Raw genomic sequence first — 56819 nt, 5'->3', positions numbered from 1 at the left:
GGAGCCTCTTCGCGCATGCGCCGGTACGTTTCCCACGGCCCGTTGAAGAACTCCTCGGAGAACGGGTCGAAGACAAGCTGGGACGTGGTCAAAAGATCTCCTTCTCGGCCCGATTCCGTGGTGGCGTCACTCTTCACGGATCGAGATCGCCTGGCGGGGACACTGGCGGACGGCTTCCCGGATCTGTTGTTCGTTCTCCGGGGTCACTTCGTCCTGCAGCACGTGCAGATAATCCTCGTCGTCGAGGTCGAACACCTCCGGGATGATGCCCATGCACACCCCGTTGCTCTCGCACAGCCCGAAGTCGACTTCGACCTTGCTCATCGCAAGACCTTCACCGGCACATGGTGGTAGCCGGCGACATTCTGCATGTGCACGCGCTGCAAGCCGTCGAAGTCGACCTCGTAACGCGGCATGAAGTCGAGCAGATGCTCGAGGGCGATGACCGTCTCCAATCGGGCCAGCGCAGCGCCGAGACAGCTGTGGATGCCGTAGCCCAGACCCAGGTTCTGGGCCTGCGTGCGGTCGCGGGTGATGTCGAATGTCTCGCCGTCGTCGAAGGCGCGCGGGTCGCGGTTGGCGGCGGCTTTCATCAGGAACACCGGCTTGTTCGCGGGAATCGTGCCGTTGGGCACTTGGGCTTCCTTCAGGGTGTAGCGCACGTTGTACTGCACCGGGCCCACGTAGCGCAGCAATTCCTCGACGGCGGCGGGCACCAGGCTGCGGTCGTCGAGCAGCATCTGCCACTGCTCGGGATGCCGCGCGAACTCGACCACCGCACTGCCGACCAACTTCGTGACCGTCTCGGCGCCGGCGCCGCCCAATAGCGCGACGAAGCCGGTGATCTCGACGTCGTCGAGCTTGCGCATTCCGCCGTTCTCGCCCGGGATCTCGGCGGCGATCAGACGACTGATCATGTCGTCCTGCGGGTTCTCCCGACGCTCCTGCACGAGGCCGTAGTAGTAGACCCCCGCGTCGATATTGGCCTGCATGTTCTCGTCGGACAGTTCGATCTGACCCGGCTTGACTTCCAGGCCCTTGTCGATCCAGTGCCGGACCTGCTGGCGGAACTCCTCGGGCACACCGGCCATCCGGGTGATCACCTCGACCGGGAACGGGCCGGAGAAGTCCTGCACGACGTCGAAGTGGTCGGGGTCCGCGGTGGATAGGTAGTGCTCGACGAGTTCAACGACGGTGTCGCGCTGGGACTGAATGGCCCGTGGAGTGAACGCCTTGTTGAGAAGACTGCGCATGAAGCGGTGTTCGGGAGGATCCATGAAGATGATGGACTTCTGGAAGCCCTGGCCGGAGCGAACCATGGACAGGTGGCACCCGCGGGTGGACGAGAACGACTCGTGGTCCTTGAGTGCCGCCGCGACGTCCGCATGGCGGGTCAGCGCGTAGAAGTCGTCTTCCTCGTCGTAGTAAATCGGAGCCTCGTCGCGCATCCGCCGATAGATCTCGTAGGGATCGTCGAAGTACTCCTGCGAGTACGGGTTGAACTTCAGTTTCGGCTTGGTCATGATCTCCTCTTTCGCGACGGGCCAGCGTCCGCATCCGTTACGCGAGGCTGCAATTGTGTAACGGCACTAGTATGCCTCAGGGGCTGGTCTCGAAGAGGCGAAATCGCCGGTTTCATGGTCGAATTCCGGCATCGATGACCGCGTCGAGCAGCCCCAGGTCGCTACCCAAGTCCGCGGCCGTCTTACGGACGACGTCCACATCCTTGCTTACGAATTCCTGCGTCGCCTCGGCGAAGGTCGCGACCGATCCCGCCGCGGCGACGAAGCCGCCCACCCGGCTGGCCCCGCTGCCGTTGCTGATCGCCGACAGCAGCTTCGGCTCGTCCACACCCAGCCGTCGGCCCAGGGCGACGGCTTCACCGAGCAACCCGATCTGGGCGGCGAACACCGCGTTGTTGACGAGCTTGACGGCCTGTCCGGCACCAAGAGGGCCGACGTGCAGAATCGGGTCGCCGTAGGCGCCGAGGATCGGCCGCGCGTGCGCAACGGCGTCGTCGGAGCCGCCGACGAACAGCGTCACCTCACCGGCGGCGATGTTGTGCGGACCGCCGCTGACCGGTGCGTCGACCACGGCGATCGCGGGGTTTTGCGCGGCAACCGTCTGCGCGGTGCGTGGGCTGCCGGTCGTGTGGAGGACCAGTGTCGAACCGGCTCGCATCGCGGCCACCAGGCCGTCGTCCAGGCAGACCGTCCGCACCTGTTCGTCGGTGAAGACGCAGACGATCACCACGTCGGCGCCGTCGGGCACCTCGGTCACGTCGGCGACGGGTCGCGCGCCGAGTTCCTCGACGACGCGGGACTTCTGATCGGACCGACCGAGTGCCTGCACCTCGTGGCCGGACTCGACGAGGCGACCGATCATGGGCCCACCCATCCGCCCAGCCCCGACGAACCCGACGCGCGTCACCGCGGGTGGTCCATCTCGCGCAGCGCGGTGTCGGCCGCCGTGAACACCGAACCTTCCGGCGCCGACGCGTCGGCAGCGATGCTGGCCGCGTGACGAACATCCTTCTGCAACAGTGCGCCCGCGATCGGCGCGAGCGCCTCGACGGTGCCGCCGAACATCGCGATGCTGCCCAGCGCCTTGCTGGTCGCCGACCCGCCGTTGAGGACCTCGGCGAGCCGCACCCTGGGGATGCCGAGGGAGTCGCCGAGCTCGAGGGTGCTCAGTGCACTGCCGAGATTGGCGGTGAACAGCAGATTGTTCAGGATCTTGGTGACCTGGCCGCTGCCGAGCGGGCCCAGGTGCACGATCGGGTCGGCGTACGTCGCGAACACCGGCCTGCACCGTTCGGCGACGTCCTCGTCGCCGCCGACCATGACCAGCAGTTTGCCTTCCTCCACCGCGGGGCCACCGCCGCTCACCGGTGCGTCGATCACCGAAACACCCTGCGCACCAGCCTTTTCGGCGATCTCGCGGCAGGTGTCGGGATGCACGGTGCTGTGAATCGCGATGACGCCGCCCGACGCCAGTCCGGCCAGCACGCCGGTGTCGCCGTAGAGCACTTCCCTCACGTCGTCGTCGCCGACGACGCAGACGCACACGAGGTCGCTGGCGGCACCCAACTCGGCGGGCGAACCCGCGGTCTTCGCCGCGGTGTCTGCGTACGGCTCAAGGCTTGCCGCCCGGCGCGCCCACAGCGTGGTCTCGTATCCACCCTCGACGATCCGTCGTGCCATGGGGCCGCCTTGGCTGCCCAGTCCGATGAATCCGACGCGCATCAGCCCGCCTCCAATTTCGTTGATGTGGTTGCGACTACGCACTCCTCGACGAACGAGAGCACTTTCAGGTGGTAGGCCGCCGCGTTGATCGACAGAGACATGTTGTGCCCGGTTCCGCCTTGCTCGTTGATCACGAACCGCGGCGATGCCGTGAACATGGCGCCGATCTGGGCGAGGGTCTCGGAATCGGACTGCCACACCCGCTCGTGCTCGGCGCAGCTGAACTGCACCGGCACGCGCACCCGCGCCGCGAGCGCCGGAAAGTCCTGCCGCGGCCAGCTTCTGGTCGTATCGACCTCGTAGCGCGCCCCGCCCGACGAATTGGTCATACCCGACAGCACGTCCGGCGGATACAGGTGCGCGGGCTGCCACAGTACTTCCCGCAGGCCCGTCGGCCGCTGAGTCGCCGTCGCGGACCGCATGATGTCGGCGGTCACCTGGCTGTAGCGCGTGCCGGTGCCCGCCAGTTCGAGACCGATGACGTTCGCGTCGTCCGCGCGTTCGTCGGCGGCCAGCCGCACGGCGAGTTCGCAGCCCGCGGAGTGGCCCACCACGAACACGCCTTCCCCTCGCGCTGAGTCGCCGAGGACCTTGTCGATCGCTCCGTACGCCAGTGCGACGCGCTGTTCGGGATGGTCCATCGCATCGGGATACGGCGCCGAACTGCCGTAGCCCGGCCGATCCAAGGCGATCGCGGTGTAGCCGAGCGCGGCCGCGGTGCGCAACAACGACAGCCGAGGATGGCCGGGGCAATCGAAATACGCTGCGGTGCTGGCCCCTCCGTGGAACGCGACGATCACGGCCCGCGGCGCGTCTACGGCAGCCGTCAGGCCCGACATCGGCACGCCGTCGACGAGAACGACGCGCGGACGCACTTCTGCTGGGCTCATGTTTGCGTCCGCAGCAGCAGTACGCCGCTGGGTGTCAGGCCGCCGCTACTGACAACGGCGACGCGGGCGTCGGCGACTTGGCGTTCCCCGGCGTCGCCACGCAGTTGGCTCACCGCTTCGTGGATCAGCCCCATGCCGTGGGTGCGGCCGTGCGACAGCTGACCACCGTGGGTGTTCAGCGGTATCGTGCCGTCGCGCGCGATGGCCTTGCCGCCGTCGAGGAAGTCCTTCGACTCGCCGATGCCGCAGAAGCCGAGTGCCTCAAGCCAGGACAAGCAGTTGAACGTGAACCCGTCGTACAACTCGGCGACGTCGACGTCGTCGGGGCGCAGAGAGGTTCGCGTCCACAGGTGGGCAGACTGGCCCAGCACCTGTGGCTCGTGCGTCATCGTGGTCTGGTCCCAGTCGGTGCGTTCGATGATCTGGGTGCCGACCGCTTCGAACAACACCGGCGTGCGCGGCATGTCCTTGGCGGCGTCGACGGCCGAGACGATCACCGCCACAGCGCCGTCGCACGGCACATCGCAGTCGTACAGCCCGAACGGCGTGGTGATCGGCCGGGCGTTCAGGTAGTCGTCCATGGTCATCGGGTCGCGGTAAATGGCCGTCGGATTCAGTGCCGCGTTCGCGCGCTGGTTCAGCGCGATCCAGCCCAGAGTCTCGCGCGTCGTTCCGTAGCGGTGGAAGTGGCGCTGCGCGTTGAGGGCGAGGGTATGCGCCGCCGACATCGCGCCGAACGGCATCTGCCAGCTCGACGTGCGCGGGCCGCCGGGCGGGGCCATCCGGCCCTCTTTCATCAATTGTTGGAACGTCGCCTCCCACAACGTGCGGAAGCACAGCACGTGACGGGCCATGCCGGTGGCGACCGCCGTCATCGCAGCGATCAGCGATCCGCCGGGCCCGAAGGTGTCCATGCCGCCGTTTATCCAGGTGGGCCGGAGCCCGAGCGCGCCTTCCAACGCCGTGACGCCGCCTTCGCCCATGCCGGCGATGTCGAGCCCCGGATAGGTGGAGAGCCCATCGATGTCGTCGAAGGTCAGCCCTGCGTCCTCGACCGCGGCCGTGCACGCCTCGATGGTGAGTGACAGCGGCGACACCATCAGCCTGCGCCCGAGTCGGGACGCGCCGATACCGGTGATCGCCGAGGCGTCCTCGAACTTCTCGGTGGTCAACGGTGGACGCACGTGCCGGCCGAAATCCTCCGGCGCGATCTCGTCGTCGGGCAGCGGACCCGGCTCGTCGGCGGTCGGCCGGAAGACCGGCAGCCACACATCCTCGAGCTCCAAGAACGTCACCTCAACGGTCTGTCCGAGCTCGAGTTCGTCGGGGTCACAGTCGATGATGTTGGTGGTCAGGCGGACTCGTGGATCCTCCGCGACCGCCACCTGCGCGATGACGTAGGGCGGCGGCAGGTCCGGGAAGCCGAACCGGTGGTTGACGGTGAACGCCGACAGCGTTGCCTTACCCGAGACGTCGCGCACGCCAACGTCGGTGCTGCGGCAGTAGCGGCACACCGGCTGCGGCGGGTGAATCAGCGCATTGCAGCTCTGACACTCTTGGATGCGTAGCACGCCGTCAGCGCCCGCGGTCCAGAAGAACTCGTTCGCAAACGTCAGCTCCGGAAGGGGCCGCGTCACCGAACAAATCCCGAAATCGCCTCGTTGTCCTCACCTTTGGGTTCAGGCTCCGGCGGCATTTGCTCGGTTCCATGCTGCGGCGCTGTGGCGCCGGCCGGGCGATGTTCGCCCATGTAGATGATCGCGTGCACCGGGCAGTCGAGCAGCGCCCGCATCACCGCGTCGCGGTCTTCTTCGGGCACCGTGCCGTCGCCGATCAACGACGCGTATCCCCAGTCGTCGAGCGAGAAGTACTGCGGCGCGTGTTTGGCGCAGATACCGAACCCGTCGCAGAGCGTTCGATCGAGGCGAATCTTCAGACCGTCACTCATGTTTGAGCCACCGCCTCCACTTCGTAGGGCCGTTCGGCGTGATACGCGCCGCTGCGGCATGTCTGGCAGTTGTCCGCAAGGTGACGGGCCACCACCTGAGGGAACTGCCGCAGCAGACTCGCGGCGACGTTGGTTGCGCCGTCGAGGGTCCCGCACGCGCCACGGCCGCGTAACACCACCGCCCACCGTTCCAGGCGCGCGAGATCTTCCTCGGTCGCCACGCCGTCGCGCAACGCCGACGTGACCGCCGCCATGGCCGCCGTGCCGTTGAAACACGATCCGCACTGGCCCGCATTCTCGCGGTCGAAATACGACATCACCGAGGCGGTCACGGCGACAGGACAGTCGTCGGTCAGAATCGACAGTGCACCGCATCCCAGTCCGCTACCGAGGCGGCGCAGCGCTTCGTGGTCGAGCGTGGCGTCGAGGATGTCGGTGTTGACGAGCCCTGCGAAGTAGCCGCCTACCAACACGCCTCGCACCTCCTCGGCCGCCACCCCGTGTAGTTGCAACAGGTCCGAAACCGCTGCGCCATGCGGAATCTCGTAGAGGACAGGCGGCTTGCCGCCACCGGTGACGGTTGCCAGAAATGTGCCCGGCGACATCGGCGTACCGACGGACCGGTAGTGCTGCGCGCCATGTTCGTGGATGTAGGGCAGGTTGGCCAGTGTCTCGACGTTGCTCACCATTGTCGGCAGGCCCGCCACGCCTTCCTCGAACGGCCTTGGCGGCTTATCGGACGGTTTGGCGGGCCCGCCGTTGATGCGGCGCACGGCCGCGGTCTCTTCGCCCGCCACGTAGCCGGGTTCGACCGTCACGAGGTCTACGGTCACGTCACCGAAGATGTCGGGAGTGAGTTCGGCCAACGCGCCTGACACGGCGGCCGCCGCCCGGTCGTCGGAGACGTAGAGGTACGCGCGTTTCGCCCCGGTGACGTGGGTAGCCAGCCGCAGCCCGTCGAGGACGAGGTGTGGTCGGTGGCGCAGCAGCCAGCGGTCCTTGACCGAGGCGGGTTCACCCTCTTCGCCGTTGGCGACCACGATGGTTTCGGAGCCGCCCAGGTGAGCGTCGCGAACGGTGCGGAGTTTGGTGCCGAGCGGGAAAGCCGCGCCGCCGCGTCCGAGCAGCCCGGACAGGTTGACCTGGCCGAGCAGTTCCTCCGCGTCGCCGACGGACCGGTAGCCGCCGGCGTGCGTGTAGTCAGCGCAATCTTCTGGTCGGGACGTGGCGCGCAGCAGTCGCGGCGCGCAGTCGGGCCACGCGGCGACAATGAGATCGGTTGCGGTGGAGTTCATCACTGCTACTTCCTGCCCGTGGATAGGCTGGCGGGCATGAGGACTGCGGTGGTGCGGGTCGGGGTCGACCTGTCAGGTGAGCTGTCGCCCGCGCAGTTGACCGACGGGATGGCGCGGCTGCGCGACATGGCGGGCCCGGCGGGTGTCGAGGTGGTGCAGAACAACCTGGCCGCCATGCCGCCGCAGCGTCGCGAGGTGGAGTTGTTGATCGACGGCGACGATTCGGCCGAACTCCAGCAGATCGCAGTCGGCCTGTGCGCCGAGGCATTCGGGACCGCACCGGTACCCGGTGTGCTCACGTTCATCAGTCGTGGCACCGACGACGACGCCCACGGCGTGCTGGCCGGGTTCGGGCTGACCGGAGAGGTGGACCGCGTGCCCGGAGACGACGGCTGGGACGTGGTGCATGTGACGTTGCGCAAGGCCGACCTCGAGCGTGTCCCGGAGAGCCGCGTCCACACCGCACTGGAAGCGTCGCTCAACAGCGAAGTGCACATCCGGCTCATCTAGCCGTCCAGAAACTCGAGAATCGCGGGAGCCGCCTGCACCCACGTATCGAACATGTTGAAGCGCTTGACCTTTCCTGAAGCGCGAGCCTCGCTGGCGCGCTCCCAGGCGTCCTCCGGCCACGGTGGGTCGATCAGCTTCGAGCCTTTGATCAGGCAGCTGACCTCGAGGGAGGTTCGCTTCGGGTGGTCGAGATCGTTCTCGCCGCCGCGGATGATCAGCGTCGGCACCTTGATGTTGTCGAACATCTCGTCCTCGACCCCCGGAATCGTCTGTCCGGGCTTGGGCACGAAAGCATTCAGCCAGCGCAGCATCAGCTTGAGGAACTGGTCCGGATCCTGGCCGAGGATGCGGTCGCGGTTGGCCGGATTCTCGGCGATGCGCTGCTTCCACTCATCGACGTGGGCTACGCCCTTCATGCCGGTGCCGCGGACGGCGAGAATGCTGGGCACGATGTAGTACGACCCCAGCACAAACGAGCCGTAGACCCCGCCAACGATGTTCCACACCACGAGTTTTCGCACGATTTCGGGATGGAGCATCGTGGTGAGCATCGAGTCGCGCGCCCCACCGGAGCCACCGGCGATGATGCACGGCCCGATGTCGAGCCCGGTGATCAGGGCGTGCAGCGTCTCGGCGCGCATGTGGGATTCGCTTTGGCCGTAGAACTGGACGTCGGACTTGCCGCAGTTCGGTCTGTCCCACAGCAGAACCCGGTACCCGCCCTTGACCAGCGCCTGCGCGAGCGGTCGCAGCCCCTCGATATCCTTGCTGAACCGCCCGCCGGGAGTGAGGGCGATGAATTCGCCTTCCTTGCCCAGGATTTCGTAGACGACGTTGCCGCCATTGACCTCGAAGGTCTTTTCGCCCCGTTTGAGCGTCGGCACCGCCGACCCGGTATCGCTCATGCCTGGACCAGCACGTCGTTGCCGACCACCCGGACGGGGTAGGTGCGGATGCTCCACTCCGGCTTGACCGCGGTGGTGCCCGTAGCCAGTTCGAAGCCCCACTGGTGCCACGGGCAGTAGATGTACTCCAGGTCGCGGACCATCACCGCGTCACCGGGCACGTCCTCGTCGACGATCGTGCGGCCACGCGCCCTGCCCGAACACAGCGGCCCACCCTCGTGCGGACAGTAGTTGGCGATCGCGTAGAAGGTGCCGTTGACGTTGTACACACCGACGCCGTGCCGGCCGATCGGCACCAGTTTGTGCTTACCGGGCGGAATCTCGTCGACCGTGGCCACGACGTGTTCGCGCCCCTGTGCCAATCTTTTTGGGCCAGCCGGGGGCGTCTTCTGCTCCTCGGACAACTCAGAACACCCGAACCTGACCCTCGAGGGCCGGCACCGTCTCTGGCAGATGGTAGGTCGCGATGCCGTTGCGGAACATCACGGCCTCGCGGGCATGCTCGGGCAGGTGCTTGACCAGCCAGCGCGGGTCGTCGAACGTCCAGTGCGGATAATCGCTGCTGAACAGCAGGATCTTCTCGCACTCCATCCACTCGAACGCGCGAGTCAGTTCCGTCTTGTCCTCGGGGTAGTCCAGCGGTTGGGTGGTGAACTTGATGTGGTCCTTGACGTACTCCGACGGCTTGCGCTTGATGTCCAGCCATGACTTGCGGGCCTCGTAGATCGCGTCCATCCGCCACATCAGCGGCAGGATCCAGCTGAAAGCGTGCTCCACCAACACGATCCGCAGCGTGGGGTAGCGGTCGAAGAGACCGTCGAACACCATGCTCATCACCTGGTTTGCGGCCAGCAGCGAGTAGGTGACCATGAAATCGTGGTTGTAGCTGGGGAACCCGACCGGCGGGATGGGCAGTTCTTCGTGGTGGCTGCGCGACAAGTGGCAGCTCACCGTGATGTCGTGCTTGGTCGCCGCTTCCCAGATCGGGTTGTACTTCGGATCACCCCACGCCGGCCGGGGCTCTGCCTTGATCAGGATCTGTCCCATGTAGGGATGTCCGGCCCACCGTTCGACCTCCTTGGCGGAGTCCTCCGGAGTCTCTATCGCCAGGCAGATGGAGCCGCGCCACCGCTCGTGCCAGTTGTTGTGGCTGTCGAGCCAGTGGTTGGCCTGCCAGTCGTTCAGCGCGCAGCTCATCGCGTGGTTGACCTCGGGGAAGCGCGCCGGGTAGGCGGCGGGTTCGAGGATCGCGATGTCGGCGCCGGCCTCCATGATCAGCTGCTTAAAGGCCAGATCGGGATCGCTGCCCGCGAACTCGCCGTCGGACGGGAACGTATCGACCCGCATCGCATAGGCATGCGCGTAGTCCGGCGCGTCGTAGTAGATCTGGTCGCCGATTCTGCGCGTCGTGAAGTACTTGCTGCGCCACGGCTCCGGGATGTATTGCGTCAGCACTCCGCTCTTGGGCGTCGGATGCACATCGGAGTCGACGCAGCGGACGGCGACGCGCTCTGCCGCTGGCTTGCGCTCGGTCACTGTGATCGTCATCGTGGCTCCTTCATATTTGTGCTCCTCGCGTGCGCGGCCATATTTGTGCTCCTCGCGTGCGCGGCCATCACCAGGCTCTCTCTCACTGTGCGCCGACACCCGCCCCGACGTCTATGCCGTAGAGCTGCGCGGCGTTGCGCCAGCACAGCTTGTCGCGCTGTTCGACCGAATACGCCGCGGGCACGGTGAGCTCGTTGAGCTGCCAGTGCGGGTAGCTCGAGCCGTACATCACCATGTCTTCCTTACCGGTGAACCCCAGCCATTCGCCTGCGAACTCGGTGTCACCCGGACCGTCCATCGCACCCTGGATGAAAAAGGTGTGGCCCGGCAGGTAATCGCTGGGCATCTTCGGCGCCCACGGGGTCTGCTCGAGGTGCGGCCTGCCGAAGCAGTCCATGCGCCACATGAACGGCGTCAGCATGTCGGCGGCCCCGTCCGCCCACACGAACTTCAAGGTGGGCATCCGTTCGAACACCCCCTCGGCGATCATGTTCATCAGGTGGTACAAGAAGTTCAGCGCCATGAAGCTGACGTACTGCTCGTACGTGCGGGGCACGCCGGACGGAGTTGGCGCGAACGAGATGCCGGCGCCGACCTCGATGTGCACCGCGACCGGCAGGTTCGCCTCGACCGCCGCTTCCCATAATGGCCAGTACTGCGGTTTGCCGTACACCTCGCGGGACTGCAGCGGGACGCCGATCTGCACCACCCTGGGGTGGTCCTTGTACTTGGCGATCTCGCGTAGCGCCCCGGTGATGTCGTCGGGGTTGACCCGGATGGTGCCGCGGTACCGGGTGGCGTACGGGTTGTCGTCGAGCCAGCGAGACACCATCAACTCGTTGTGGGCGGCGGCGATCGCGGTGCCCAGATGACGGTCGGGCATGATGCCCCGCGTCATCGGATGCAGGATCGCCACGTCGACGCCGCGCTCGTCGAAGATCTGGCCGCCGACGTACTCGGGGTCCGACCCGGGATAGCGGCGATCGGTGCCGCCGCCGTCGGTTTTCGGCGCATATTCGCCACCGGGAGCGCCGTACCAGTCCATCTCGTAGTCCGGGAACCCGCGGCTCTTGAACGGCTCGCGAAGGAAGCTGCGCAGGTCCTTGTTCGACCGGCTGAAGATGTGCACGCTGGCGTCGATGACCGGCGTCGTGGTCCCGTCCGGGTGTCGCATCACCAAGGCTGTCCTCCGAACTTCCCGGCGCATTCCCGCCGTCGCGCGAGCGCCGTACGAGAGCGCCCAACATTCCCAGTGTAAAGCGTTGTTCTTCGATAGCAAGAATCGAGTTCTCAACAAAACGCTTATCTCTTCGCAGGTCAGGGTGTGCGCTGGTCAACTGCACGGCGTCGACGCGGCGAAACGGGGTAGGCGTTTCCTGAGAACGGTTACAGCATCTAAGGAGAATGTTATTCTCGTGCGAAACGTGACCGCATCCGCCACGACGCCCACGGGAGGCATGGTGCTACTGGAGTTCGACGCCGATCAGCGGCTGTGGCAGGAGACGGCGCGCGACGCCATCGCCAAACAGTGCCCTCCGACTCTGGTGCGCAGCGTCGCTGAGGACGGCGCCGACCCGACGCCGTTATGGAAGACCTATGTCGACGCCGGTTGGACGGAGCTGACTGATCCGGAGAACGCGGTCGAACTGGCCATTGTGCTCGAGGAACTGGGCCGTGCAACCGACCCCACGCCGTTCCTGGCGACGATGACGCAGTTCGCCCCGCTGGCGGGTGAGCGGTTCGACCCGCAGCAGGCCGGCACCGCCGTCTACGGCGGAGTCGCAGCACACCGCGACGCCGACGGGTGGGTACTCAACGGCACTGCGCACCATGTGCTCGACGGCGACCGGGCCGAGAAGCTCGCTGTCGTCACCGAGGCGGGGGTGTTCCTGGTCGACGCGAGCCGGGTGACCGCGCGCCGCAGCCCGGTGTTCGACCCGGTGCTGCACATCGCCGAGGTGTCCTTCGCCGATGTGCATGTTCCCGATTCCGACCGGCTGTCCGCCACGGACTCCGAGCGTGCCCGCCACGTCGCGTTGACGGGCCTGGCGATCACCACAGTCGGTGCCTGCCAACGCATCCTCGACCTCGCGCTCGAGCATGTGAAGCAGCGTCAGCAATTCGGCGTCGCGATCGGCACCTTCCAAGCCGTGCAGCACAAGGCCGTCGACATGCACATCGCGACCGAGCGCGCCAGGGCGCTGGCGTATTTCGCGGCGCTGACCATCTCCGCCGACGACCCGCGCAGGCGTCTGGCGTCCGCGATGGCCAAGGCGTCAGCGGGGGAGGCGCAGGGCGTGGTGTTCCGCCACGGCCTTCAGCTGTTCGGTGCGATGGGATTCACGTGGGAGAACGATCTGCAGTTCGCGCTCAAACGCGCCAAGGCCGGCGAGTTGCTGCTCGGCGGGGCCGCCGAGCACCGAGCGCTGATCGCGGAGGAATTCGATGCAGCTGACTTTTGATCCCGACGTCGAGGAGTTCCGCGCCGAGTTCGCCGCGTTCCTCGACGAGCATCTCCCGTCGGCGGCGCAGACGCTGGAGCGGCCGCGCTCGGTGTCGCACATGCCACAGTGGGCCCGCGACTGGCAGCGCCTGCTGTTCGACAACGGATGGTTGCTGCCCGCCCAGCCGCCGGAGTTCGGCGGGCGTAATGCCACCGTCCTGCAGCAGTTCGTACACCTCGACGAGCTGTGCCGACGACGGATCTACCACAGCTTCAACCCGCAGGGTGTGAACATCGTTGCGGCGTCGTTGATCTCGTTCGGGTCGGACGAGCAGAAGCACCGCTGGGCGGTGCCGGTGCTCAAGGCGGAGCTCACCGCGTCGCTCGGGATGAGTGAGCCGAGCGCGGGGTCCGACCTGGCCTCGCTGCGCACTCGTGCCGTGCTCGACGGGGACCACTTCGTCGTCAACGGCCAGAAAGTGTGGACGTCGGGTGCCCACGACGCCGACTTCCTGCTGGCGTTCGTGCGCACCGACCCGGACGCGCCCAAGCACAGGGGCATCAGCGCGCTGATCATCCCGACCGACACCCCCGGCGTGGTGTGCCGGCCGTTCGCTGACCTGTGCGGCGAGGAGAACAAGGACTTCAACGAGGTCTTCTTCACCGACGCCCGGGTGCCCGCGGAGAACCTCGTCGGACCGCTGAACGGCGGGTGGGGTGTGGCCAACGGGTCGCTCGGTCACGAGCGCACGATGATGTGGCTCGGCTTCGCCGATCGCATCGACAACATGATCGGCGACTTCCGGCCGCGCACGCCGCTGGAGCGCGACCAGTACGCCTCGACGGTGATGGACTACCAGGCGCTGCGGGCGATGGGTTCGGCGGCATTGGCACGGGCCTCGCGTGGAGAGGCCGACACCGCCTCGGTGTCAGTGCTCAAACTGTTCGGTTCCGAAGCCGAGATGCGGGCGATGGACACGGCGTTCACCGCGTCGGGTGCCGACGGGCTGATCCATCCGACGACGACGGGGCGCTACGAGCACATGAACCTCGACCACTACTTCGCCAGCTGGTTCGAGCGATATGCGCGAAGCTTCTCCGGCACGATCGCCGGAGGAACCTCCGAAATCCAGCGCAACATCATCGCCACCCAAGTGCTCGGCCTGCCGCGGCGCTGAGTCCGGTGCCCGAAACGCTGATCGTCGACCGGGGCACGACCGGAGTCGTTGTACTGCAGCTCAATCGGCCCAGGCAGCTCAACGCGATCAACGAGGTCATGCGCGACGAGCTGACCGGGGTGTTGGCGGCGACAGGTGCCGACGCCGGCGTGCACGCCGTCGTGATCACCGGTGCTGGTCGTGGGTTCTGCTCGGGCATCGACGTGCGCAACTTCGGCTCACAAGCCGTCGAGGCCGACGATCCCGCGATCGACCGGTTGCGGTTCCAGGAGGCCATGGCGGCGCTTCCGGAGGCGGTGCGGAATCTGCCGCAGCCCGTCATCGCGGCGGTGAACGGCCCCTGCGTCGGAGCGGGCTTCGCCCTGTGTCTGGCTGCCGATATCCGGATCTGCTCGACGGCCGCCACATTCGGCAACGGCGCGATCCTGCTGGGGCTGTCGGGCGCCGAGATGGGAATGAGCTATCACCTGCCCCGCATCGTCGGCACCAGCGTCGCTGCCGACTGGATGATGACAGGGCGAACGGTGTCGGGCGAGGAGGCTGACCGCCGCGGACTGGTCAGCCAACTCGTCGAACCGGAGCGCTTGGGTAAGCGTGCCCTCGAACTGGCCTCGACGATCTCCGATCTGTCCCCGTTCGGCACACAGTTGACCAAGCGGGCGCTGCAGGTGAACACCGACGCGCCGGGGCTGTCGTCGGCTCTGGAACTGGAGAACCGTAATCAGGTGCTCAGCCATGCCACCGACGAGGCCGCGGCGCGACGGCGGCCGCGATGACGACGGAAAGGCGGTAATCCGCAGTGGGCTGGGACTTCTCGACGGACCCCGAGTGGGCGCGACAGCTGGAGTGGGTCGAGGAGTTCGTGCGCAACGAGTGCGAACCGATCGATTACATCGTCAAGGAGTCGCACGACCTGAACGACCCCGTGCGCCAGGCGTTGATCCCGCCGCTGCAGGAGATCGTCAAACAGCGCGGCCTGTGGGCCACCCACCTCGGCCCGCATCTGGGCGGACCGGGGTTCGGGCAGGTGAAGCTGGCGTTGCTCAACGAGATTCTGGGCCGCTCCGAATGTGCACCGATCGTGTTCGGCAGCCACGCGCCCGACTCGGGAAACAGCGAGATCCTGGCACACTACGGCACTCCCGACCTCAAGCAGCGCTACCTCGAACCGCTGCTGGACAACCGCATCGTCTCGTGCTTCTCGATGACCGAACCGCAGGGCGGCGCTGACCCGAAGGTATTCACCACCACCGCGACTGCGGACGGCGATCACTGGGTGATCAACGGCGAGAAGTGGTACTCCTCGTTCGCCTCGATGGCCTCGTTCATCATCGTTATGGCAATGACCGACCCCGAAGCTCCGCCGTATCAACGGTATTCGATGTTCGTCGTACCGGGTGACACACCGGGAATCAACGTGTTGCGCGACGTCGGCCTCGGTTATCAGCCGCTCGGCGGGGGAGGGCGCGAGGGCTACGTCCGGTATGAGAACGTGCGCGTGCCTGCCGATCACATGCTTGGCCCGCGTGGCGGCGCGTTCGTGGTTGCGCAGACCCGGCTCGGGGGCGGTCGGATTCACCACGCCATGCGCACGGTCGGCCTGGTACGGCGGATCTTCGACATGCTGACCGAGCGCGCGGTCTCGCGCTACACCCAGGGCGAGGTGCTCGCGAACAAGCAGATGGTGCAGGAGATGATCGCCGACTCGTGGATGGAGATCGAGGCATTCCGTCTGCTGACTCTGCAGACGGCGTGGAAGATCGACAAATACAACGACTACAAGGCCGTGCGTGGCGACATCTCCGCGGTGAAGGCGATGATGCAGAAGGTGTTGCACGACGTGTCGGCGCGGGCACTGCAGTTGCACGGATCGCTGGGCACGTCGCATGAGATGCCCTTCGTGCAGTATCTGACGGAATCGTTCGTCCTCGGGCTGGCCGACGGACCCACCGAGGTGCACAAGGTGACGCTCGCGCGGCTGCTGCTCAAGGACGTCGAGCCCGCGCCAGATGGGTTTCCGTCCGAACATCTGCTGCGGCTGCGGGAAGCCGCCGAGGCGAAGTTCGCCGACAAGCTCGCGGGCATACCGCGTACCTGACAGGGAGGGCTTCGATGTCCTGTGAAGGCAAGGTCGCACTGGTGACCGGCACCAGCCGCGGGCTGGGCAAGGCCATCGCGCAGCGATTGGCCCGCGAGGGGGCGACGGTGGCGCTCACCGCCCGCACGGCCGAGCCCGATCCGAAATACCAAGGTTCACTGCAAGAGACGCTGCAGGAGATCACCGACGCAGGCGGATCGGCGATCGCGGTCACGGCAGACCTGTCCAACCCCGAAGAACGAGAACGACTCTTCAGCGAAGTCGTCGACCGAGTCGGAGCGCCGGACATCCTGGTCAACAACGCAGCAGTGACCTTCCTGCGTCCCCTCGACGAGTTTCCGGACCGCAGAGTCCGGCTGATGATGGAGATGCACGTGCTCGCCCCGCTGCACCTGACCCAGCTGGCGATCCCGGGCATGCGCCAGCGGGGCTGCGGCTGGGTGCTGAACGTGACGTCGGTGGGTGGTGACCTTCCCGGGGGCCCGCCATTCGACGACTTCGACCGCACGGCGGGGTTCGGCATCTACGGCACGGCGAAGGCGGCGCTGAACCGGCTGACGAAAAGCCTTGCCGCCGAGTTGTACGAGGACGGTATCGCGGTCAATGCGGCGGCACCGTCCCAGCCGGTCGCGACGCCCGGCGCGGGCACGTTGGATCTTGCCAAGACCGACACCGAAGACATCTCTCTGATCACGCAGACGGCCTTCGTGCTGTGCACCGGTGACCCGAAGTCGCTGACGGGACGCATCGCGCACACGCAGCCGTTCCTGCGGGAGATCGGCTGGCAACAACCATGAGAGTGCAGCCGGCCGCGTATCTGCGGACGACGCTGCCGCTGGACCTGTCGGTGCTCGAATCGCTCGACAGCGGCCGTTACCACTCCATCTGGCTGCCCGACCACATGGTCAGCTTCTGGCCCGACTCGATCTGGACTCCGGAATTCACGGACCTGGCAACGGTTTCCCCGTCACCGCACCGCCATCTCGACGGAATGGCCGTCGCCGCGGCGGCGGCGGTGCTGACCGAGAACGTACCGTTGGCCACCAGCGTCGTCGACACGGTGCGGCGCCACCCGTCACTGCTCGCGCAGAGCGCGCTGACCATTGACCACCTCGCGGAAGGTCGGTTCATTCTTGGTCTTGGCAGCGGCGAAACCGAGAACACCGTGCCGTACGGATTCGACTTCGCCACGCCCGTCAGCCGGTTCGAGGAAGCCCTGCAGGTCATTCGGTTGTTGTGGGAGAGCGAGGGCCCGATCGACTTCGAAGGCCGGTTCTACCGTCTGGCGCACGCACGGTTGGACACCGAGCCCTACAACGGCCGCTTTCCGAGCATCTGGATCGGTGGCAGCGGGCCGCGCACACTCGACATCGTCGGGCGGTACGCCGACGGCTGGTGGCCGACCGGTGCGTGGACACCGGAGGACTACGCCGAAAAGCTCGCCGTTGTGCGGAATTCCGCCGAACGGGCCGGCCGCGACCCGTCCGGGATCACCCCTTGCTACATCCAGGTATGCCTGCTGGGACGCGACGACGCCGCGATCGCCGAGATCCTCGACGCGCCGCTGGTGAAGTCCTTCCTGCTGCAGGTCTCCGCGCAGATGTTGCGCGACTTTGGTTTTGCGCACCCGATGGGCGAGAACTGGCGCGGCTACCAGGACATAGACCCCGCGGTGCTCACCCGTGAGCGGATCGTCGACTTCCTCGACCGTGTCGAACCGGAGATGATTCTCGCGGTGGTTCCGCACGGCACGCCCAAACATGTCGCCGGCGTCGTGAAGACATTCGTCGACGCGGGCCTGCGAGTCCCGAAGATCCTGGACTACGGCGCCATGGCGGGACTGCGATACGCCGCAGCTTCCGCTGACAACGTGCGTGAAGCCGAGGACGAACTGGAGACCCTATGCGGGACCATGCGATGACCGCACAGCTCGACGCGGCGGACATGTTGGCCCTGGCGCGGGCGGACACCGGACTGGACGACTTCGGCGATCCGACCCTGCCGCACCGGTTCGGCGCCGCTGTCGAACTCTTGAACGGCTGCGCATTGGACGCCGACGGCGCACGGGCGGCGGCCGAGGTCTGCCACTGGCTGCTGACGTCGCGGCTGGAGTTCTTCGAGGACCGCAACCGTTATCCGATCGCCGAGGAGGCGATCGAGCGGCCGATGTTCGTCACCGGCGAACCGCGCTCGGGCACCACGCTGGCGCACGCGATGATGTCGGTCGACCCGCACGCGAGGGCGCTGCGCTTCTGGGAGGTGATGTACCCCTCCCCACCACCGGGCGCCGCCACGTCTTTCCACGACCCCCGGCGCGCTCGGGCCGATGCCGATTGGCGCGAGATCAACGCCAAGATGCCCAAATGGCTGCACAGCCATCCCTATAACGACATGCTCGGCGACGGCCTCCCCGAGGACGAACGCACGTGGGCGTTCGACTTCCGCGTGATGACGCCGACGGCGTGGTGGCGGGTGCCCATGCAGACGGTGGTGGGCGGCCTGCCGACCGACGCCGCTGCGCAGTACCGCATCCACAAGGCGATGCTGCAGCATCTCCAGTATCGACGGCCGACGAAGTATTGGGTGCTCAAGGGATTTCACGGCTTTCGGCTGACCGAGTTCTTCGCGGCCTATCCGGATGCGAATCTACTGTGGCTGCACCGTGATCCTGTTCAGGTCGCAGCGTCGCGCACGATGATGATGGCCGACATCGCCGACGGCATAGTCGGTCCGATCGACCTACAGGCGGCGGCGAAGACGCACCTTGATCTGACCCGCGCCAGCATCGACAACACGATGACCCACCCGATGGTGGACGATCCGCGGATCCAGCACGTGCGCTACCTGGACTTCGTCGCCGACCCCGTCGGCACCGTCGGCCGCTACTACGCGTTCTGCGGACGCGCGCTCACCGATGACGCGGCCGCCGCGATGCGCGCATATCTGGCGAACAACCCCGGCGACCGGCACGGGAAGTTCGTCTACTCCACGAAGGTCCTCACCGACATCGGCGAAGACCTGGATGCGCTGCACGAGGAGTTCCGGCCGTTCCGCGAGCGGTTCGGGGTTGAGATTGAAAAGCGCGGTTGACGTGTACGAGCGACTATCGGTCCACAGTGTGACGTTCATCGGCGCCCCGCTGCCCGAACTACGGTCGCACTGCGACGCGCTAGGCCTTGCGCGCCTGAGCCTCATCGACGCGCAGCTGACCGAACCCGAACTGCCGCAACTCGTTCAAGGATTCTCGGTGGACACCGTCTACCACCTGTTCGCGACACCCGAGGGCCTCTCACGCGTCATCGAGGCCGCATCGTCGGTCGGCGCGCGCACGGTCTACATGCTCACCGGTGGGCGTGGTGAGCTGACGTGGGAGCAGGCCGCCGAACGGTTCTGCACCGCCATCGCACCCTGCGTGCGCGAGGCCGAGCAGGCCGGCCTCACGCTCGCCATCGAGAACGCGTCAGGCCTCTACGCCGACATCCACATCGCCCATACGCTGCGCGACACCATCGCGCTGGCCGAGATGGCCGGCCTCGGCATCTGCATCGACCTGTTCCACTGCTGGACCGAGGCGGGCTTCGCCGATCTCGTCGACCGTGCGCTACCCCGAACTCAGCAGATCCAGCTGAGCGACTATGTGCTCGGCGACCGCGCGCTTCCCGCCCGTGCGGTGCCGGGCGACGGCGCGATACCGATCGAACCGTTCCTCGCCCAGGTGCTCGCCGGTGGCTACTCACAAGGATTCGACCTCGAATTGATCGGGCCGCGCATCGAGCAGGAGGGCCGGCTGGCGGCCGCCCGGCGGGCCTGCGACACGGTCTCGGTCATGCTCGAACGGCTCGGCGCGTAGAAAGGTAGCCGATGGCATTCGGAGACGGCGGCGACGACATCGCACTCGCCGCGGCGTGGGCCGACTTCTGCGACCGGCTCAAGGCTGCGGGGGACCGCGTCTTCAAGGACCACAACTCCGCCTTGGGCATCCAACGCGTCGACGGTTTCCGATTTCTCACCCAGAACCTCGGTCAGGCGTTCGATTTGGCCCTCGAGACTCGTGATACCCGATATCCGCTTGTGCATCCGTTCTGCACTCCCACGCGAAAGCTCGGGGGGGACTGTGCCGACTTCACCTACCACCAGGCGTGGATAGACGGTGAGTCCGTCTACCGCATCAGTGGAACACGTGGCACCGCACGGTTCTTCAACATCACCGTGCAGGGTCGGCGCCCCGACGGGGATGGTGTGTTGCACGAGCCGTTCGGCGACGTGCCCGAAGCGAACCTGCCGGGTGCCGACCTGGCGGTAGCGCCCGACGGCGACTTCGAGATCTTCGTCGGCGGACCGCGGCGCGGGCCGAATTGGCTGCCGACCACCGCGGATTCACGGAAGGTGTTCATTCGGCAGGGATTCGACGCATGGGACGAGACGCCGGCTCGACTACGCATCGAACGGGTGGACATGGGCTCGCCCAAACCGGCGCCAACACCCGCGGTGATGATCGAGGCGATCGAGTGGGCCGGCCACTTCGTCACCGGGTTGATGGACGACTGGCCCGAGTTCCCGTTCACCTATGGCGGGGTCGATGCCGAGCATCCGAATCGCTTTCCCGCCGTCGCGTCGACCGGCGCCGACGCAAAACGTGGCCGGGCAGCGGTGAACATGCACTGGGCGCTCGCGCCCGACGAGGCACTGATCGTCGAGTTCGACGCGCACGACGGGCTGTGGAGTCTGACGAACATGGGCGTCTTCTTCACCAGCATGGATTTCCTGTACCGGCCGGTGAGCTACACCCCGAGTCGCACAGCAGTCGACAGTGACGGCAGGGTCCGGATCATCCTGTCGCATGACGACCCGGGTTATCACAACTGGATGGACACCCAGGGCTTCGAACGCGGCAACGTCACCTACCGTCACATGCTCGAAGGTCAACCGGCAGCGCTGAATACCCGACTGATCGAGCGGACAGGCTTGGCAGACGTGCTGCCGCCGGACACCGCGACGGTGACTCCCGAACAGCGGACCGCACAGATGTGGGAGCGGTTCAACGGAATTCGTCAGCGCTACCGACTGTGATGTCGCTACGGTGCGATGGTGACCGACGACTCGGCCCTGTGGCCCGCCCATCGCCTGGCCGAAGGCATCCGTCGGCGCGAGTTCTCCAGTCGCGAGCTTCTCGATGGCTACCTGGACCGCGTCGCCCTGCTCAACCCAGCGCTGAATGCCGTTGTGACGCTGGACGTCGACGGCGCGCGTCGGGCGGCGGACACCGCTGACGCGGTTCTGGCCCAAGGTGAGCCCATCGGACCCCTTCACGGTGTGCCGATGACGGTCAAGGACACCTACGAGACGGCGGGTATGCGCACCACGTGTGGGGTCCCGGCATGGGATCACGTACCTGAGCGCGACGCCGACGCCGTGCAGAGGTTGCGTTCCGCGGGCGCAGTGATCTTCGGCAAGACGAACACGCCCGCTTACGCGGCCGACTGGCAGACCTACAACCCGGTCTTCGGAACCACCAACAACCCATGGGATAGCGCGCGTAGCCCGGGAGGATCGTCGGGTGGGGCCGCCGCAGCGCTCGCGGCCGGCATGACAGCTCTTGAGCTCGGCAGCGACATCGCGGGATCGATACGCATGCCGTCGAATTGGTGCGGAGTGTGCGGGCACAAACCTAGCTGGGGCATCGTGTCGCAGCGGGGCCATCTACCCCCGCCGCCGGGTGCCCTGTCAGCCGCCGACCTCGCCGTGATGGGACCGCTGGGCCGCTCCGTAACGGATCTCGAACTAGCTCTGACAGTTCTGGCCGGGCCGGCAACGTCCAATGCCATCGCGTGGCGCCTCGACCTGCCGCAGGCACGGGCAACGGCTCTGACTCAGTTGCGAGTGGCCACCTGGCTGGACGACCCGGCGTATCCGGTCGAGCAGGATGTCGCGGTCGTGTTGCAATCCGCGGTGGATGCGTTGGTGGACGCCGGCGCGAACGTCGTCGACGCTCCTTCGCCGGTGAGCCTGCCTGCGGTGGTCGGGCTGCATATGGAGTTGCTGTACCCGTTGATGGATCCGTCCTCGACCCTGCGCCACCGGGACTGGTTGACGGCCAATGAGCGGCGCGAGCGCATCCGCGCCAAGATGGCGGAGTTCTTCCGGCACGTCGACGCGCTTCTCATGCCCGTAGCCATAGTGCCCGCCATCACCCATGACCACCTTGAGCCCATGGCCGACCGGATCCTCACGTTGGTCGACGGAAACCGCTCGTATCTGGACCTTCTCGGCTGGGTCGGCCTACCAACGGTGGCGTATCTTCCCGCGACGGCGGTACCGATCGGCCAGACCGCCACCGGGCTCCCCGTCGGCATTCAGGTCGTCGGGCCGTATCTCGAGGATCGGACGACCTTGGCGGTGGCACGGTGTATCGAGGAGGTCCTCGGCGGTTTCGCCCCCCCGCCAGGGGTGTGACTCGTCTACAGCCGCACCAGCGCGAACGTCCAGAACTGCATTCCCGGCGGACCGTTGAAACAACCGACGCTGTAATGCGATTCGATGGTTCCGGCCAGCGACACCTCGTCCCACGAGTATGTCTCGCGAGTGGGCAGACGTCGATTATCAGGGCAGATCAAGCCGTCGACGACGTCAACGGTCATGGTGTAGCGGCCGTTGACCAGTTGCGCGCTGCCCTCGTAGTAACGGTAGAACGCACGCCGCGGTCGCGCTGCGACGTGCACACAGTCCGGTTGCTTGTCCGGCCAACAGTTGCGGACGTACCAGAACCACGAGGCCGACGCGGGTCGGTCATACCTGTTGGTGAGCAGGTCGTAATTACCGAGCTTCATCATCGCTTGCGCGGGCGGCGGCGCGACGATTGCCGCGGCCACCATCAGCACGGCAGCGGTCATGATCTTGAAGGACTTCATCGCCGTCCCCTCCTACCTCTCACCGATGCTCATCAAATCACCTCGCCGCGAAGTCCGGTTCGGATCAATCAATGACGACGGCGTCCTTGTGCTCGGTGATGGGCCGCGCCGGTTGCTGCTCGTCGCAGATGCGCTGAAGATTCTTCAGTGTCTCGTCGAGCCCGGGTCCGAGTGGCTTGCCCGGGGTGAACGTCGCGGGCAGATGCTTCATGCCCTGGATGACGCCGATGGTCTCGTAATGTTCGGTGCCCTCGGGGTCGCAGACGTAATCGGGCATCCGGTCGAGCACTGCGGTCAACATCGACTTGAACACGGTGCGCGCGACGTTCGACCCGACGCAGCGGTGCACTCCGATACCGAAGCTGAAATGCCGGTTGCCTTTTCGGTCGAGGATGATTTCGTTGGGTTTCTCGAACACCGCCGGATCGCGGTTGGCCATCGCCCAGGAGATCCAGAGGCGCTCGCCCTCTTTGAAGCGCTGGCCCTCGACCTCGACGTCCGCCGAGAAGGTGCGCCCGTCGCCGGGAGCCGGAGTGTAGAAGCGCAGAAACTCCTCGGTGGCCGGGTTCAGCAGCGTATCGCGTTCGCGACTGAGCAGCTCCCGCTTGTCCGGGTTCTCCGAAAGCCACTCGAGTGCGTGCGCGGTGAGCGCCGTTGTGGTGTCGAAGCCGCCGCCGATGATCAACCCCAGGTTGCCGAGGATCTCGAGGTCAGGGGCGGGCTCCCCGTCGATGCGCAGTTGCAGCAGTGCGTTGATGAGCCCGGGCCGCGGATTCTCGCGGACCTCCATCATCGTGTTGATCATGTCGATGCCCATTTGCCGGTTCATCTCCGCGACGCGCGGCGCGTCGGGTGAGTGTTCCGGGGTGGACACCGACAGGTGTGCGGGCTCGCTGTAGACCGGCCATTTGTGCAGTTCGATGCCCATCATCGCCAGCGTGAGGACCGCGGGAACGATGTTGGCCAGGTCGTCGACGAAGTCGATGCGGCCCGACTCGATCTTCTCGTCGAGGGCCGCGCGGACGATCTCGTCGACGAAGGGTTGCCACCGCTTGATCGCCGCGGGGGACAGGTAGGGGTTCAGCGCACCTCGGTAGATGCTGTGCTCAGGTTCGTCCATCTCGAGGATTCCCCCGCGGACGACGGTGGCGCGCTGCGCCTTCGGGATGGTGATGCCCTGATAGCCCCTGCGCTCATTGTTGATGTCGTGGTCGTTGGACACCGCCGGACAACGGGCCAGTTCGAACACGTGCTTGCTGTCCGCGGCGACCCAGTGCCCGTTGTAGGTGTCGGTCCACGCCATCGGGCACCGGGACTGCATCTCCGCGGTGATCTTCTCGAACTGTTCGCGATACTCCGGCGTGTGGCGATCGAAGTGGTACCGATTCTTCTTGCGATCGCTGTCAGCGGCTGCATCGCCGGCGATGTCGTCGACGTTGCTCACGATAGATCTCCCTGTGCTCTGGTCGGTCACTCTTCGATCGAGATGGCCTGCTCCGGGCAGGACTGCACGGCCTCGCGAACCGCGTCCTCCTGATCCGGCGGGACCACCTCGTTCACCGGCGACGCCGTGCCGTCGATGTCGCTGAGCTCAAAGGAATCCGGGGCGATCATCGAGCACAGCGTGTGGCCTTGGCACCGCCCTGAGTCGACAGAAACCTTCACTTGCGTTGTCTCCGATCAGATGTGGTAGTCGTACCACTTGAGGTAGCCGCCGGCGTCGACCCGAACCTGCATCCCGGTCACATAGCGGGCTTCGTCGGATGCCAGCCACAACACCGCATTGCTGATGTCGATCGGCTCGATCCACGGCACCTTCATCGCCTGTTGCACGTAGAACACCGGCTCTGCGTCGGCAAGCGTCGGCTTCTCCAGGTCCGGCCGGAACGACCGGTACATCGGCTCGCTCTGCAGCATGTCGGTGTTGCAATTCGTCGGATGAACGACGTTGGCCCGAATGCCGCGCGGCGCAAGCTCGGTCGCGAGGTCGTGAACGTAGTTCGACAGCGCCCGCTTGGAGTGCACGTAGGCCATGCCGCCCGGATCGTTGCCCGGATCGTTCTTCTGGTGGGTGTCCATCAACGCCGCGGTGGACCCCGTGGCCACGATGGCTGCGCCCTCTGACAGATGCGGCAGCGCCACGTTGATCGCGTTGAGGGTGCCGATCAGGTTCGTGTTGATGACGTCGACCCAGGCCTGCAGCGGGGGATTGCCCTTCATACCGGCGATCCCGGCCTGGGCGACGACGATGTCGAGGCGACCGAATTGCGAGATGCCCTCCTCGAGCGCCGCCCGCAGTTGGGCGGCCTCGCGAACGTCGGCCTGCGCGGTGAACACCCCGCGTCCGGTCTTCTCGACCAGCTTCGCGGTCTCCTCGAGATCCTCCGGCTTCGCCATGGGATATCCGATTGTCTCGATGTCCTGACACAGATCAACCGCGATGATGTCGGCGCCTTCTTCGGCCAATCGAACCGCGTGACTGCGGCCCTGCCCGCGAGCGGCGCCGGTGACGAAAGCGACTTTGCCTTGAACCCGTCCCACTGAGGTGTCCTTTCTGAACTGCTTGCCTACGTGTTCCGGCCGCCGTTGACGCCCAGGATCTGTCCGGTGATGTACCCGGCCTCTTCGGAGACCAGGAAAGCGCACGCCGCGGCGATGTCCTCGGGCCGACCGATCCGGCGCACCGGAGTCGACTCGATGCTCTGCTGCACAGCGAGATACCCGCGTTCTTCGGACTTCCGAAGCATCGGGGTGTCGATGAATCCAGGCGGCACCGCGTTGACGGTGATGCCGTGGGGCCCGTATTCGAGCGCGAGCGACTTGGTCAACCCGTTGACCGCCGACTTCGCGGCCACGTAGGCCGACATGAACGGCTGCCCGGAATGCGTGCTCGACGACGAGATGTTGACGATTCGGCCCCATCCGGCCTCGATCATGTCCGGCAGCACGGCTTGTACACAGTGGAAGACACCGTTGAGGTTGACGTCGATGACGCGCTGCCAACGGTCGAACTCGATCTCGGAGAAGCGCTTGAACGATTCGAGACCCGCGGCATTGACCAGAACAGCGACCGGCCCGAGTTTCGCGCGGATCGCGCCCAGCGCCTCGTCCACCTGACCCCGGTCGGTGACGTCGGCGGTGAACGCGAACTCGTCGTCGGTGGGATTGAGATCGAGCGTGGCCACATGCATGCCGTCGGCGCGCAGCCTCTGGGCGACGGCCAGGCCGATGCCCGAGGCGCCGCCGGTCACAACAGCGCTCTTCACTGCGCCGCCAGGTCTTCAGCGTTCAAGAATCATCCTTCCGATTATGAGAACCGTACTCTCGCTCGTTGCAATTGTGCAAGACAAGAACAGAGCGCGATTCGCACTGGTGAGACGTTCGACGGTCGATTGTCGCACCGTTAATTGCAGGCAGCGGCAGTTCTGTCCATTTGCTTGTGTTCTCTTGTCGCGAATGTATGATTCGCCGAAGATGAGAATGAAGTTTCCATCATATTGGGGGACGTAGCGCAGGCCGACGACCTTGCCGACGGACGTTGCCCGCGCGCTGAGGAGGATGATGCAGGAAGCGACCACCATCTCGAGCGAGAGCGCACAAGCCGACACCGCGCAAGCGCGTGTCGAGCGTCGCCTGCTGATCGACGGCCGGCTGCTCGAGACCCCACGGACGTTTCCCTCGGTGAACCCCGCCACCGGTCTCGTGCTCGGCCATGCGCCGGACGCCACGGTCGGCGACGCCGAGGCCGCGATCGCCGCCGCGCGGCGCGCCTTCGACACGACCGACTGGTCTACCAACACCGAGCTACGGATCCGGTGCCTCGAGCAGTTTCACACGGCGCTCGTCGAGCATCGCGAGGAACTTGCCGCGCTCACCATCGCCGAGGTCGGCGCCACCCCTGCACTGATCGCGGGCGCGCAGTTGGACGGGCCGATCGACATCGTGCGCTACTACGCGGATTTGTTGAAGAGCTATCCGATGACCGAGGATCTCGGCAACATCGAGAGTCGCGGCATGCAGCACCACCGCTGGGTCGAGAAGGAGGCGGCCGGTGTCGTGGCCGCCATCATCGCCTACAACTATCCGAACCAGCTTGCTCTGGCCAAGCTCGCTCCGGCACTCGCCGCGGGTTGCACAGTGATATTGAAGGGCGCTCCGGACACACCATTGGTCACGCTCGCGCTCGGCGAACTGATCGCCAACCACACCGACATCCCGGCCGGCGTGGTCAACGTGCTCAGCGGTGCGGACCCGGAGGTCGGCGCGGCGCTGACCGCGAGCCCCGACGTCGACATGGTCACGTTCACTGGTTCGACGCCGACGGGCCGCAGGATCATGGCGGCTGCGAGCGACACGTTGAAGAAGGTCTTCCTCGAACTCGGCGGCAAGTCGGCGGCGATCGTGCTCGACGACGCCGATTTCAGCATGGCTGCGCTCTTCTCCGCGTTCAGCATGGTCACCCACGCCGGCCAGGGCTGTGCGCTGACGTCGCGATTGCTGGTGCCGCGCGAGCATCACGACGAAATCGTGGAGCTGGTCAAGAACAACTTCGGCCTGGTGCGCTACGGCGACCCGACCGCGGAAGGCACGTACATGGGCCCGCTGATCAGCGAGAAACAGCGGGACAAGGTCGACGGCATGGTGAAGCGCGCTGTCGACGCCGGCGCCACGCTGGTCACCGGCGGCGAAAAGGTCGATCCGGGATACTTCTACACCCCCACGCTGCTGACCGGCGTCGACCCCGACAGCGAGATCGCCCAGGAGGAGGTGTTCGGTCCGGTCCTGGTGGTCATCGCCTACTCCGACGACGACGACGCCGTCCGCATCGCGAACAACTCCATCTACGGACTGTCCGGCGCCGTGTTCGGCAGTCAGGATCGGGCGCTCGCGGTGGCCCGCCGCATCCGCACCGGAACCTTCTCGATCAACGGCGGCAACTACTTCAGCCCCGACACGCCCTTCGGCGGCTTCAAACAGTCGGGGATCGGCCGGGAGATGGGCACGGCAGGACTCGAAGAGTTCCTGGAGAGCAAGACATTTGCGACGGTGGTGGGCGGCTGATGAGCGCTCGCGCGAAGAGGAGAGTGCCATGAGTAGGCCATTGGAGGGCATTCGCGTTCTCGAGGTCGCGATGTACGGGTTCGTCCCGTCGGCCGGTGCGGTGCTGCGCGAGTGGGGTGCCGACGTCATCAAGGTCGAGCACGCGGTGACCGGTGACCCGCAGCGCGGTCTGCGGCAGACGGGGCTGCTGCGCGTCGAGGGAGACCCGAACCCGAACATCGAGCACGCCAACCGCGGCAAGCGCAGCATCGGTCTGGACATGTCCGTGCCCGAGGGCAAGCAGGTGCTGCTGGAGCTGGCGAAAAAGGCAGACGTGTTCCTTACCAGCTTCCTGCCCGGCCATCGAGAGAGGTTCGGCATCGACGTCGACGATGTTCGGGCGGTCAACCCGAAGATCATCTACGCCAGGGGCAGTGCGCTCGGGCCGCGCGGTGAAGAGTCGGTCAAGGGCGGCTACGACATGACCGCGTTCTGGTGCCGCGCAGGCACGGCCGCGACGATCACGCCGCCCGGCACGCCGGGCATGGTCGGTCCGCCCGGACCCGCCTACGGCGACACCATTTCAGGAACCAATTTGGCCGGCGGGATTGCCGCCGCGCTGCTCAAGCGCGAACGCACCGGCGAGCCGTCGGTGGTCGATGTGTCGCTGCTGGGCAGCGGACTGTGGTCGCTCGGACACACCGTGGCGCTGACCAAACACCTCGGCCAGCGGATGGAGGCCTTCCCGCCCGGGGTGCACGGGTCGCCGATCAATCCGCTCGTCGGTCTGTATCCGACGGCCGACGACCGCTACATCTCCTTCGTGATGATGCAGCCCACGAAGTTCTGGGCCGACGTGTGCAAGCACATGGGTCTCGACGAGCTCGCCGACGACCCGCGGTTCGCCACCGTCGAGTCGATCGCCGAGAACACCGAGGCGGCTGCCGAAATCCTCAAGGAGACGATGGCCAAGCGCCCGCTCGCCGAGTGGAGTGAGCGCTTCTCGAGCCTGCTCGGACCGTGGGCGCCGGTGCAGGACACCTTGCAGGCGGTCGAGGACACCCAGATCCGCGCCAACGAATACCTGGTACAGGCCGGCGAGCTCGAATTGGTCGCGAACCCGGTTCAATTCGATGTCAGCGCTCCCGAAACCGGACCCGCTCCGGGATTCGCGGAGCAAACTGACGAAATCTTGCTGGAACTGGGCTTGGATTGGGACCGCATCATCGAGCTCAAGACGGCCGGCGCCGTCACCTAAGTCGAAAGAGACCGCGCAATGCCTTATGTCGCTTCGATCGGCACCTACCTGCCGTGCTGGGGAACCCCCCAGCACCGGGTGCCCGGCGACGACGAGGACGCGATCACGCTTGCGGTCGAGGCGGGCCGCGCCGCGCTGGCCGGCGGTGGGGCAGTGGAGCGGGTGGTGCTGGTCAGCCGGGACTTGCCACTGCTGGAGAGCAGCAACGCCGCAGTGCTGCTCGCCGGGCTGGGGCTCGACCCCGAACTGGAGGTCGACGAGCGTCTCGGCGGTGCGCCGGCGACGTTGGACGCGCTGAGCTCCGCACGGCCCCGGACGTTGATCATCGGTAGCGATGTCGAGCCCGCGGGTGCCGCCGCCGTCGTTACTTCCGACCGCGGGTTGCAGGTGCGCACGGCGGCCCGCATCTCGCGGAGCCTTCCGGTGCGCACCCGCAACTCGACCGGAGACGTGCACGACTACGGCGATCCGCGGCTGCTGCATCAGCGCGGCCTGATCGCCTCCCTGGAGGCGGCGTGGCTGGACACCCCCGCCGCGGTTGCGGGTGTCGATCATCGTCGCGCGCTTGACCTGTGCATCGGCAATCCGCCCGCCCTGCCGACCTCGGGGGCCAGTTCCAGTCTGTTCGCACTCGCCGGAATGGCCGATGCCGGTTCCCTCGGGCCCCTCGTCGCCGTCGAGCAGGCCATCCTGTCCGGCATCACGGTCGCGGGCGGCGCGGCGGCGACGCACCGCCGGGAGCCGTCGGCACGGCCGCTGCCCGAGGGCGACTATGTCACCGATGTCGATCTACCCATCTCCCTGGCGGCATACGAGCGGGCGTTCGAGGCCAAGGTCCGTTGGGAGGCAGGGCAGTTCGCCGGTTCGGAGGAATTGGACTTCCCTCCGCGCTATCGCGTCGGTGACGGCGGTGCGTTGACCACCGACTACGAGTTGGTGCCGCTGCCGCGCACCGGCACCGTGTACACGGAAACGACGGTGCATCTACCGGTACCCGGGCTGCGTTCGCCGTACTCGCTTGTGATCGTCGAACTCGACAACGTGGGCGTGCGGGCGCTGGTGAAGGTGACCGGTACCGAACCGGGGTCGGTCGACATCGGTGACCGCGGCAGGCTCGCACTGCGCAGGGTCGCAATCCGGTCCGGGGTGCCCGACTACGGCTACGCGTTCGAACCGGCGGCGGCAGCATGAGGGTCTGCGAGATGCCGGCGGACCGCGCATGAGGAAAGTCGCCGTCGTCGGCGCCGGGATGACGCCGTTCGCCGAGCATTTCGCGCTCGGCATCAAGGATCTGCTGCCGATCGCGTTCGCAGATTGCGCGGCCAGCGTCGACAAGGGCCTGGCGAAGAGTGACCTGCAGGCCGCGTGGTTCGGCGCGATGGGCACCGCGGACGGACTGCCGTCCGGCATCCTCGCCGACGTCCTCGGCCTGCCCGAGGTACCGGTCACCCGGGTCGAGAACTCCTGTGCCACCGGCCATGACGCGATCCGAAACGCCGTGTTCGGGCTTGCGTCAGGCGCGTGCGACGTCGCACTGGTGATGGGTGCCGACAAGCTCCGCGACACTACGTCACGAGATGTGCTGTGGGAGTGGGAAGCCATGGCCCGCGACTCCGCGTGGGACTATCCGCTCGGTGTCGCCACCGCGGGATGCGCGCTGCACGTGCGGCGGTACCTGCACGAATCCCCGGCAACCCGGGAACATCTCGCGATGGTGGCGGTCAAGAACCACCGCCACGGGGTGAAGAACCCCAAGGCGCGACTGCGCTTCGAGATCACCATGGAGCAGGCGCTCAATGCGCCGACCGTGGTCACCCCGTTCCACGTCTATGACTGCGCGCCGCAGAGCGATGGGGCCGCGGCGCTGGTGCTGGCGGCCGAGGATGTCGTCGACCGGTTCACCGATCGTCCGGTCTGGATCCGCGGCGTCGGCCTTGGCCTGGATTCCGTGATGCATCAGCACAAGGCGGACATGACGACTTTCACCGCGACCGTGCGCGCCGCGAAGCAGGCGTTCGGCATGGCGGGTCTCACCCCGGCCGACATCGATGTCGCCGAGGTGCACGACTACTTCACGGGCATCGAACTCATCAGCTACGAAGACCTCGGCTTCGCCGATCGCTTCGGCGCTCACAAGCTGCTCGAGACCGACGCCACCACCATCGGTGGGTCGCTGCCGGTCAATCCGAGCGGTGGCCTGAAATGCAAAGGCCACCCGCCGGGCGCGACTGGTGTGGCACAGTGCGTCGAGCTATTCGCACAACTCCGCGGGGAGGCGGTGAACCAAGTGGACGGCGCACGAGTCGCTCTGGCGCACAACATCGGTGGCCCGACCGCGGTGTCGGCTGTCACGATCTTGGAAGGATCAGGCCATGGCGCGCGGTAGTGGGCCGGAGCGGTGGTCGGCCGGTCTTGCGCCGCTGAGGAATTTCTCGGGGCCGATGCAGGCCGTGGGTGGACTGTTCTCGATGTCGGCCGATGCGGTCCGGTTCGTGTTCCGGCGGCCGTTCCAGGGCCGGGAGTTCTTGGAGCAGTGCTGGTTCATCGTGCGGGTCTCGTTGGCGCCGACGCTGTTGGTGGCGATTCCGTTCACCGTGTTGGTGAGCTTCACGCTGAACATCCTGTTGCGCGAGCTGGGTGCGGCCGATCTGAGTGGGGCCGGAGCGGCCTTCGGCGCGGTGACGCAGGTCGGTCCGATCGTGACGGTGTTGATCGTGGCGGGTGCGGGTTCTACGGCGATGTGCGCCGACCTGGGATCGCGCACGATCCGTGAAGAGATCGACGCGATGGAGGTGCTGGGAATCAACCCGGTGCAGCGGCTGGTGACCCCGCGGATGTTGGCAGCCGGTCTGGTGGCTCTGCTGCTCAACAGTCTGGTGGTGATCATCGGAATTCTGGGTGGCTACCTGTTTTCGGTGTTCATCCAGGATGTGAACCCGGGTGCGTTCGCCGCGGGCATCACGTTGTTGACCGGTGTGCCCGAGGTGATCATCTCGTGTGTGAAGGCCGCGCTGTTCGGGTTGATCGCCGGGTTGGTGGCCTGTTATCGCGGGCTGATGATCAGCGGCGGTGGCGCCAAGGCGGTGGGCAATGCGGTCAACGAGACCGTGGTGTATGCGTTCATGGCGTTGTTCGTGATCAACGTGTTGGTGACCGCCATCGGTATTCGAATGACGACGGGATAACGCGATGGGTACCTTGCAAGTTCTTCGCAGCACCTATCCGCGTCTGACGAGTGTGTCGCGGCGTCCGGTGGACCTGCTGTCGCGCATCGGCGATCACATGCTGTTCTACCTGCGGGCGTTGGCCGGGGTGCCGCATGCCGGGGTGCATTTCCGCAAGGAGATCATCCGCTTGATCGCCGAGATCTCCATGGGTGCGGGCACGTTGGCGATGATCGGTGGCACCGTGGCGATCGTCGGCTTTTTGACGTTGGCCGCCGGCGGCACGCTGGCGGTGCAGGGTTACAGCTCGCTGGGCAACATCGGCATCGAGGCGTTGACCGGCTTTTTGGCGGCGTTCATCAACGTGCGCATCGCCGCGCCGGTGGTGGCCGGCATCGGGTTGGCCGCCACGTTCGGCGCCGGGGTGACCGCTCAGTTGGGTGCGATGCGCATCAACGAGGAGATCGACGCGTTGGAGTCGATGGCGATCAGGCCCATCGAATACCTGGTGTCGACGCGCATCATCGCCGGGATGATCGCGATCACCCCGCTGTATTCGATCGCGGTGATCCTGTCGTTTGTCGCCAGCCAGTTCACCACGGTGGTGTTGTTCGGCCAGTCCGGCGGGCTGTATGACCACTACTTCAACACGTTCCTCAACCCGATCGACTTGTTGTGGTCGTTCTTGCAGGCGGTGTTGATGGCGATCACGATCCTGTTGATTCACACCTACTTCGGCTACTTCGCCTCCGGCGGTCCCTCGGGTGTGGGTGTGGCAGTGGGCAACGCGGTGCGCACCTCACTGGTGGTGGTCGTCTCGGTCACCTTGCTGGTGTCACTGTCCATTTACGGTTCCAACGGCAACTTCAACTTGTCGGGCTAGGGGCAGCCGATGAAATCCAACGCAGTACGTCCGCTGACCGGTCTTGCGATGGTCGTCGCAATCGGTCTGATCATCGTCACGGCGATCGCGCTGTTCCGTGGTGACTTCACCAAAACCGTTCCAGTCACCGTCATCTCGGACCGCGCGGGCCTGGTCATGAACCCCGACGCCAAAGTGAAGATGCGCGGCGTGCAGGTCGGCACCGTGGCCTCCATCGAATCGCGGCCCGACGGCACGGCCGAACTGAAGCTCGACATGGATCCCTCTCAGATCCCCCTGATTCCTTCCAATGTCAACGTCGACATCGCGTCCTCGACCGTGTTCGGAGCCAAATTCGTGCAACTCGAGGCGCCGGAGAAGCCGTCGCCCGACCCGCTGCGGGAAGGGCAGGTGCTGCAGGGCGACCACGTCACCACCGAGGTCAACACCGTCTTTCAGAACCTGGTGAATGTGCTGGACAAGATCGACCCGGCCAAGCTCAACGAGACGCTGGGGGCCATCGCGACGGCATTCAACGGCCGCGGGGAGAAGCTCGGCCAAACCCTCGTCGACTTCAACGCGCTGCTGGCCAAGATCGAACCCAGCCTGCCCAATCTGGCCCACGACATCGAGGCGTCCGTGCCGACGTTCACCGCCTACGCCGACGCGTCGCCGGACCTGATGTCGACGATCCGGAGCTTAACGAGCGTCAGCAATTCCATCGTCGACCAGGAGCAGAATCTCGACGAATTCCTGGTCAGCGCAATCGGTCTGGCGGACATCGGCAATGAGGTCATCGGCGGAAACCGCCAAGGGCTGACCGACACGCTGAAAACGCTGGTGCCGACCGCCGAGCTGCTGAACACCTACCGCGCATCGCTGTGGTGCGGTATCGGCGGGCTCATTCCGTTCGCGAAATCGCCGCCGCAGTTCTCCGGTGTCATGGTCAACGCCGGACTGACCCTCGGCGTCGAGCGCTACCGCTACCCCGGTGACCTACCCAAGGTCGCCGCCAAGAGCGGTGGAAAGGACTACTGCAGGGAGTTGGGCCTGCCGGAACTGCCGCCCGAATACGTACCACCGATGATCGTCGGCGACGTCGGCTCCAATCCTTCGCAGTACGGGAACGCCGGCATCCTGTTGAACTCCGAGGGACTCAAGAACTGGTTGTTCGGACCGCTCGACGGGCCGCCACGCAACACCGCTCAGATCGGGATGCCCGGATGACACGATCAATCGCCACGCTCGTCAAGTTCTCCATCTTCGGGGTCATCATGGCGATGCTGACCGCGTTCCTGTTTCTGGTCTTCAGCGAATCCAGAACCGGTGCGACGGAAGATTATTCGGCCGTCTTCAACGACGCCTCACGGCTGAAGTCGGGCGACTCCGTGCGCATCGCCGGCATCCGGGTCGGCACCGTCGAAGACGTCTCGCTGCTGGCCGACAGGAAGGTGCTGATCAAGTTCGACACCGAGCGCAACACCGTTCTGACCACCGGAACCAAGGCCGCGGTTCGCTACCTCAACCTGGTGGGGGATCGCTACCTCGAGCTGATCGACACCCCAGGGTCGGCGAAGATCCTTCCGGCGGGCGCCCAGATACCGGTGGACCGCACCGCACCCGCACTGGACCTCGACCTTCTGCTCGGCGGCCTGAAACCCGTTATCCAGGGCCTCAACCCGCAGGACGTGAACGCGCTGACCTCGTCGCTGGTCCAGATCCTGCAGGGCCAGGGCGGAACACTCGAGTCGCTGTTCTCGAAGTCGGCGTCGTTCACCAACTCACTGGCGGACAACAACCAGGTGATCGAGGAGCTGATCGGCGATCTGCGGACGGTGCTCGACACCTTGGCCAAGGACGGCGATGAGTTCTCCGGTGCGATCGACCGGCTCGAGCAACTCATGACCGGGCTGGCCTCCGATCGCGATCCGATCGGTGAGGCCATCGAATCGCTGGACAACGGGACGACGTCGCTGGCCGATCTGCTCGGTCGCGCACGCCCCCCGCTGAACCACACCATCGACGAGCTCGCCCGACTCGCCCCGAACGTCAACAACGACCTGGAGCGTCTCGATGCCACTATCCAGCGGTTGCCGGAGATCTACCGCAAACTCGCGCGAGTCGGCTCCTACGGCGCGTGGTTCCCGTACTACATCTGCGGCATCACCTTCCGAGCCAGCGACCTCGAGGGTCGCACGGTGGTGTTCCCGTGGATCAAGCAGGAAACGGGAAGGTGCGTGGACGAGTAGATGAACAGGTACCGCGGATCCCAACTCGTCAGGGCCGGCGTCATCGGCGTCGTTCTGATCATCCTCGTCATCGCCGTCGGCCTGCAGCCGGAACGGCTGATGTCGTGGGCGACCGCCCTGAGGTACCAGGCGGTGTTCACCGAAGCGGGTGGCGTCACGGTCGGCAATGACGTGACCGTTTCCGGCATCAAGGTCGGGTCGGTCTCGTCGGTCGAACTCGTCAACGGCGATGCCCTCATCGGCTTCACCATCAGCGGCAAGTACGCGCTCGGCTCCGACACCACCGCACACATTCGCACCGGGACCCTGCTCGGCGAGCGGGTCCTGGCGCTGGAGTCCGAAGGCAGCGGCACGCTCGACCGTCGTCAGCCCATTCCGACGACGCGCACGACGTCGCCGTACTCGTTGACCGACGCAGTCAGTGACCTGACCGCCAACACCGCAGGAACCAACACCGATTCGCTCAACCAGTCGCTGGACACCCTTGCCGAGACGCTCGACCAGGTCCAGCCGCAGTTGGGGCCGACCTTCGACGGTCTGTCCCGGCTGTCGCGATCGCTGAACAACCGCAACGAGAGCCTGGCCGAGCTGCTGCGCACCGCAGGCGAAGTCACCGAGATCTTCTCCGAACGCAGTCGGCAGGTCAACCAGCTGATCCTCAACTCCAACGACCTGCTCGCGGTGCTCAACGAACGTCGCTACGCGATCACCAGTCTGCTCGACGCCACGTCGGCGGTCTCGCAGGAACTCATCGGCGTGGTCGCAGAGAACGAGGCGGAACTTGCTCCGACGCTGGAACACCTCAACACCGTGACGGCGATGTTGGAGAAGAACCGCGACAACCTGGCCAAGATGCTGCCGGGCGGCGCGAAGTACTACCTGACGCAGGGCGAAATCGTCTCCAACGGCGCCTACTACAACGCGCTGGTGCCCAACCTCCAGCCCGCGCAGCTCATTCAGCCCTTCTTCGACTACGCGTTCGGCTTCCGGCGCGGCATGGACGCTGGCCAGCCGCCCGACAACGCCGGGCCGCGAGCCGAACTGCCCTTCCCCGTCAACGCCATTCCGCAGCCAGGAGACCTTCCCGATGATGGCAACCCGTAAGCGACTGGCGGCCGCGACGGCCGCCATCCTTGCCGTCGTCCTGCTTGCGGGCGCGGTGTTCCTGGTGCGCCAGGTGTTCTTCGGACCGAACACCATCACGGCCTACTTCCCGACGGCCACCGCGATCTATCCCGGCGACGAGGTGCGGGTGTCGGGCGTGCAGGTCGGCAGTATCGAGGCCATCGAGCCCGAGGGCACCGAGACGAAGATGACCCTGAAGGTCGACCGCGGCGTGCCGATCCCTGCGGATGCGAAGGCGGTCATCGTCGCGCAGAACCTGGTCGCCGCCCGCTACGTCCAGCTGACGCCGGCCTACCGCAACGGTAACGGGCCGACCATGCGGGACGGTGCGGTGATCGCCAGCGACCGCACCGCCGTCCCCATCGAGTGGGACGAGGTCAAGAGCCAGTTGATGCGTCTGTCAACCGAATTGGGCCCGCAGACCGGCGTGGACGGCACGTCGGTTTCGCGGTTCGTCGACAGCGCCGCGAACGCCATGGGCGGCAACGGTGAGAAGTTGCGCCAGACCCTGTCCCAGCTGTCCGGTGTGGCAAGGATTTTCGCCGAGGGCAGCGGCAACATCGTCGACATCATCAAGAACCTGCAGGTCTTCGTCTCCGCGCTGCGCGACAGCAAGGAACAGATCGTCCTGTTCCAGAACCGGCTAGCCACCCTGACCAGTGTGATCAACGACAGCAGATCCGATCTCGACGCCGCGCTGTCCAACCTGTCGGTGGCGGTCGGCGAGGTGCAGCGCTTCGTAGCCGGCAGCCGGAATCAGACCTCCGAGCAGGTACGGCGGCTGGGCAATGTCCTTCAGGTGCTTGTCGACAACAAGATGGCCCTCGAGAACATCCTGCACATCATGCCGAACGCGATTGCCAACTTCAACAACATCTTCTATCCCAACGGCGGCTCCGTCACCGGGGCCTTCGCGCTGGTGAACTTCGCGAACCCGCTCATGTTCGTCTGCGGTTTGATCGGCGGCGTCGCCAACACCACGGCGCCCGAAACCGCGAAACTGTGCGCGCAGTACCTCGGTCCGGCGGTGCGACTCCTCAGCGTCAACAACATTCCGCTACCGATCAACGCCTATCTCAGGCCCGCGGTCAACCCGGACCGGCTGATCTACACCGACCCCAAACTGGCTCCCGGCGGTGCGGGACCGGGCGATCCGCCCGAACCACCCCCGACGGTGTCGGCTTATACCGGTCAGGGTGACATCCCGCCTCCGCCGGGCTGGGGACCGAAGCCGCCGGGTCCGCAGGGGCTGTACACGCCGGACGACGACGCACCTGCCATTCCGTCGCCGCCGCTGTACCCCGGCGCGCCGATTCCGGGTCCGCCTCGGGTGTTGAGCAACGTACCCGCCGGGCCACCGACGGTCGAGGGGATGCTGCTCCCACCGACACCGGCACCCGCCGGGCCTGCGCCGGCGCCGTTACCTCCCGATGCACCGCTGCTTCCCGCGGAAGGGCCGTCATGATTCACATGTTCAGGCGAGTGGCCGTCGCGGGGTCGTGTCTCGCGATGACGCTCAGTGGCTGCGCGTTCCAGGGTGTGAACTCGTTGCCGTTGCCCGGCGCGGAGGGCCGCGGGCCGGACGCCGTCGTCTACCACGTCGAAGTGGCCAATGTCGCGACACTCGAAGCAAATTCGCCGGTGCTGATCGACGACGTGGTCGTGGGCAGCGTCCGCAAGATGACGGTCAAAGATTGGCACGCCGACGTCGAGATCTCGGTCAAGCCCGAGGTCACAGTGCCGGGTAACGCTGTCGCGACGGTCGGACAGACGAGTCTGCTCGGGTCGATGCATCTGGCACTGAACCCACCGCTCGGCGAAAAGCCCTCGGGCCGAATGCAACCAGGCGCAACCGTTGGGCTGAACGAGTCAACGACCTATCCGTCGACCGAACGGACGCTGTCCTCGCTGGCGACCGTGGTCAACGGCGGCGGACTGGGCCAGATCGGCGACGTCGTCCACAACTTCAACGAGGCGCTGGCCGGACGCGAACCCGAGATTCGCCAATTGCTTACGCGGCTGGACAATTTCATCGGGGTACTGGATGCGCAACACGACAACATCATCGCCTCGATCCAACAGTTGAGGCGCGTGGCGGGCACGTTCGCCGAACAGCAGGATGTGATCGACCGCGCGCTCACCGACATCCCGCCCGCGCTGGACGTGCTGATCAAGGAACGGCCACGTTTGACGACCGCGCTGGATAAGCTCGGCCAGTTCGGCGATACCGCCACCGCGTTGGTCAACGACGCCGGCGACGATCTGGTCAAGGATCTGGAGAACCTGGGTCCCGCACTCGGCGCGCTCGCCGACATCGGGCCCGACTTGAACCTTGCGTTGTTGTGGGCCACCGCCTTCCCGTACGGGCCGACGTTCGCCGACCGAATCACCCGTGGTGACTACATCAACTTGTTCGCGACGTTCGACATCACCTACCCGCGGTTGAAGAAGACGTTGCTGCTCGGCACCCGTTGGGGCGACGAGAACGCCAAACTCATTCCCGCGCCCGGCGATCCGTATTACATGAACTACAGCTACAGCCCGATGTCGCTCGGAGTCGCGCCGCCGCCCGACGCGGTGCCGCCTCCCGCGCTCGGTGCGCCGGCGCCGTCGGCGACCGGTCCGATGCTGCCGGTAGCGCCGCCGCCGCCCGCCGCGCCGTGGCTGCCTCAGGCCGGGGTGACGACGACGGGGCAGATCTTCGCCGGACCGTACGGCGCCGAGGCGCCGCCCCCGGCCGCTCCGGCCCCACCGGCACTGCCGGCCGAGGTTCCAGCAACAGGGAGTGGTGGCTGATGCTGACCCGCTTTGTCCGAAACCAGTTGATCATCTTCACGATCGCATCGGTCGTCGGTGTGGCCGTGATGTTGTTCGCCTACATGCAGGTGCCCACCCTGCTCGGCCTCGGCCGCTTGACCGTGACCCTGGAGTTGCCCGCCGCCGGCGGTCTCTACCGCTTCGGCAACGTGACCTATCGCGGTGTCCAGATCGGCAAAGTCACCGGCGTGAAGCTGACCGAAAACGGTGCTGAAGCGGAGCTTTCGCTGGACACCTCGCCGAAGATCCCCGCCGACCTGCAGGCTGAGGTCCGCAGCGTCTCGGCAATCGGCGAGCAGTACGTCGACCTTCGGCCGCGCACCGACTCGGGACCATATCTGGAAGATGGAGCTCGAATCCCGGCTGCCGACACCACGCTTCCACAAGAGGTCGGGCCGATGCTCGACCAGATGAGCAAGCTCGTCGACAGTCTTCCGGGAGACAGGATCGCCGATCTGCTCGACGAGTCGTTCAAGGCTTTCAACGGCGCCGGTCCGGACTTCCAGTCGCTGCTGGACTCCGCCTCGAAGGTGACCGATGAGGTCAACGGTGTCTCGGACCAGACGCGGGGGCTGATCGACGACAGTGGGCCGTTGCTCGATTCGCAGGCCGAGACCACCGACGCGATTCGGACGTGGGCGCGCAGCCTGGCCGGAGTCACCGGCCAACTCGAGCAGAACGATCCGGAGATCCGGGCGTTGCTGGAGCGCGGACCCGGTTTCGCACAAGAGGTTTCGCAGCTGATGAACGACATCAAGCCGACGCTGCCGATTCTGCTCGCGAATCTCACCACGGTCGAGCAGGTCCTGCTCAAATACAACCCGTCGATCGAGCAACTGCTGGTGATCTTCCCCGGAATCATCGCCGCGCAGCAGTCGTTCGGGCTTCCGAGCAACAACCCCACCGGGTTGCCCATGGGTGACTTCGCGTTGACCATCAGCGATCCGACGCCCTGCTCTGTTGGCTTCATCCCGCCGTCGCAATGGCGGTCACCGGAGGACATGACCTCGATCGACACCCCCGACGGGTTGTATTGCAAGCTGCCGCAGGACTCTCCGATCAGCGTTCGCGGTGCCCGCAACTACCCCTGTATCGGTATCCCGGGCAAGCGTGCGCCGACTGTCGAGTTGTGCAACGACCCAAAGGGATATCAGCCTCTGGCGATTCGTCAACACACTCTCGGGCCCTATCCGCTCGACCCGAACCTCATCAGGCAGGGCGTTCCGCCCGACGATCGGGTTGACTTCCAGGACCGGATCTATGCGCCATTGCAAGGCACGCCGTTGCCGCCCGGCGCGGCTCCGGCGGGAACGCCGCCGGGTGTGCCCGCACCCGGTTCGCCCGAAGCAGGCGGAGCTCCCCCCGGGCCGCCGGTGGTCACCCCGGTGCCCGGCCCGCCCGCACCGGCGCCGGCGCAGGCTCCGATTGCCCCGCCGCCCCCAGCGGGTAATTCCATCAACGGGACACCGATTCCGGCCGTTCCGCCTGCTGCGCCTGCGGGTGCGGTGCCGGCCGCGCCGAGTGCCTATGGCGGCGAGGGTGCGCAAACGGGCGGCGCGTCGGTTGCTGCGGCGCAGTACGATCCGAATACCGGCGAGTTCATCACGCCCGACGGGCTGCTGCAGCAGACCAACCTCGCCAGCGACCCACCCAAGACGTGGCAGGACTTGATGCCGAGCTAAGCGCGTGCGGTGCTCAGGCTCGTTCCATGCGCACCGGCATCTCGATCACGAGGGGCTGATTGCGGCCACAGGCGCCGCTCGGGCTTTTCGTGATATTGCGGCCGGCCAGGAATTCTGTGGTCTTGATTCGTTCGTTCCGCGCCGGGTCGAAACCCCACAGGATGAACTTCTGATGCCCGGGCGCGAAGGTCCCGTTGGGACAGGGCAACCAGTTGGGAATGTCGTGATCGACGTACCAGAAGTCGTCGAGTCTGATCGACGCGGTGTAGCCCCGGTCGCTCGTGACCGTGCCCGTGCATTCGATGGGGCTCACGCAACTGGTGCTGACGTTCCACGTCTCGACCACGGTCTGCTGGTCGTAGAAGACCTCGCCGCCACCGGGAGCCGCGCCCTTCTTCGCCCATTCGCCGTCGGACAGCACGCGGTACGTGCCGTTGAGGGAAATGCCGAAATCCTGGGCGTGTGCCTGTGGGGCAATGCCTACACTTGCCGCCAAAGCGATTGCCGCAGCACCCGCGGCCACGTCGACTCCTCGCATGGCGCAAGCCTATCGCGGCTGGTAGTTATCCTCTCCAAAAGAGAGAATTTGGTTCCCGCGTTGTGTGAGAATGGTTGGCGTGCGGTCTACAGTCGCTGTATTCGCTGCCCTGATGGCGTTCGCGTTCGTCACGGCCGCACCCCCTGCGGTCGCCCAGCCGACGTTGCCGCCATTGCCGCCGCCGGGGGCCGAGTGCAATCACCCGAACTGCACCCCGGGCATCCGGCCGAACATCGTCCTCGGCTCGTACTGCAACAACCACACGTACTATGCGTTCGGTGTGACCTCGTGGGGGCGGTTGGTGTTCTGCGGGTCGCCGCGGCGGTACGAACCGCGCTGGTTCCGCTCGCCGGAGATGCACGGCGTCAAGCTCGAGAACGACCTGTGCCCGGCGCTGGAGGGCGAAGTCGCCCAGGCGCCGGACGGCCTCTTCCTCACCTGCGTGGCCCGCGACGGCAGAAGCTACTGGGAGCGCGGCGACCTCTAGGCCGCCGGCACTTCCGGCGACTCGTCGAGACTGCGCACAGATCGCCGAAACCGCGGAAAGTTCGATCTCCCCGCAGTTTCGGCGCGAGCGCGCTCAGCCGATGGGCGTGAACTCGATGTTGATCTCGGTGAGCCCGCGCAGGATGAACGTCGGCTCGTAGACGTACCGACGGGCGTCGATCGGTCCATGCTTGTCCTCGTCGACCGTGATGTCGCCGAGGCGGTCGAGGAGGCGTTCGATGGAGACCCGGCCCTCGACGCGCGCCAGGGGGGCGCCAGGGCACGAGTGGACGCCGCGGCTGAACGCGATGTGCTCGCGGACGTTCTTGCGGTCGAGCGAGAACTCGTGCGGGTTATCGAACCGCTGTGGATCGCGATTGGCCGCACCCGGGCTCACCATCACGGTGGTGCCCGCCGGCACCGGAGTGTCGCCGAGGGTGGTCGATTTGCGGGCCATCCGGAACACGCTCTTCACCGGGCTGTCCATGCGCAGGCACTCTTCGACGAATACCGGGATGAGGCTGCGGTCGTCGCGCAGCTTCTGTTGGATGTCGGGTCGGTCGGACAGCACCCGCATCGCCGCGCCGAGCAGCTTCGCGGTGGTCTCCTGGCCCGCGGCGAAGAGGAACGTCGCGGTGCGGACCACATCGTCCACCTCGGGTGTCGAGCCGTCCGGGTACTTCGCGGTCGCGATGGAGGTCAGCACGTCGTCACGGGGTGACTCCCGGCGCTCCACGATGTAGCGGGCGAATTTGTCGTCCGCCCATGCCAACGGATTGGTCGCGATGACCTCGTGGTCGAGGCCGCCGATGTTCGAGCCGGGCCGCTCGGCGCCGAAGGCCTCGCGAAACTCCTCGTGGTCTTCTTCGGGAACGCCGAGAAGGTCGGCGACGACCAGCAGCGAGAAGGGTTTCGCATAGGCGGCGAGGAACTCGCACTTGCCGTCGGCGATGAACTCGTCGATGTGGCGGTCGGCGAGCCGCCACATGAAGTCCTCGTTCTCCTTGAGCCTCTTGGGCGTCAGCAACCGCGAGAGGATCGACCGCGCATCGGTGTGCCGCGGCGGGTCCATCGTCACCATGTGCTCGAACATCGGGATCTCGGTGCGATGCTCCTCGAGCTGAGCGCAGATGTCGTCGCCTTCGGGGGTGAACGGCATCGGCGTGAACGGACCCATCACGGCCACGCACGACGAGAAGTTCTCGCTGTCCTTGTAGACGGTGTTGGCCGCCTCCCAGCCGGTCACGGCCAACACGCCGTTGCTGATCGGGCAACACACCGGATCCTTGGCCCGCACATGGTCGTAGTACGGATGGGGATCGGGGACCAGCGCAGGGTCGGTGAAGTAGTCGACAGAATCGAAATCCGTGGTCATGGTCTGGTTGCCCTTCGAGTTCGACGCTTCGTCACGTGGTGGTGATGAGCGGAGACGACCGCTCGTTGACTGCCATTGGCGGAATATGCTGAGCACCTGCTTAGCATGGGGTTAAGGTCAGGGTCAAGATTGGGCGACGGCAGGCCATTACGATCGGCGTGTCGCACTACTGGGCGTCGAGGAAGAGAAGTGATCGCATGACATCTGCGCGTCGGATCGGGGCGCCGGACGCGAAGAACCGCGTACTTCTGCTCGACGCGGCCGAGCAGATGCTGCTCGAAGAGGGCTACGCGTCGGTGACGTCGCGCCGGGTAGCCGAGAAGGCCGGGCTCAAGCCACAGCTCGTGCATTACTACTTCCGCACAATGGAGGACCTGTTCCTCGCGGTGTTTCGACGGATGGCCGAGGCGGGGCTGCGCGTGCTCACGACGGTCTTGGCCTCGCCTCAGCCGCTGTGGTCGCTGTGGCGGTTCAGCACCCAACCCGAAGCCACCCGGCTGACGATGGAGTTCATGGGTCTTGCGAATCACCGCAAGGCGCTGCGGGCCGAAATCGTCTATTACGCAGAGCGGTTCCGCGAGGAGCAGAACGAGGCCATCTCTGCTGCACTGCGCCGATACGGATTCGAGGGCGACGACGTCCCGCCCGTCGTGTGGACCGTCTTCGCGACGGGCGTCTCGCAGCTTCTGGTGATGGAACGGGCTCTCGGCATGACCACCGGCCACGCTGAGGCGTTCGAGTATTGCGAGCGCTGGATTCGTCGGCTCGAAGGGGATCCGCTTCCGGTGCAGAGCACTCACCAACTGCGGATGGAACAGAGCGCACCCTTGGGGCCCGCATCGGTGGAGACGACGACACCGTCGACCGCAAGGACGCAGTGAATGTTGGGGGTCTCGTCGGACGGCCCACTGGTCGCCGTCACCATCGCCCACTGATCGGGATTGGCGAGCGTGACGTCCAGTACCCACTGCTGCGCAGGGCCGACCTGAGCTTCGACCTTCGGGCTGAACAGATACGGGTTGTGGCTGTAGTCCGCCCAGTTCGGCGGGTCGGTGTCGCGGTAGTAGATGTCGACGAAGAACGGTTGCTCGGCGAACACCGTGTACTTGACCTGGTGCATCGGCATCGGTATCGGCATCGGGGGTGGTGGCGGCGGCGGCTGGGCGTGCGCGGATACGCCGGTGACCATGGTGCAGGCGGCAGCCAGCACCGCCGTCGACACGAACGCGTGCACAACCCGGCGGGCGTTACGGCCACCTGCTGGCGGGAACATCATTTCCAAATTTTAGAACGCGGTTTTCGACATGGGAGCCGAATCTGTGATCCCGTCACGTCGTCAGGATCGTGGCCGATGCGGTGCCGGGAGCGCCGTAGACCTGCGCCAGACCGACCTTCGGTTCGCCGGGGACCTGACGGTCGCCCGCCTCGCCACGCAGCTGGCGGACCAGCTCGTGGACCTGGCGCAGCCCCGATGCGCCGATCGGCTCGCCGTTGGCGATCAGCCCGCCGTCGGTGTTGATCGGCATCGAACCATGGATCTCGGTGGCGCCGTCGGCCAGCAGCTTCTCTTGCTCACCGTCGGCGCACAGGCCAGTCTCCGCCATGTGGATGACTTCCGCCCCGGCGTCGGTGTCCTGTAACTGCGCGACGTCGACGTCCTCAGGTCCGACCCCGGCGGCGTCGTAGGCCGCCTTCGCGGCGTACACCGTCGGCGAGGCGTCCTCGTCCAGCGGCGCGGACGTCGCGTGCACCTCGTACGCACCGAATGTCCGAGTGCGAATCTCGGTGGCCCGCACATACACCGGCTTGTCTGTGAAGCGGTGCGCGATGTCCCCGCGGCACATGATCACAGCGGCGGCCCCCTCGTCGGGCGCGCAGAACATGTACTGCGTCAGCGGGTAGTTCAGGACCGTCGAGTTGAGGATCTCGTCGACGGAGATCTCCTTGCGGCGAAAGGCGTTTGGGTTCTTGACGCCGTTGCGGAAGTTTTTGTTGGCCACCCGAGCCAGCGTCTCCTGCGAGATGCCGTGCTTGTGGATGTAGTGGTTGGCCTTCATCCCGAAGAACTTGGTCGTGACGAATTGACCGTTCTCGGCGTACCACTGCGGCAGCGCGAGTTTGGCCGGGTCGTCGGTGAACGCGCCGCGCGGGTGCTTGTCGAGTCCGATCGCGATGCCGATGTCGTACTTGCCGAGCCGGATGGTGTCGGCAGTCTGCTGAATAGCGCTCGCCGCGGTGGCGCAGGCATTGAACACGTTGGTGAACGTGATGCCCGTCAGCCCCACCAGGCGGGTCACCGCATCCGGATTCGACACCTCGTAGCTGCCGCCGAAACCGAATTGGATGTCCTTCCAGTCGGCGCCGGCATCTTCGAGTGCGGCCTGGATGGCCTCGGCGCCCATTTCCATCGCGGTCTTGTCGAACCGGCCGAAGGGGTGCAGTCCCACGCCGATGATGGCCACATCGTTCGTCATCGAAGACCTCCTGGTCTAAACGGGCTTGAACGCGAAGGTAATGACTTCGTTGCCCTCGTCGTCGGTGGTGAACGGCACCATCGTCAGCTCGACCTGTTGGCCGAACTGCAGCTTGGCGGGGTCGTTCTCGGTGAGCCGGCCCTCGACGCGGATGACGTCGTCGAGTTGGACGAGTCCGACACCGAACGGCACGAAGTCCTTGCCGGTCGGTCCCTTGTACGGCGCGCCGGGCGGGAACCCCTGGGTCGTCCAGGCGATCAGCGTGCCGCGCCGCGGCAACGTGACGTCGGACATCTCGCCGGCACTGCATTTGGGGCAACGCCGCTGGACCGGGAAGGCCGTGGCGCCACAGGCGCCGCATCGGCTGCCGATCAACTGCGGATCGTCGTCGGGCCAGGTCGAAATTTCGGGGGCGAGTGCAACCTGTTGTGTCGGCACGCGATTGACCATAATCGGAAATGACGTTCTCGTCTAGAGAGAACCGGGACGTCAGTCCGGCGTCGACAAGGACGCGGGGCCGCCCCGGGCAGGTCTCGAACACGGGAGCTCGAGATCCGCGACCGCCGCGTAGATGGTTATCCGATGCTGTAGCCGGTGACCAGCGCGACGATGTCGCGGCCCACGACATCGGCGAACGACCGGTTGCCGTAAGCGCCGCTCGCCCAGTGCCGGGCACCTTCACTGACCAGAGACTGGGCGACCACGGCGACGTGCTCGACGTCGAACTCCTCAGGCAGTGCACCACTGTCGCGGGCCTGCTGGAATATCTCGGCGAAGACCACCGAGGTGCGCTCCAAATGGTCCTGCCCCGCGGCCGACTGCCGGTACCCCTCGAGGATGGCCTCCAGTAGCAGTTCGGGCGAGCTCGTGCGCATCGTGTCCTCGAGGCTGGCCAGCATCGAACCGATCGCCGTCGGGACGTCGTGGGATGTGCGCATCGCTTCGCGTGCCTTCTCGTGTGCCGCGTCGGTCGACAGCAGGCCCACTTCGAAGAGGACGTCTTCCTTGCGCGGGAAATAGAAGTAGAACAACGCCTTGGACACGCCCGCCGCCCGGCAGATGTCGGCCACCGTCGTCTTCGCGTACCCATTGGTGCGCCACAGCGCTAATGCAGCCTGCACCAGCGCCTGCTTCGTCGCGTGCGATCGCGCCTGTTGAAACGATGCCCGGCGCTGACCCTGGTCAGCAGCACGACCGCGCGCTAATTTCGTCATTACCAACGCTTTTCTGGTGGACACATTGTTGACCGGAGTCTAACTTATCGTTAGCCTGCCGATGTGAACGCCGACAAAGCGCAGATCGCAGAGGTCCTGATTCGCTACGCCACCGGCATCGACTCCAAGGACTGGGCGTTGTTCCGCACCTGCTGGACCGACGAGGTCGACATCGACTACGGCGATCTCGGACGGTTCACCGACGCGGGGGAGTTCACCGCGCTGATGAAGCAGGTCCACCACGGCATGGGGCCGACGTATCACCGAATCTCCAATGCGGTCATCGACGTCGACGGAGATCGGGCCGCGGCGCGCTCGTACGTCCACGCGGTTCTGATGGCTGTCCCGGGCGACGCCAACAGCTGGATCGATGCCCTCGGCCACTATGACGACGAACTCTCCCGAACCGACGACGGATGGCGAATCTCCAAGCGCACGACAAACATCGCCCGGGTCATGAGTGCGGCCGGCGCAGCGCATTGACCGAAGACGTCGCAGTCAGATACGGGCCGTGGGTCGTCATCGCCGGCGCGTCCGAAGGTATCGGCGCCGCTCTGGCCGACCAGTTGGCTGCGCGAGGGCTCAATCTCGTGCTGATCGCCCGCAACGAGAAGCTGCTCGAAGACGTTGCGGAGAAGGCTCGTGCCGACCACGGTGTGCAGACCAGAGTGCTGCCGCAGGACCTCACAGATCCAGAGGTGGCGGCCGTCCTCGGCGCGGCCACTGCCGAACTGGACGTGGGCCTGCTGATCTACAACGCGGGCGCATCGGACCGCACGTCGGAGTTCCTGGACAACGGATACGAATACTCGCTGAAGCAGATTCAACTCGATTGCATAGGGCCGACAGCACTGGCGCGACTTTTCGGCCCCGCCATGGTCGAACGGGGGCGCGGCGGCATCGTCATTGTGGCCTCGTTGGCCTGCCTCGCCGGTTCGGCGACGCTGGCGATGTACTCGGCAGTCAAGGCGTTTCAGCTCACCCTCGCCGAGGGACTGTGGGCCGAACTCTCGCCGCGCGGCGTTGACGTGTGCTGCACTCCCCTCGGTATGACGTACACGCCCGCGCTGCAGCGCATGGGGGTCGACTTCGACCCCGCGGCGCACATGCTGTCTGAGGACGTCGCCAGCGAGATCATCGAGAACCTCGGCAACGGGCCTGTCTGCGTCATCGGGGAGAACAACCGGGCGGCTGCCTCGGCGGTATGGACCATCGACCGGCGCTCGCTGGTGGAGATGATGAGTTTGGCCTCACGAGATTTCGCCGAGAAGAGGAAGGCCTGACGTGCGCGCGGTGGTGCTTCGCGGTGGGAGGTTGGAGGTCCGCGAGACCGCGGATCCCGTTCCCGGACCGGGCGAGCTGTTGATCCGTCCGCGCAGCGCCGCGATATGCGCGTCGGACGTGCACTACATGGACCATCCGAATTCGGCGCCGCGGTTCGTGTGGGATCCCGACCGCGACACCGTGATGGGGCACGAGTTCATCGGCGAGGTGGTCGGCCACGGACCCAGCTGTTCCGGCGACTTCCCGGTCGGCAGTCGCGTGACCAGCATGCCGATCCTGGTCCGTGCCGGCCAGGAGCCGTTGGTGATCGGGCACCATCCCGACGCGCACGGCGCATTCGGCGAGCTGATGGTGGTGTCGGAGGTGATGTCGCGTCGGGTATCCGATGGGGTGCCCGATGACGCGGTCGCACTCGTCGACGCATTTGCGGTGGGGGAGTTCTACGTTCGGTGCTCGGGCATCGGGCCGGGCGAACTGCCGCTCGTCATCGGGGCAGGTGCGATCGGCCTGTCGACCGTTGCCGCGTTGAAGACTCGCGGCGTCGGTCCGATAGTCGTCTCGGACTACAGCGATGACCGACTCGCGTACGCCGAGACGTTCGGCGCCGACGTTCTGGTGAATCCGAGCGCCCGCGATCCGTACGAGGCTTGGCGTGAGACGTTTCGCGCCAACAACTTCCAGACCACACAGGTGATCTTCGAATGCGTCGGGGCCAACGGCCTGCTACAGACGGTCGTCGACAACTGCGAGTTCCTGGCGCGCGTCTACGCCGCGGGCGGCTGGTACGACGCGGGCACCATCGACTGCACCGACGCCACGCATAAGGGTGTGACGATGCAATTCGGTGGCGGTCCCCACCCGCAGGACTGGTACGGCACGCTGGACGCGGTGGCCGACGGGCGCCTCGACCCGGCACCGGCCATCGGCCGCGCCATCGGTCTCGACGAGGTGCCCGAAGCCATCGACCAGGTGCGCAAGGGGCAGGGCCCGCCGCGCGTCGTCGTGCATCCGGACGCCTCATGACGGTACTGCCCGGCCAGATCCGCCAGATCGGCTACGTGGTCACCGATCTCGACCAGGCCATCGAAAACTGGTTGCAGCTCGGTGTCGGGCCCTGGTTCGTGATGCGGAGCCTGGCGCAGCGCGTCACCTACCGCGGCCAGCCGTGCGAGGTCACGCTGTCGCTGGCGCTGGCCAACAGTGGTGAACTGCAGGTGGAGCTGATCCAGCAGGAGGACAAGACGCCGAGCATCTTCACCGAATTCCTCGCCACCCAAGGCGGGGGATTCCATCAGTTGGCCTACTGGTCCGAAGATTTCGCGGCGACGATGGCGGCCGTGCACGCGGCCGGCTGGCCGGTGGTCTGGGCGGGCGGCGAGGACGTCGGGACTCGCTTCGCCTATGTCGAACCACCTGCCGGCGCCGTGCCCGTGGCGACAGTCATCGAGATCATGGAACTCAACGACATGACGGCCGGGATGGGGACGTTCATCCGTGACACGGCCGCCAACTGGGATGGCGCCGAGCCGATTCGCGTCCTCGGCGGCTGACGACTACTTGGTGCGCTTCATCGCCTTATCGGCCGCGGCCCAGTGCTCGTCGGCGACCCACAGCCGCGCGAATGCCTGGACGGCCTCGGTGGTGGAGACGCCCTTCATCACACGCTTGATCTCGCCTACGGGTCGGCCGGCGAGTTGGCGCGCGATAGCCCGCCAGTCGTCGTCGAACGACCCGCGCGGCAGCACCCGGTCGATCAGGCCGATGCGCTCGGCTTCGGCGGCCTGCAGGATGGTGCCGGTACCCGCGAGCAGCAATGCCCTGCTGTAGCCGACCAATTCCGTCAGCCGCTCGGCTCCGCCCCACGCGGGCATGATGGCGAGCGTCACCTGGTTGAAGCCGATCCTGATGTCGTCGGCGGCCAGCCGGATGTCGGCGGCCACCGCGAACTCGGCGCCTCCGCCGAGGGCGTGGCCGTTGAGCACGGCAATGGTCGGCGCAGGGAAGTCGGCGATGCGGTCGCAGACCGCCCGCATCCGCCACGCCATCGCTGCGGCGTCGTCCTCGGTTCGAAGCTCTGCGAGTTGCTTCAGGTCCCCGCCGGATACGAAGGCCTTGTCACCTGCTCCCCTGAGCACCAATGCCGTTGCGCCCTCGGCCCCGTCGAGCGCCTTGTCCAGTTGCTCCATGGTCTCCGGCGCGATCGCGTTGCGGGCTTGCGGACGGTCAATGGTGACGACCGCCAATCCACCGTCCCACTCGAGGTCGACCACGAATCGTTCTCCATCTGCGGTATTGGCATTCTCGCTTTCGGAGAATAGCATCGCCAGCGAGTCGGAAGTCGCCCCCGAGCGGCTCCGTGTCGGAGGTGCGGCCGAGCGGTGGGGAGTCGATGCGCAAGATCCCTGAAGAGCTGACCAAACGGTACGAAGACGAGGGGTGGTGGACGCGCGACACCCTTGGCGAGTTGATCGCGCGCAGTTTGCGGGCCAACCCCGACACCGGATTTCGCGTGCACTCCGATGTCCGGCCGTTCACAGGGACCTTTGCCGACGTCGAGCTGCGGGCTCGCCGACTGGCCGCCGGTTTGCACCGGCGCGGTGTGGGTCCGGGCGATGTGGTGGCGCTGCAGCTGCCCAATTGGATGGAAGCCGCGGTGACGTTCTGGGCGTCGACGTTCCTTGGCGCTGTCGTGGTGCCGATCGTGCATTTCTACGGCCGCAGGGAACTCGGCCATATCCTGTCGACCGCGCGGCCGAAAGTCTTCATCACCACCCCGGAGTTCGGCCGGATGAAGTTCGAGCCGGATCTGGCGGCCGAGGTTCCGGTCGTCGCCCTGGTGGGCGCCGACGAAGGCTCGCATGAGGAGCATGCGCGCAGCTTCGAGGACCTGCTCGACGACGAACCGTTGGTCGGTACCTTGCCGGCCGACCCCGCCAGCCCGGCGCTGATCGCCTTCACCTCGGGCACCACCAGTAATCCGAAGGGCGTGGTGCACAGCCACCAGACGCTCGGCTTCGAAACCCGGCAGCTGCTGGAGAACTACCCGAAGGACCGCGGTCGTCAGCTCACCGCGACTCCCGTCGGGCACTTCATCGGCATGCTCGGCGCGTTCCTGATCCCGGTTCTCGAGGGCGCGCCGATCGACCTCGTCGATGTCTGGGATCCCGGCAGGGTGCTCAAACTCATGGAGAGCGAGGGGATGTCGATCGGCGGCGGCCCACCGTACTTCGTCACCAGCCTGCTCGACCATCCCGACTGCACCGACGCGCACCGCGCGCGCTTCACCACCGTGGGCCTCGGTGGCTCAACGGTGCCCGCAGCGGTCACGCGCCGGCTCGCGGAGATGGGTTTTTTCGTGTTCCGCTCCTATGGCAGCACCGAGCATCCCTCGATCACCGGATCGCGGCCCACCGCGCCGGAGGACAAACGGCTCTACACCGACGGCGATCCGCGTCCCGGCGTGGAGATCAAGCTGACCGAGGACGGCGAAATCCTTTCCCGCGGACCGGATTTGTGTCTGGGCTACACCGACGATGCGCTCACTGCGCGCGCCTTCGACGACGACGGCTGGTACCACACCGGCGACGTCGGTGTTCTTGACGACGACGGGTACCTGACCATCACCGACCGCAAAGCCGACGTCATCATCCGTGGTGGCGAGAACATCAGCGCCCTCGAGGTCGAGGAGGTGTTGCTCAGTATGCCGAGCGTCGCCGAGGCCGTGGTCGTGGCCGCGCCCGACGAGCGCCTCGGTGAGCGCACCGCCGCGGTCCTGCGAGTCCGCGACGGGCACGCGATGCCCACGCTCGACGACGTCCGCGCGCACTTCAAGGCCGCAGGCGTCGCCATCCAGAAGTGGCCCGAGGAGTTGCACCGGGTACCCGAAGGTCAGGACTACCCGCGCACGGCGAGCGGGAAGGTGCAGAAGTTCGTCGTTCGGCAGAGCATTCGGGAGTAATGCGGCAAGGGATTGCCACTTAGCGCAGATGAGAATAGGATTCTCTTAAGAGGATAAGGAGTGTTTCATGGGACAGCTGTCGCATCGGGTCGACATACCATTTCCGCTGTTCGACGCGGATAACCACCTGTACGAGCCGCCGGAGGCGATGACGAAGTACCTTCCGAAGGAGTACAAGGACGTCGTCCAGTACGTCGAGGTCAACGGGCGGACCAAGATCGCCCTGAAGGGCCAGATCAGCAACTACATCCCGAATCCCACGTTCTCGGTGGTCGCCAAGCCGGGTGCCTGGGAGGAGTACTTCAAGTTCGGCAACCCCGACGGTAAGAGCAAGCGCGAACTGTTCGGCGAGCCGATGCGCGCCATCCCGGCGTTCTTCGAACCCGAGCCGCGCATCGAGAAGATGAACGAGTTGGGCATCGAGCGGTCGCTGATGTTCCCGACCCTGGCCAGCCTCATCGAGGAGCGCCTTTCCGACGATCCCGTCGCGATCCACGTCGTCATCCACTCACTCAACGAGTGGCTGCACGAGGTGTGGGGCTTCAACTACCAGAACCGCATCTTCACCACGCCGGTCATCACGTTGCCCATCGTGGAGAAGGCCATCGAGGAGCTGGAGTGGGCGGTCAAGCGCGGTGCCCGCGCGATCCTGATCCGTCCGGCGCCGGTGCCCGGTTTCCGCGGCCCGCGGTCGTTCGCGCTGCCCGAGTTCGACCCGTTCTGGGAGCGGTGCGTCGAGCACGACGTCTTCGTCGGTATGCACTCCAGCGACAGCGGTTACTCCCGCTACACCTCCGAATGGGACGGTGCCGCCCAGGAGATGCTGCCGTTCCAGACCAACGCCATGTCGATCCTCAACGAGTGGCGCCCGATCCAGGATGCGGTGGCCTCCTGGGTGATTCACGGTGCGCTGTTCCGCTTCCCGAAGCTGAAGGTCGGCATCGTCGAGGCCGGGTCGAAGTGGATGTTCCCTCTGCTGGACTCGATGGCCGAGGTGTACAAGAAGGCGCCGGAAGCCTTCCTCGGCAATCCGATGGAAGAGATCAAGAATCGCATCTATGTCAGCCCGTTCTATGAGGAGGGCATCGACGACCTGATCAACCTGATCGGGGTCGACCAGGTGCTCTACGGCTCCGACTGGCCGCACCCGGAAGGTCTGGCCGAGCCGACACACTATGTGACGGCGCTCGAGCATCTGGCCGTCGAGGACCAGGCCAAGATCATGGGCGGCAACCTGGGGCGTCTCGTCACGACGTGACGTACCAACCGCGTTGGGACACCATCCCGGAGATGGTGCTGAGCGCAGCGGACCGGTTCGGCGATGCGGAAGCGCTCGTCGACGGTCCGCTGCGCCTTACCTTTGTCGAGCTCATCGACCGGATCCGTTGCGCTGCAGGCGCATTCGCGGACTTTGGGATCGGCAAGGGGGACCGCGTCGCCATCTGGGCGCCGAATTCCGCGGAGTGGGTCATCGCGGCGTTCGGGCTGCTGACCGCCGGCGGCGTGCTGGTACCGGTCAACACGAGATTCAAAGCGGAGGAAGCGGCCGACATCATCGTCCGCAGCGGAGCCAAGGCCGTCCTGGTGCAGAAGGACTTCCTCGGCCTGGACTACGACGCACCGGCGGGTGTGCCGGTCATCGACCTGAAGTCCGAATTCCTCTCCACTGGTTCGCCATTGCGACGCGACATCAGCGGCAGCGATATCTCCGACATCATCTTCACCTCGGGCACGACGGGCCGGCCCAAGGGCGTGATGATGAACCACGCTCAGAACCTGCGGTTGTACGAGGAGTGGTGTGAGCTCGCCGACCTCCGGCAAGGCGACCGCTATCTGCTCATCAATCCGTTCTTCCACACCTTCGGCTACAAGGCCGGGCTGCTGTCGTCGTTCATCCGTGGCGCGACGATGCTGCCGGTGTCGGTGTTCGATGTCGACCGGGTCGTGGACCTCATCGAGCGGGAACGCATCACGATGCTGCCTGGCCCGCCGACGCTGTATCACTCGCTGCTGGCCGTGCCCGACAAGAGCAGGCTGGCCACGCTGCGGGCCGCAGTCACCGGTGCGGCGGACATCCCCGTCGAACTGGTGCGCCGCGTCCACGAAGAACTTCCGTTCCAGACGCTCGCCACCGGCTACGGCCTCACCGAGGCCGGCACAGTGACGCTCTCGCGGCCCGGGGACTCGTTCCACGACATCGCCACCACCGCGGGCGTGGCGTGCGATGGCGTCGAGATGCGCATCGCTGACGACGGCGAGGTCCTGGTCCGCGGCTACACGGTGATGCAGGGCTATCTCGACGACCCGGAGGCTACCGCGGAGGCGGTCGACGCCGACGGCTGGCTGCACACCGGCGACCTGGGCACCGTCGACGGCGCCGGGCGGCTGCGCATCGTCGGCCGCAAGAAGGACATGTTCATCGTCGGCGGTTTCAACGCCTACCCGGCGGAGATCGAAGGTTTCCTGCTCGAACACCCCGCGGTCGCTCAGGCCGCGGTGATTGGTGTGCCCGATGAACGTCTGGGACAGGTGGGCAAGGCGTTCATCGTGCGCAAGGACGGGACCGACGCCGTCACTGCCGAGGAACTGATCGAGTGGAGCCGCGCCCGAATGGCCGGTTACAAGGTTCCCCGATCCGTCGAATTTCTCGAACAGTTACCGTTGAATGCCACGGGCAAAGTGATGAAAGACCAATTACACAGCGCGCCGCGCTGAGCGTACGCACAGCGTGTAAACACCATTTCCGCAGGCGAGATGTGTTCTCAGGGCGGTCTGTGGATGCGGTATCGTCGCACCAATAGTCAAAAAAGAAAATGTCATTCTCATTGAGCAAGGTGCTTAACGGACCAATCCAGGGAGGAGGTCGCCGTGCCGTCATTCAGGCGCCGCGCATCGGTGATCGACGCCGACCACGTCGACAAGACGCCGAAGAAGCCTGACGCGCCCGCCGACGCAAGCGACGCCCTGGCGCTCGCCGAAGAGGCGGAGGCCGAGGCTGCCGAGGCGGAAGCGGTCGCCGCCGCGGCGCGTGCCAAGGCCCGCGCGATCAGACTGCGCCGAGAGGCCGCCGCGGCGTCCGAACCGGCCGAACCGGCGTCCGAGGTGGCCGCCGAGAGCGCGACCGACACCGAGAACGAGGCCACCACCGCCGAAGAGCCCGAGACGGCAACGTCGACCGACCCCGAAGTTGCGGCGGACGTCGCAGCAGAAGGTGATGCCGGCGACAGCACTGACGGCGTGGCCGGGAAGGCGCGCCGGAGGCGGCGCCCGCGCATCAGGTGGAAGACCCTTGCGGCCGTACTGGCCGTCCTGTGCACCGTCGCCTTGATCGTGCTGAGTGTGGTGGCCAGCGTGCTGATGTACCTGGATCACAAGAACCAGCTCGAGGAACAGCGTCTGATGGCGGAGTACTCCGCAGCGGCCCGCCAGGGCGTTGTCACGCTGATGTCGCTGGACTTCAACAACGCGCAGGAAGACGTGCAGCGGATCATCGACAACACGACCGGACAGTTCCGGGATGAATTCGAGCGTCAGGCAGGCGATTTCGCCGAAGTGGCGCGCCAGTCGAAGGTCATCACCGAGGCGAACGTCAACATCGCCGCAGTCAAGACCATGAACGACGACACGGCGCAGGTACTGGTTTCGGCGACTTCACACGTCACCAACAGTGCAGGGGCCAACAGGGAGCCACGATCGTGGCGTCTACTCGTCGATTTGGACCGCGACGGCGACCGGATCAAGATGTCGAAAGTTGAGTTCGTACCGTGACCGCTGACGACAAGGCAGACATGGCCGAGGCGGAATCGTCGGCCATCGAGCTCGATGCCGAAGATACCGAAGCCCACGACGAGGTGACCGCGACCGAACCCGTCGCCAAGAAGCGCGGCGGCGTGCGCAAGTGGGCGCTACCCGTGGTGCTCGCGGTCGCATTGCTCGCCTCCGCAGGCGTGGCGGCTTGGATGTACTTCAATCAGTACCGGCCGGACCAGCAGACCAATGCCGACGCCCAGAGGGTCGCGATCGACGCGGCTTCGTCCGGCGCGGTCGCGTTGCTGTCGTACTCACCGGAGAGCCTCGACCAGGACTTCGCGGCAGCGAAGGAACGGTTGACCGGCGAATTCCTTACGTACTACACACAATTCACCGAGCAGATCGTCACCCCAGCCGCCAAGGAGAAGCAGGTCAAGACCGAGGCGTCCATCGCCCAGGCGGCGCTGGCGGAGATCAAGCCCGAGTCGGCCGTGGTGCTGTTGTTCATCAACCAGACGACCACCAGCAAGGAGAACCCGGACGGCGCCTTCGCGGCCAGCAGCGTGAAGGTGGCC

59 protein-coding genes (2 of these 59 running past the window's edge) are annotated in these 56819 nt (G+C 66.0%); 34 read left to right on the top strand and 25 right to left on the bottom strand.

The features are described from left to right. The 9 genes from N4S67_RS19590 to N4S67_RS19550 form a co-directional block, all read right to left on the bottom strand. On the bottom strand, positions 1 to 92 hold the 5' end (the start) of the coding sequence (locus N4S67_RS19590) for a cytochrome P450 (protein WP_260994641.1). The gene continues 1114 nt to the left of window position 1, outside the view; only the first 92 of its 1206 coding nucleotides appear in the window; its start codon is at positions 90 to 92; its stop codon lies beyond the left edge, outside the window. A gap of 34 nt (positions 93 to 126) precedes the next feature. Next, the gene (locus N4S67_RS19585; protein ID WP_260994640.1) at positions 127 to 324 is read right to left on the bottom strand and encodes a ferredoxin; all 198 of its coding nucleotides are present in this window, start codon (positions 322 to 324) and stop codon (positions 127 to 129) included. Next, the gene (locus tag N4S67_RS19580; protein WP_260994639.1) at positions 321 to 1523 is read right to left on the bottom strand and encodes a cytochrome P450; all 1203 of its coding nucleotides are present in this window, start codon (positions 1521 to 1523) and stop codon (positions 321 to 323) included. The genes N4S67_RS19585 and N4S67_RS19580 overlap by 4 nt, the downstream gene beginning before the upstream one ends. A gap of 112 nt (positions 1524 to 1635) precedes the next feature. Then, on the bottom strand, positions 1636 to 2430 hold the full coding sequence (locus tag N4S67_RS19575) for an NAD(P)-dependent oxidoreductase (protein ID WP_260994638.1): 795 nt from the start codon (positions 2428 to 2430) through the stop codon (positions 1636 to 1638). After that, positions 2427 to 3245 carry an NAD(P)-dependent oxidoreductase gene (locus N4S67_RS19570; protein ID WP_260994637.1) on the bottom strand — a complete coding sequence of 273 codons (819 nt, stop codon included), beginning with the start codon at positions 3243 to 3245 and terminating at the stop codon, positions 2427 to 2429. The genes N4S67_RS19575 and N4S67_RS19570 overlap by 4 nt, the downstream gene beginning before the upstream one ends. Continuing rightward, entirely contained in the window at positions 3245 to 4135 is an 891-nt protein-coding gene (locus N4S67_RS19565; protein ID WP_260994636.1) for an alpha/beta hydrolase, read from the bottom strand. The genes N4S67_RS19570 and N4S67_RS19565 overlap by 1 nt, the downstream gene beginning before the upstream one ends. Beyond that, the gene (locus N4S67_RS19560; protein ID WP_260994635.1) at positions 4132 to 5772 is read right to left on the bottom strand and encodes a thiolase C-terminal domain-containing protein; all 1641 of its coding nucleotides are present in this window, start codon (positions 5770 to 5772) and stop codon (positions 4132 to 4134) included. Before N4S67_RS19560 ends, N4S67_RS19565 begins: the two co-directional genes overlap by 4 nt. Continuing rightward, positions 5769 to 6083, bottom strand: a complete 315-nt coding sequence (locus tag N4S67_RS19555) for a ferredoxin (protein ID WP_260994634.1) — start codon at positions 6081 to 6083, stop codon at positions 5769 to 5771. Before N4S67_RS19555 ends, N4S67_RS19560 begins: the two co-directional genes overlap by 4 nt. Continuing rightward, positions 6080 to 7378, bottom strand: coding sequence for an NADH-ubiquinone oxidoreductase-F iron-sulfur binding region domain-containing protein (locus N4S67_RS19550; RefSeq protein ID WP_260994633.1), 1299 nt, complete (start codon positions 7376 to 7378; stop codon positions 6080 to 6082). Before N4S67_RS19550 ends, N4S67_RS19555 begins: the two co-directional genes overlap by 4 nt. A 36-nt stretch (positions 7379 to 7414) precedes the next feature. On the opposite strand from N4S67_RS19550, the gene N4S67_RS19545 reads away from it, so the two are divergent. Next, the gene (locus N4S67_RS19545) at positions 7415 to 7888 is read left to right on the top strand and encodes a hypothetical protein (protein ID WP_260994632.1); all 474 of its coding nucleotides are present in this window, start codon (positions 7415 to 7417) and stop codon (positions 7886 to 7888) included. Here N4S67_RS19545 and N4S67_RS19540 read toward each other — a convergent pair. The 4 genes from N4S67_RS19540 to N4S67_RS19525 form a co-directional block, all read right to left on the bottom strand. Then, complete coding sequence (locus N4S67_RS19540) at positions 7885 to 8793, bottom strand: alpha/beta fold hydrolase (RefSeq protein WP_260994631.1); 909 nt, start codon at positions 8791 to 8793, stop codon at positions 7885 to 7887. The two genes, N4S67_RS19545 and N4S67_RS19540, sit on opposite strands and share 4 nt — an antisense overlap. Beyond that, positions 8790 to 9197, bottom strand: coding sequence for a Rieske (2Fe-2S) protein (locus tag N4S67_RS19535; RefSeq protein WP_260994630.1), 408 nt, complete (start codon positions 9195 to 9197; stop codon positions 8790 to 8792). Before N4S67_RS19535 ends, N4S67_RS19540 begins: the two co-directional genes overlap by 4 nt. Position 9198: 1 nt before the next feature. After that, on the bottom strand, positions 9199 to 10341 hold the full coding sequence (locus tag N4S67_RS19530) for an amidohydrolase family protein (RefSeq protein ID WP_260994629.1): 1143 nt from the start codon (positions 10339 to 10341) through the stop codon (positions 9199 to 9201). A gap of 82 nt (positions 10342 to 10423) precedes the next feature. Further along, the gene (locus tag N4S67_RS19525; RefSeq protein ID WP_260994740.1) at positions 10424 to 11515 is read right to left on the bottom strand and encodes an amidohydrolase family protein; all 1092 of its coding nucleotides are present in this window, start codon (positions 11513 to 11515) and stop codon (positions 10424 to 10426) included. Positions 11516 to 11801: 286 nt separating this feature from the next. Between N4S67_RS19525 and N4S67_RS19520 the strand changes: the two genes are divergently transcribed. Genes N4S67_RS19520 through N4S67_RS19475 form a run of 10 tightly spaced genes read left to right on the top strand, consistent with a single transcriptional unit; the run spans position 11802 to position 22513 of the window. After that, positions 11802 to 12803, top strand: a complete 1002-nt coding sequence (locus N4S67_RS19520; protein WP_260994739.1) for an acyl-CoA dehydrogenase family protein — start codon at positions 11802 to 11804, stop codon at positions 12801 to 12803. Continuing rightward, positions 12787 to 13962: an acyl-CoA dehydrogenase family protein gene (locus N4S67_RS19515; RefSeq protein WP_260994628.1), complete on the top strand. Its 1176-nt coding sequence runs from the start codon at positions 12787 to 12789 to the stop codon at positions 13960 to 13962. The genes N4S67_RS19520 and N4S67_RS19515 overlap by 17 nt, the downstream gene beginning before the upstream one ends. A gap of 5 nt (positions 13963 to 13967) precedes the next feature. Continuing rightward, entirely contained in the window at positions 13968 to 14738 is a 771-nt protein-coding gene (locus N4S67_RS19510; protein ID WP_260994627.1) for an enoyl-CoA hydratase/isomerase family protein, read from the top strand. A 23-nt stretch (positions 14739 to 14761) separates the two neighbouring features. Beyond that, positions 14762 to 16060, top strand: a complete 1299-nt coding sequence (locus N4S67_RS19505; protein ID WP_260994626.1) for an acyl-CoA dehydrogenase family protein — start codon at positions 14762 to 14764, stop codon at positions 16058 to 16060. Positions 16061 to 16074: 14 nt separating this feature from the next. Continuing rightward, on the top strand, positions 16075 to 16857 hold the full coding sequence (locus tag N4S67_RS19500; protein WP_260994625.1) for an SDR family NAD(P)-dependent oxidoreductase: 783 nt from the start codon (positions 16075 to 16077) through the stop codon (positions 16855 to 16857). Next, positions 16854 to 17981 (top strand): LLM class flavin-dependent oxidoreductase, encoded by a 1128-nt coding sequence (locus N4S67_RS19495; protein ID WP_260994624.1) that lies wholly within the window; start codon positions 16854 to 16856, stop codon positions 17979 to 17981. Before N4S67_RS19500 ends, N4S67_RS19495 begins: the two co-directional genes overlap by 4 nt. Beyond that, positions 17978 to 19150: a sulfotransferase family protein gene (locus tag N4S67_RS19490; protein ID WP_260994623.1), complete on the top strand. Its 1173-nt coding sequence runs from the start codon at positions 17978 to 17980 to the stop codon at positions 19148 to 19150. Before N4S67_RS19495 ends, N4S67_RS19490 begins: the two co-directional genes overlap by 4 nt. Then, positions 19083 to 19910, top strand: coding sequence for a sugar phosphate isomerase/epimerase family protein (locus N4S67_RS19485; protein WP_390893431.1), 828 nt, complete (start codon positions 19083 to 19085; stop codon positions 19908 to 19910). Before N4S67_RS19490 ends, N4S67_RS19485 begins: the two co-directional genes overlap by 68 nt. Positions 19911 to 19921: 11 nt before the next feature. Then, positions 19922 to 21130: a DUF1214 domain-containing protein gene (locus N4S67_RS19480; protein ID WP_260994621.1), complete on the top strand. Its 1209-nt coding sequence runs from the start codon at positions 19922 to 19924 to the stop codon at positions 21128 to 21130. An 18-nt stretch (positions 21131 to 21148) separates the two neighbouring features. Then, positions 21149 to 22513, top strand: a complete 1365-nt coding sequence (locus tag N4S67_RS19475) for an amidase family protein (RefSeq protein WP_260994620.1) — start codon at positions 21149 to 21151, stop codon at positions 22511 to 22513. A gap of 5 nt (positions 22514 to 22518) precedes the next feature. On the opposite strand, the gene N4S67_RS19470 is transcribed toward N4S67_RS19475, so the two are convergent. The 5 genes from N4S67_RS19470 to N4S67_RS19450 all read right to left on the bottom strand — a co-directional run bounded on the left by N4S67_RS19470 (position 22519) and on the right by N4S67_RS19450 (position 26234). After that, complete coding sequence (locus tag N4S67_RS19470; RefSeq protein ID WP_260994619.1) at positions 22519 to 22968, bottom strand: hypothetical protein; 450 nt, start codon at positions 22966 to 22968, stop codon at positions 22519 to 22521. Positions 22969 to 23032: 64 nt separating this feature from the next. Continuing rightward, positions 23033 to 24412 carry a cytochrome P450 gene (locus N4S67_RS19465; RefSeq protein WP_260994618.1) on the bottom strand — a complete coding sequence of 460 codons (1380 nt, stop codon included), beginning with the start codon at positions 24410 to 24412 and terminating at the stop codon, positions 23033 to 23035. 26 nt (positions 24413 to 24438) lie between these two features. Beyond that, entirely contained in the window at positions 24439 to 24633 is a 195-nt protein-coding gene (locus N4S67_RS19460; protein WP_260994617.1) for a ferredoxin, read from the bottom strand. A gap of 15 nt (positions 24634 to 24648) precedes the next feature. After that, a complete protein-coding gene (locus N4S67_RS19455; protein ID WP_260994616.1) occupies positions 24649 to 25509 on the bottom strand; it encodes a mycofactocin-coupled SDR family oxidoreductase in 861 nt (286 codons plus the stop codon). A gap of 26 nt (positions 25510 to 25535) precedes the next feature. Beyond that, positions 25536 to 26234: an SDR family NAD(P)-dependent oxidoreductase gene (locus N4S67_RS19450; RefSeq protein ID WP_260994615.1), complete on the bottom strand. Its 699-nt coding sequence runs from the start codon at positions 26232 to 26234 to the stop codon at positions 25536 to 25538. A gap of 295 nt (positions 26235 to 26529) precedes the next feature. Here N4S67_RS19450 and N4S67_RS19445 point away from each other — a divergent pair, with 295 nt between their 5' ends. From N4S67_RS19445 to N4S67_RS19390, 12 genes are read left to right on the top strand one after another with little or no spacing between them, the layout of a single operon-like run. Beyond that, the gene (locus tag N4S67_RS19445) at positions 26530 to 28029 is read left to right on the top strand and encodes an aldehyde dehydrogenase family protein (RefSeq protein ID WP_260994614.1); all 1500 of its coding nucleotides are present in this window, start codon (positions 26530 to 26532) and stop codon (positions 28027 to 28029) included. A 28-nt stretch (positions 28030 to 28057) separates the two neighbouring features. Further along, complete coding sequence (locus tag N4S67_RS19440) at positions 28058 to 29266, top strand: CaiB/BaiF CoA transferase family protein (protein ID WP_260994613.1); 1209 nt, start codon at positions 28058 to 28060, stop codon at positions 29264 to 29266. Between the two features lie 18 nt (positions 29267 to 29284). Beyond that, on the top strand, positions 29285 to 30457 hold the full coding sequence (locus N4S67_RS19435; RefSeq protein WP_260994612.1) for a Zn-ribbon domain-containing OB-fold protein: 1173 nt from the start codon (positions 29285 to 29287) through the stop codon (positions 30455 to 30457). A gap of 28 nt (positions 30458 to 30485) precedes the next feature. Then, a complete protein-coding gene (locus tag N4S67_RS19430; RefSeq protein ID WP_260994611.1) occupies positions 30486 to 31652 on the top strand; it encodes a thiolase C-terminal domain-containing protein in 1167 nt (388 codons plus the stop codon). Then, the gene (locus N4S67_RS19425) at positions 31639 to 32451 is read left to right on the top strand and encodes an MlaE family ABC transporter permease (protein ID WP_260994610.1); all 813 of its coding nucleotides are present in this window, start codon (positions 31639 to 31641) and stop codon (positions 32449 to 32451) included. Before N4S67_RS19430 ends, N4S67_RS19425 begins: the two co-directional genes overlap by 14 nt. Before the next feature lie 4 nt (positions 32452 to 32455). Then, positions 32456 to 33313: an MlaE family ABC transporter permease gene (locus tag N4S67_RS19420; protein ID WP_260994609.1), complete on the top strand. Its 858-nt coding sequence runs from the start codon at positions 32456 to 32458 to the stop codon at positions 33311 to 33313. Between the two features lie 9 nt (positions 33314 to 33322). Continuing rightward, positions 33323 to 34519, top strand: coding sequence for an MCE family protein (locus tag N4S67_RS19415; protein ID WP_260994608.1), 1197 nt, complete (start codon positions 33323 to 33325; stop codon positions 34517 to 34519). Then, positions 34516 to 35541, top strand: a complete 1026-nt coding sequence (locus N4S67_RS19410) for an MCE family protein (protein WP_260994607.1) — start codon at positions 34516 to 34518, stop codon at positions 35539 to 35541. The genes N4S67_RS19415 and N4S67_RS19410 overlap by 4 nt, the downstream gene beginning before the upstream one ends. Continuing rightward, positions 35542 to 36645: an MCE family protein gene (locus N4S67_RS19405; RefSeq protein WP_260994606.1), complete on the top strand. Its 1104-nt coding sequence runs from the start codon at positions 35542 to 35544 to the stop codon at positions 36643 to 36645. After that, on the top strand, positions 36629 to 38131 hold the full coding sequence (locus tag N4S67_RS19400; protein ID WP_260994605.1) for an MCE family protein: 1503 nt from the start codon (positions 36629 to 36631) through the stop codon (positions 38129 to 38131). Before N4S67_RS19405 ends, N4S67_RS19400 begins: the two co-directional genes overlap by 17 nt. Then, complete coding sequence (locus N4S67_RS19395; RefSeq protein WP_260994604.1) at positions 38128 to 39462, top strand: MCE family protein; 1335 nt, start codon at positions 38128 to 38130, stop codon at positions 39460 to 39462. Before N4S67_RS19400 ends, N4S67_RS19395 begins: the two co-directional genes overlap by 4 nt. Beyond that, entirely contained in the window at positions 39462 to 41165 is a 1704-nt protein-coding gene (locus N4S67_RS19390; protein ID WP_260994603.1) for an MCE family protein, read from the top strand. Before N4S67_RS19395 ends, N4S67_RS19390 begins: the two co-directional genes overlap by 1 nt. A gap of 13 nt (positions 41166 to 41178) precedes the next feature. Here the strand turns inward: N4S67_RS19390 and N4S67_RS19385 are convergent, their stop codons facing one another. Continuing rightward, the gene (locus tag N4S67_RS19385; protein WP_449288837.1) at positions 41179 to 41688 is read right to left on the bottom strand and encodes an Rv2253/PknI dimerization domain-containing protein; all 510 of its coding nucleotides are present in this window, start codon (positions 41686 to 41688) and stop codon (positions 41179 to 41181) included. A gap of 94 nt (positions 41689 to 41782) precedes the next feature. Here N4S67_RS19385 and N4S67_RS19380 point away from each other — a divergent pair, with 94 nt between their 5' ends. Continuing rightward, positions 41783 to 42190, top strand: a complete 408-nt coding sequence (locus N4S67_RS19380) for a hypothetical protein (protein ID WP_260994601.1) — start codon at positions 41783 to 41785, stop codon at positions 42188 to 42190. A gap of 93 nt (positions 42191 to 42283) precedes the next feature. Here the strand turns inward: N4S67_RS19380 and N4S67_RS19375 are convergent, their stop codons facing one another. Beyond that, positions 42284 to 43564, bottom strand: a complete 1281-nt coding sequence (locus N4S67_RS19375) for a cytochrome P450 (protein ID WP_260994600.1) — start codon at positions 43562 to 43564, stop codon at positions 42284 to 42286. Positions 43565 to 43761: 197 nt separating this feature from the next. Here N4S67_RS19375 and N4S67_RS19370 point away from each other — a divergent pair, with 197 nt between their 5' ends. Then, positions 43762 to 44445 carry a TetR/AcrR family transcriptional regulator gene (locus N4S67_RS19370; protein ID WP_260994599.1) on the top strand — a complete coding sequence of 228 codons (684 nt, stop codon included), beginning with the start codon at positions 43762 to 43764 and terminating at the stop codon, positions 44443 to 44445. On the opposite strand, the gene N4S67_RS19365 is transcribed toward N4S67_RS19370, so the two are convergent. The 4 genes from N4S67_RS19365 to N4S67_RS19350 form a co-directional block, all read right to left on the bottom strand. Further along, complete coding sequence (locus N4S67_RS19365) at positions 44361 to 44840, bottom strand: hypothetical protein (RefSeq protein WP_390893429.1); 480 nt, start codon at positions 44838 to 44840, stop codon at positions 44361 to 44363. The two genes, N4S67_RS19370 and N4S67_RS19365, sit on opposite strands and share 85 nt — an antisense overlap. Before the next feature lie 52 nt (positions 44841 to 44892). Then, the gene (locus N4S67_RS19360; protein WP_260994598.1) at positions 44893 to 46038 is read right to left on the bottom strand and encodes a thiolase family protein; all 1146 of its coding nucleotides are present in this window, start codon (positions 46036 to 46038) and stop codon (positions 44893 to 44895) included. A 15-nt stretch (positions 46039 to 46053) separates the two neighbouring features. After that, the gene (locus tag N4S67_RS19355) at positions 46054 to 46488 is read right to left on the bottom strand and encodes a Zn-ribbon domain-containing OB-fold protein (protein WP_260994597.1); all 435 of its coding nucleotides are present in this window, start codon (positions 46486 to 46488) and stop codon (positions 46054 to 46056) included. Between the two features lie 125 nt (positions 46489 to 46613). Continuing rightward, positions 46614 to 47252: a TetR/AcrR family transcriptional regulator gene (locus tag N4S67_RS19350; protein WP_260994596.1), complete on the bottom strand. Its 639-nt coding sequence runs from the start codon at positions 47250 to 47252 to the stop codon at positions 46614 to 46616. A gap of 63 nt (positions 47253 to 47315) precedes the next feature. Between N4S67_RS19350 and N4S67_RS19345 the strand changes: the two genes are divergently transcribed. The 4 genes from N4S67_RS19345 to N4S67_RS19330 are packed head-to-tail and all read left to right on the top strand — an operon-like array spanning position 47316 to position 50086. Next, positions 47316 to 47735 carry a nuclear transport factor 2 family protein gene (locus tag N4S67_RS19345; protein ID WP_260994595.1) on the top strand — a complete coding sequence of 140 codons (420 nt, stop codon included), beginning with the start codon at positions 47316 to 47318 and terminating at the stop codon, positions 47733 to 47735. Next, positions 47732 to 48535, top strand: a complete 804-nt coding sequence (locus tag N4S67_RS19340; protein WP_260994594.1) for an SDR family NAD(P)-dependent oxidoreductase — start codon at positions 47732 to 47734, stop codon at positions 48533 to 48535. The genes N4S67_RS19345 and N4S67_RS19340 overlap by 4 nt, the downstream gene beginning before the upstream one ends. A 1-nt stretch (position 48536) precedes the next feature. Then, positions 48537 to 49559 (top strand): zinc-binding dehydrogenase, encoded by a 1023-nt coding sequence (locus N4S67_RS19335; RefSeq protein WP_260994593.1) that lies wholly within the window; start codon positions 48537 to 48539, stop codon positions 49557 to 49559. After that, a complete protein-coding gene (locus N4S67_RS19330) occupies positions 49556 to 50086 on the top strand; it encodes a VOC family protein (RefSeq protein WP_260994592.1) in 531 nt (176 codons plus the stop codon). Before N4S67_RS19335 ends, N4S67_RS19330 begins: the two co-directional genes overlap by 4 nt. A 3-nt stretch (positions 50087 to 50089) precedes the next feature. Here the strand turns inward: N4S67_RS19330 and N4S67_RS19325 are convergent, their stop codons facing one another. After that, positions 50090 to 50806, bottom strand: a complete 717-nt coding sequence (locus N4S67_RS19325; protein ID WP_260994591.1) for an enoyl-CoA hydratase/isomerase family protein — start codon at positions 50804 to 50806, stop codon at positions 50090 to 50092. A 119-nt stretch (positions 50807 to 50925) separates the two neighbouring features. Here N4S67_RS19325 and N4S67_RS19320 point away from each other — a divergent pair, with 119 nt between their 5' ends. The 5 genes from N4S67_RS19320 to N4S67_RS19300 form a co-directional block, all read left to right on the top strand. Next, positions 50926 to 52494, top strand: coding sequence for an AMP-binding protein (locus N4S67_RS19320; RefSeq protein ID WP_260994590.1), 1569 nt, complete (start codon positions 50926 to 50928; stop codon positions 52492 to 52494). A 67-nt stretch (positions 52495 to 52561) separates the two neighbouring features. Next, positions 52562 to 53752: an amidohydrolase family protein gene (locus tag N4S67_RS19315; RefSeq protein ID WP_260994589.1), complete on the top strand. Its 1191-nt coding sequence runs from the start codon at positions 52562 to 52564 to the stop codon at positions 53750 to 53752. Positions 53753 to 53784: 32 nt separating this feature from the next. Then, complete coding sequence (locus N4S67_RS19310) at positions 53785 to 55209, top strand: FadD3 family acyl-CoA ligase (protein ID WP_260994737.1); 1425 nt, start codon at positions 53785 to 53787, stop codon at positions 55207 to 55209. Between the two features lie 153 nt (positions 55210 to 55362). Next, positions 55363 to 56262: a hypothetical protein gene (locus tag N4S67_RS19305; protein WP_260994588.1), complete on the top strand. Its 900-nt coding sequence runs from the start codon at positions 55363 to 55365 to the stop codon at positions 56260 to 56262. A 20-nt stretch (positions 56263 to 56282) separates the two neighbouring features. Further along, a protein-coding gene (locus tag N4S67_RS19300) for a hypothetical protein (protein WP_313959965.1) crosses the window boundary here: on the top strand, positions 56283 to 56819 show its 5' portion. It continues 51 nt past the right edge of the window; 537 of the gene's 588 nt are visible here — the first part of the coding sequence; the start codon lies at positions 56283 to 56285; its stop codon lies off the right edge, out of view.

The organism is Mycobacterium deserti (assembly GCF_025345615.1).
Lineage (GTDB): Bacteria > Actinomycetota > Actinomycetes > Mycobacteriales > Mycobacteriaceae > Mycobacterium > Mycobacterium deserti.
The sequence above is the reverse complement of the archived record's forward strand: the minus strand, read 5'-3'. Positions and strand labels throughout refer to the sequence as shown.

Coding starts and splice junctions, on each gene's coding strand:
- N4S67_RS19585 (WP_260994640.1), bottom strand. CDS start 324: ATGAGCAAGGTCGAAGTCGACTTCGGGCTGTGCGAGAGCAACGGGGTG.
- N4S67_RS19580 (WP_260994639.1), bottom strand. CDS start 1,523: ATGACCAAGCCGAAACTGAAGTTCAACCCGTACTCGCAGGAGTACTTC.
- N4S67_RS19570 (WP_260994637.1), bottom strand. CDS start 3,245: ATGCGCGTCGGATTCATCGGACTGGGCAGCCAAGGCGGCCCCATGGCA.
- N4S67_RS19565 (WP_260994636.1), bottom strand. CDS start 4,135: ATGAGCCCAGCAGAAGTGCGTCCGCGCGTCGTTCTCGTCGACGGCGTG.
- N4S67_RS19555 (WP_260994634.1), bottom strand. CDS start 6,083: ATGAGTGACGGTCTGAAGATTCGCCTCGATCGAACGCTCTGCGACGGG.
- N4S67_RS19550 (WP_260994633.1), bottom strand. CDS start 7,378: ATGAACTCCACCGCAACCGATCTCATTGTCGCCGCGTGGCCCGACTGC.
- N4S67_RS19545 (WP_260994632.1), top strand. CDS start 7,415: ATGAGGACTGCGGTGGTGCGGGTCGGGGTCGACCTGTCAGGTGAGCTG.
- N4S67_RS19540 (WP_260994631.1), bottom strand. CDS start 8,793: ATGAGCGATACCGGGTCGGCGGTGCCGACGCTCAAACGGGGCGAAAAG.
- N4S67_RS19530 (WP_260994629.1), bottom strand. CDS start 10,341: ATGACGATCACAGTGACCGAGCGCAAGCCAGCGGCAGAGCGCGTCGCC.
- N4S67_RS19525 (WP_260994740.1), bottom strand. CDS start 11,515: ATGCGACACCCGGACGGGACCACGACGCCGGTCATCGACGCCAGCGTG.
- N4S67_RS19515 (WP_260994628.1), top strand. CDS start 12,787: ATGCAGCTGACTTTTGATCCCGACGTCGAGGAGTTCCGCGCCGAGTTC.
- N4S67_RS19500 (WP_260994625.1), top strand. CDS start 16,075: ATGTCCTGTGAAGGCAAGGTCGCACTGGTGACCGGCACCAGCCGCGGG.
- N4S67_RS19495 (WP_260994624.1), top strand. CDS start 16,854: ATGAGAGTGCAGCCGGCCGCGTATCTGCGGACGACGCTGCCGCTGGAC.
- N4S67_RS19490 (WP_260994623.1), top strand. CDS start 17,978: ATGACCGCACAGCTCGACGCGGCGGACATGTTGGCCCTGGCGCGGGCG.
- N4S67_RS19485 (WP_390893431.1), top strand. CDS start 19,083: ATGCGCTGCACGAGGAGTTCCGGCCGTTCCGCGAGCGGTTCGGGGTTG.
- N4S67_RS19480 (WP_260994621.1), top strand. CDS start 19,922: ATGGCATTCGGAGACGGCGGCGACGACATCGCACTCGCCGCGGCGTGG.
- N4S67_RS19470 (WP_260994619.1), bottom strand. CDS start 22,968: ATGAAGTCCTTCAAGATCATGACCGCTGCCGTGCTGATGGTGGCCGCG.
- N4S67_RS19445 (WP_260994614.1), top strand. CDS start 26,530: ATGCAGGAAGCGACCACCATCTCGAGCGAGAGCGCACAAGCCGACACC.
- N4S67_RS19440 (WP_260994613.1), top strand. CDS start 28,058: ATGAGTAGGCCATTGGAGGGCATTCGCGTTCTCGAGGTCGCGATGTAC.
- N4S67_RS19435 (WP_260994612.1), top strand. CDS start 29,285: ATGCCTTATGTCGCTTCGATCGGCACCTACCTGCCGTGCTGGGGAACC.
- N4S67_RS19430 (WP_260994611.1), top strand. CDS start 30,486: ATGAGGAAAGTCGCCGTCGTCGGCGCCGGGATGACGCCGTTCGCCGAG.
- N4S67_RS19425 (WP_260994610.1), top strand. CDS start 31,639: ATGGCGCGCGGTAGTGGGCCGGAGCGGTGGTCGGCCGGTCTTGCGCCG.
- N4S67_RS19420 (WP_260994609.1), top strand. CDS start 32,456: ATGGGTACCTTGCAAGTTCTTCGCAGCACCTATCCGCGTCTGACGAGT.
- N4S67_RS19415 (WP_260994608.1), top strand. CDS start 33,323: ATGAAATCCAACGCAGTACGTCCGCTGACCGGTCTTGCGATGGTCGTC.
- N4S67_RS19410 (WP_260994607.1), top strand. CDS start 34,516: ATGACACGATCAATCGCCACGCTCGTCAAGTTCTCCATCTTCGGGGTC.
- N4S67_RS19405 (WP_260994606.1), top strand. CDS start 35,542: ATGAACAGGTACCGCGGATCCCAACTCGTCAGGGCCGGCGTCATCGGC.
- N4S67_RS19400 (WP_260994605.1), top strand. CDS start 36,629: ATGATGGCAACCCGTAAGCGACTGGCGGCCGCGACGGCCGCCATCCTT.
- N4S67_RS19395 (WP_260994604.1), top strand. CDS start 38,128: ATGATTCACATGTTCAGGCGAGTGGCCGTCGCGGGGTCGTGTCTCGCG.
- N4S67_RS19390 (WP_260994603.1), top strand. CDS start 39,462: ATGCTGACCCGCTTTGTCCGAAACCAGTTGATCATCTTCACGATCGCA.
- N4S67_RS19375 (WP_260994600.1), bottom strand. CDS start 43,564: ATGACCACGGATTTCGATTCTGTCGACTACTTCACCGACCCTGCGCTG.
- N4S67_RS19370 (WP_260994599.1), top strand. CDS start 43,762: ATGACATCTGCGCGTCGGATCGGGGCGCCGGACGCGAAGAACCGCGTA.
- N4S67_RS19365 (WP_390893429.1), bottom strand. CDS start 44,840: ATGATGTTCCCGCCAGCAGGTGGCCGTAACGCCCGCCGGGTTGTGCAC.
- N4S67_RS19360 (WP_260994598.1), bottom strand. CDS start 46,038: ATGACGAACGATGTGGCCATCATCGGCGTGGGACTGCACCCCTTCGGC.
- N4S67_RS19355 (WP_260994597.1), bottom strand. CDS start 46,488: ATGGTCAATCGCGTGCCGACACAACAGGTTGCACTCGCCCCCGAAATT.
- N4S67_RS19350 (WP_260994596.1), bottom strand. CDS start 47,252: ATGACGAAATTAGCGCGCGGTCGTGCTGCTGACCAGGGTCAGCGCCGG.
- N4S67_RS19330 (WP_260994592.1), top strand. CDS start 49,556: ATGACGGTACTGCCCGGCCAGATCCGCCAGATCGGCTACGTGGTCACC.
- N4S67_RS19320 (WP_260994590.1), top strand. CDS start 50,926: ATGCGCAAGATCCCTGAAGAGCTGACCAAACGGTACGAAGACGAGGGG.
- N4S67_RS19315 (WP_260994589.1), top strand. CDS start 52,562: ATGGGACAGCTGTCGCATCGGGTCGACATACCATTTCCGCTGTTCGAC.
- N4S67_RS19310 (WP_260994737.1), top strand. CDS start 53,785: ATGGTGCTGAGCGCAGCGGACCGGTTCGGCGATGCGGAAGCGCTCGTC.